44 protein-coding genes (2 of these 44 cut by a window edge) are annotated in these 57671 nt (G+C 58.7%); 16 read left to right on the forward strand and 28 right to left on the reverse strand.

Translation table 11 applies throughout. From position 1 onward, the window contains the following. The 7 genes from BM074_RS19170 to BM074_RS19200 all read left to right on the forward strand — a co-directional run. Positions 1-419: the final stretch of an ABC transporter ATP-binding protein gene (locus BM074_RS19170; protein WP_027232721.1), read on the forward strand. Its footprint begins 646 nt before the window's first position; 419 of the gene's 1065 nt are visible here — the last part of the coding sequence; its start codon lies beyond the left edge, outside the window; it ends in the stop codon at positions 417-419. Positions 420-433: 14 nt separating this feature from the next. Further along, a complete protein-coding gene (locus BM074_RS19175; protein WP_027232720.1) occupies positions 434-1480 on the forward strand; it encodes an ABC transporter substrate-binding protein in 1047 nt (348 codons plus the stop codon). Between the two features lie 6 nt (positions 1481-1486). Then, complete coding sequence (locus BM074_RS19180; protein ID WP_051615237.1) at positions 1487-3205, forward strand: ABC transporter permease; 1719 nt, start codon at positions 1487-1489, stop codon at positions 3203-3205. 147 nt (positions 3206-3352) lie between these two features. Further along, positions 3353-4051 (forward strand): FCD domain-containing protein, encoded by a 699-nt coding sequence (locus tag BM074_RS19185; protein ID WP_091951425.1) that lies wholly within the window; start codon positions 3353-3355, stop codon positions 4049-4051. A gap of 177 nt (positions 4052-4228) precedes the next feature. Continuing rightward, positions 4229-5644, forward strand: coding sequence for an MmgE/PrpD family protein (locus BM074_RS19190; protein ID WP_174208399.1), 1416 nt, complete (start codon positions 4229-4231; stop codon positions 5642-5644). A 13-nt stretch (positions 5645-5657) separates the two neighbouring features. Continuing rightward, a complete protein-coding gene (locus tag BM074_RS19195; protein ID WP_091924225.1) occupies positions 5658-6758 on the forward strand; it encodes an AbrB family transcriptional regulator in 1101 nt (366 codons plus the stop codon). Positions 6759-6771: 13 nt separating this feature from the next. After that, the gene (locus BM074_RS19200) at positions 6772-7842 is read left to right on the forward strand and encodes an isocitrate/isopropylmalate dehydrogenase family protein (protein ID WP_027232715.1); all 1071 of its coding nucleotides are present in this window, start codon (positions 6772-6774) and stop codon (positions 7840-7842) included. Positions 7843-7893: 51 nt separating this feature from the next. Here BM074_RS19200 and BM074_RS19205 read toward each other — a convergent pair whose 3' ends face one another. Then, positions 7894-8847 carry an alpha/beta fold hydrolase gene (locus tag BM074_RS19205; protein WP_244532969.1) on the reverse strand — a complete coding sequence of 318 codons (954 nt, stop codon included), beginning with the start codon at positions 8845-8847 and terminating at the stop codon, positions 7894-7896. A gap of 153 nt (positions 8848-9000) precedes the next feature. Between BM074_RS19205 and BM074_RS19210 the strand changes: the two genes are divergently transcribed. From BM074_RS19210 to BM074_RS19220, 3 genes are read left to right on the forward strand one after another with little or no spacing between them, the layout of a single operon-like run. Continuing rightward, the gene (locus tag BM074_RS19210; RefSeq protein WP_091924231.1) at positions 9001-10077 is read left to right on the forward strand and encodes a tartrate dehydrogenase; all 1077 of its coding nucleotides are present in this window, start codon (positions 9001-9003) and stop codon (positions 10075-10077) included. Between the two features lie 12 nt (positions 10078-10089). After that, positions 10090-11190: a tartrate dehydrogenase gene (locus tag BM074_RS19215; RefSeq protein WP_091924234.1), complete on the forward strand. Its 1101-nt coding sequence runs from the start codon at positions 10090-10092 to the stop codon at positions 11188-11190. Further along, positions 11187-12200 carry a PdxA family dehydrogenase gene (locus BM074_RS19220; protein WP_091924236.1) on the forward strand — a complete coding sequence of 338 codons (1014 nt, stop codon included), beginning with the start codon at positions 11187-11189 and terminating at the stop codon, positions 12198-12200. The genes BM074_RS19215 and BM074_RS19220 overlap by 4 nt, the downstream gene beginning before the upstream one ends. 3 nt (positions 12201-12203) lie before the next feature. Here BM074_RS19220 and BM074_RS19225 read toward each other — a convergent pair whose 3' ends face one another. The 17 genes from BM074_RS19225 to BM074_RS19305 all read right to left on the reverse strand — a co-directional run bounded on the left by BM074_RS19225 (position 12204) and on the right by BM074_RS19305 (position 30258). Continuing rightward, the gene (locus BM074_RS19225; RefSeq protein WP_091924451.1) at positions 12204-12740 is read right to left on the reverse strand and encodes a chromate transporter; all 537 of its coding nucleotides are present in this window, start codon (positions 12738-12740) and stop codon (positions 12204-12206) included. A 2-nt stretch (positions 12741-12742) separates the two neighbouring features. Continuing rightward, positions 12743-13297 carry a chromate transporter gene (locus tag BM074_RS19230; RefSeq protein WP_175499074.1) on the reverse strand — a complete coding sequence of 185 codons (555 nt, stop codon included), beginning with the start codon at positions 13295-13297 and terminating at the stop codon, positions 12743-12745. A gap of 89 nt (positions 13298-13386) precedes the next feature. After that, complete coding sequence (fabG, locus tag BM074_RS19235) at positions 13387-14160, reverse strand: SDR family NAD(P)-dependent oxidoreductase (RefSeq protein ID WP_051615197.1); 774 nt, start codon at positions 14158-14160, stop codon at positions 13387-13389. Next, on the reverse strand, positions 14157-15527 hold the full coding sequence (locus BM074_RS19240; RefSeq protein ID WP_091924241.1) for an MmgE/PrpD family protein: 1371 nt from the start codon (positions 15525-15527) through the stop codon (positions 14157-14159). The genes fabG and BM074_RS19240 overlap by 4 nt, the downstream gene beginning before the upstream one ends. Continuing rightward, on the reverse strand, positions 15524-17020 hold the full coding sequence (locus tag BM074_RS19245; protein ID WP_091924243.1) for a tripartite tricarboxylate transporter permease: 1497 nt from the start codon (positions 17018-17020) through the stop codon (positions 15524-15526). The genes BM074_RS19240 and BM074_RS19245 overlap by 4 nt, the downstream gene beginning before the upstream one ends. Continuing rightward, a complete protein-coding gene (locus BM074_RS19250; RefSeq protein WP_091924246.1) occupies positions 17020-17496 on the reverse strand; it encodes a tripartite tricarboxylate transporter TctB family protein in 477 nt (158 codons plus the stop codon). Before BM074_RS19250 ends, BM074_RS19245 begins: the two co-directional genes overlap by 1 nt. 62 nt (positions 17497-17558) lie before the next feature. Further along, positions 17559-18527, reverse strand: a complete 969-nt coding sequence (locus BM074_RS19255) for a tripartite tricarboxylate transporter substrate binding protein (RefSeq protein WP_027232704.1) — start codon at positions 18525-18527, stop codon at positions 17559-17561. 53 nt (positions 18528-18580) lie between these two features. Next, on the reverse strand, positions 18581-19996 hold the full coding sequence (locus BM074_RS19260) for an MmgE/PrpD family protein (protein WP_091924251.1): 1416 nt from the start codon (positions 19994-19996) through the stop codon (positions 18581-18583). A gap of 14 nt (positions 19997-20010) precedes the next feature. Beyond that, positions 20011-20682: an FCD domain-containing protein gene (locus BM074_RS19265; protein WP_091924253.1), complete on the reverse strand. Its 672-nt coding sequence runs from the start codon at positions 20680-20682 to the stop codon at positions 20011-20013. Between the two features lie 257 nt (positions 20683-20939). Continuing rightward, the gene (locus BM074_RS19270; RefSeq protein WP_091924256.1) at positions 20940-21818 is read right to left on the reverse strand and encodes an SMP-30/gluconolactonase/LRE family protein; all 879 of its coding nucleotides are present in this window, start codon (positions 21816-21818) and stop codon (positions 20940-20942) included. Positions 21819-21827: 9 nt separating this feature from the next. Beyond that, positions 21828-22700, reverse strand: coding sequence for an SMP-30/gluconolactonase/LRE family protein (locus tag BM074_RS19275; RefSeq protein WP_244532971.1), 873 nt, complete (start codon positions 22698-22700; stop codon positions 21828-21830). A gap of 9 nt (positions 22701-22709) precedes the next feature. After that, positions 22710-23672, reverse strand: a complete 963-nt coding sequence (locus BM074_RS19280; RefSeq protein ID WP_036814903.1) for a 3,5-dioxohexanoate:acetyl-CoA acetone transferase — start codon at positions 23670-23672, stop codon at positions 22710-22712. Then, complete coding sequence (locus BM074_RS19285; protein WP_091924259.1) at positions 23669-24619, reverse strand: 3-hydroxyacyl-CoA dehydrogenase; 951 nt, start codon at positions 24617-24619, stop codon at positions 23669-23671. The genes BM074_RS19280 and BM074_RS19285 overlap by 4 nt, the downstream gene beginning before the upstream one ends. A 7-nt stretch (positions 24620-24626) precedes the next feature. After that, on the reverse strand, positions 24627-25433 hold the full coding sequence (locus BM074_RS19290; protein ID WP_091924456.1) for an SDR family oxidoreductase: 807 nt from the start codon (positions 25431-25433) through the stop codon (positions 24627-24629). A gap of 13 nt (positions 25434-25446) precedes the next feature. Then, positions 25447-27459: an ABC transporter permease gene (locus BM074_RS19295; protein WP_244532984.1), complete on the reverse strand. Its 2013-nt coding sequence runs from the start codon at positions 27457-27459 to the stop codon at positions 25447-25449. A 50-nt stretch (positions 27460-27509) separates the two neighbouring features. Then, positions 27510-29051: a sugar ABC transporter ATP-binding protein gene (locus tag BM074_RS19300; RefSeq protein WP_091924265.1), complete on the reverse strand. Its 1542-nt coding sequence runs from the start codon at positions 29049-29051 to the stop codon at positions 27510-27512. Positions 29052-29127: 76 nt separating this feature from the next. Beyond that, the gene (locus tag BM074_RS19305) at positions 29128-30258 is read right to left on the reverse strand and encodes a sugar ABC transporter substrate-binding protein (protein ID WP_091924268.1); all 1131 of its coding nucleotides are present in this window, start codon (positions 30256-30258) and stop codon (positions 29128-29130) included. A gap of 227 nt (positions 30259-30485) precedes the next feature. Here BM074_RS19305 and BM074_RS19310 point away from each other — a divergent pair, with 227 nt between their 5' ends. Together BM074_RS19310 and BM074_RS19315 are read left to right on the forward strand one after the other, a co-directional pair. Then, positions 30486-31166, forward strand: coding sequence for a GntR family transcriptional regulator (locus BM074_RS19310; RefSeq protein ID WP_027232693.1), 681 nt, complete (start codon positions 30486-30488; stop codon positions 31164-31166). 176 nt (positions 31167-31342) lie between these two features. Continuing rightward, entirely contained in the window at positions 31343-32017 is a 675-nt protein-coding gene (locus tag BM074_RS19315) for a response regulator (RefSeq protein WP_027232692.1), read from the forward strand. A gap of 22 nt (positions 32018-32039) precedes the next feature. On the opposite strand, the gene BM074_RS19320 is transcribed toward BM074_RS19315, so the two are convergent. The 4 genes from BM074_RS19320 to BM074_RS19335 form a co-directional block, all read right to left on the reverse strand. Further along, the gene (locus tag BM074_RS19320; protein ID WP_091924271.1) at positions 32040-33377 is read right to left on the reverse strand and encodes an HlyD family type I secretion periplasmic adaptor subunit; all 1338 of its coding nucleotides are present in this window, start codon (positions 33375-33377) and stop codon (positions 32040-32042) included. A gap of 30 nt (positions 33378-33407) precedes the next feature. Further along, positions 33408-35681, reverse strand: a complete 2274-nt coding sequence (locus BM074_RS19325) for a calcium-binding protein (RefSeq protein WP_091924273.1) — start codon at positions 35679-35681, stop codon at positions 33408-33410. After that, positions 35678-37426: a type I secretion system permease/ATPase gene (locus BM074_RS19330; RefSeq protein WP_091924276.1), complete on the reverse strand. Its 1749-nt coding sequence runs from the start codon at positions 37424-37426 to the stop codon at positions 35678-35680. Before BM074_RS19330 ends, BM074_RS19325 begins: the two co-directional genes overlap by 4 nt. A gap of 68 nt (positions 37427-37494) precedes the next feature. After that, positions 37495-45096, reverse strand: coding sequence for a peroxidase family protein (locus BM074_RS19335; RefSeq protein ID WP_091924279.1), 7602 nt, complete (start codon positions 45094-45096; stop codon positions 37495-37497). A gap of 287 nt (positions 45097-45383) precedes the next feature. Here BM074_RS19335 and BM074_RS19340 point away from each other — a divergent pair, with 287 nt between their 5' ends. Next, positions 45384-46775: a sensor histidine kinase gene (locus BM074_RS19340; protein WP_091924282.1), complete on the forward strand. Its 1392-nt coding sequence runs from the start codon at positions 45384-45386 to the stop codon at positions 46773-46775. Positions 46776-47101: 326 nt separating this feature from the next. On the opposite strand, the gene repC is transcribed toward BM074_RS19340, so the two are convergent. From repC to repA, 3 genes are all read right to left on the reverse strand, one after another. Continuing rightward, complete coding sequence (gene repC / locus BM074_RS19345; RefSeq protein WP_091924284.1) at positions 47102-48319, reverse strand: plasmid replication protein RepC; 1218 nt, start codon at positions 48317-48319, stop codon at positions 47102-47104. A gap of 155 nt (positions 48320-48474) precedes the next feature. Next, positions 48475-49503 (reverse strand): plasmid partitioning protein RepB, encoded by a 1029-nt coding sequence (gene repB, locus BM074_RS19350; RefSeq protein WP_091924287.1) that lies wholly within the window; start codon positions 49501-49503, stop codon positions 48475-48477. After that, positions 49503-50696, reverse strand: coding sequence for a plasmid partitioning protein RepA (gene repA / locus BM074_RS19355; RefSeq protein WP_027232686.1), 1194 nt, complete (start codon positions 50694-50696; stop codon positions 49503-49505). The genes repB and repA overlap by 1 nt, the downstream gene beginning before the upstream one ends. 540 nt (positions 50697-51236) lie before the next feature. Here repA and BM074_RS19360 point away from each other — a divergent pair. After that, the gene (locus tag BM074_RS19360; RefSeq protein WP_027232685.1) at positions 51237-51776 is read left to right on the forward strand and encodes a glyoxalase superfamily protein; all 540 of its coding nucleotides are present in this window, start codon (positions 51237-51239) and stop codon (positions 51774-51776) included. Positions 51777-51781: 5 nt separating this feature from the next. Here the strand turns inward: BM074_RS19360 and BM074_RS19365 are convergent, their stop codons facing one another. The 3 genes from BM074_RS19365 to BM074_RS19375 are packed head-to-tail and all read right to left on the reverse strand — an operon-like array spanning position 51782 to position 55590. Beyond that, complete coding sequence (locus tag BM074_RS19365; RefSeq protein WP_244532977.1) at positions 51782-52993, reverse strand: energy transducer TonB family protein; 1212 nt, start codon at positions 52991-52993, stop codon at positions 51782-51784. A 3-nt stretch (positions 52994-52996) separates the two neighbouring features. Then, positions 52997-53446 carry a hypothetical protein gene (locus BM074_RS19370; protein ID WP_091924289.1) on the reverse strand — a complete coding sequence of 150 codons (450 nt, stop codon included), beginning with the start codon at positions 53444-53446 and terminating at the stop codon, positions 52997-52999. A 2-nt stretch (positions 53447-53448) separates the two neighbouring features. Further along, on the reverse strand, positions 53449-55590 hold the full coding sequence (locus BM074_RS19375; RefSeq protein ID WP_091924292.1) for a TonB-dependent hemoglobin/transferrin/lactoferrin family receptor: 2142 nt from the start codon (positions 55588-55590) through the stop codon (positions 53449-53451). A gap of 230 nt (positions 55591-55820) precedes the next feature. Between BM074_RS19375 and BM074_RS19380 the strand changes: the two genes are divergently transcribed. Together BM074_RS19380 and BM074_RS19385 are read left to right on the forward strand one after the other, a co-directional pair. Further along, positions 55821-56882 (forward strand): hemin-degrading factor, encoded by a 1062-nt coding sequence (locus BM074_RS19380; protein WP_091924293.1) that lies wholly within the window; start codon positions 55821-55823, stop codon positions 56880-56882. Between the two features lie 7 nt (positions 56883-56889). Beyond that, positions 56890-57671, forward strand: the 5' portion of a protein-coding gene (locus tag BM074_RS19385; protein WP_091924462.1) for a heme/hemin ABC transporter substrate-binding protein. The gene runs 97 nt beyond the window's last position; only the first 782 of its 879 coding nucleotides appear in the window; the start codon lies at positions 56890-56892; its stop codon lies off the right edge, out of view.

Below are 57671 nucleotides of genomic sequence, written 5' to 3' on the forward strand. Positions count from 1 at the left end.
TAGAGCAGTCAGGGTCCCCCGAGGACATCTACGAGCGTCCCGCGACTGAATTTGTGGCGAGGTTTATCGGCGGGACCAATATCCTCAGCGGAACGCGGAACGACAAGGAAAGCGTCCTGTGTCAGTCCGGCCTTGTGCTGCGCTGTGGCAACGGGACGGCTGACGGCACCACAAAGACAGCGGTTTCGATCCGCCACCACGACATTGAACTCTCGACCAAGCCGAACGGTGCCAACACCAACACGACAATTGGCACGGTTACTCGGCAGATCTATCTCGGTTCGCACCGGGATTACCTCGTTTCCATCGCCGGTGGAGAAATGGTGCGCACCGTCGCGCCAGTCAACGTCGCGATCCCGGTCGGCCAGGAGGTATGGCTGCATTTCCCGCCAGAGAAATGCCGGGCGCTCGCGCAATAAGGGAGGAACTACGCATGTGGAAGAAAGCGCTGTCTGCCGCGCTGTTCGCTTCGGGGCTCGCGGTATCGTCCGCGGCCTTTGCCGAGGCGCCAGCCCCCTATCAGATTACGCCAGAACTGGAGGCTGCCGCCAAAGCCGAGGGCAAGGTCGTGTTCTATACGGCCACCGACGTTGCGGTCGCCGAGAAATTAGCTGAGCAATTCAAGACCAAATACCCGGGCATCGATGTCCAGGTGGAACGCGCCGGATCGGAGCGGGTATTCCAGCGCATCGGCCAGGAATATTCGACCGGCATCTACAATGCCGACGTGATCGAAACATCCGACGCTGTGCATTTCGAATATTTCAAACGCCAGGGCTGGCTCACCCCCATGGTGCCGCAGGAAGTCGCGGATAAATGGCCGGCGGACGAACGTGACCCCGATGGCAATTTTGCCGCCTATCGCGCGCATCTTTCCGTCCTTGCATACCGCTCCGACCTTATGAAAGAGGAAGAGGCGCCGAAAACATGGGAAGACCTGCTCGACCCGCGCTTCAAGGACAAGATGGTGAAGGCACATCCGGGCTATAGCGGCACCGTGATGACCTCAACCTTCGTACTCAGCCAGCTTCTCGGTTGGGAATATTTCGAGAAGCTTGGCAAGCAGAACATCATGCAGGTCCAGTCCTCGACCGAGCCGCCGAAGAAGCTTGCGCAGGGCGAACGTGCTCTCGAGGTGGACGGCAACGAGTACAACGTCTTTCGTCTGATCGATGAAGGCAAGCCGATCAAGATCATCTATCCGGACGAGGGCACACCGCTGGCGGTCGGAAATGCGGCCGTTCTCAAACAGGCACCGCATCCGAATGCAGCCAAGCTGTTCTATGCCTATCTGTTCTCGCTCGATGCGCAGCAGCTCAACAGCGATTTCGGCGGCTTGAGATCCTTCCATCCCGATGTGAAGGAAAAGGAGGGGCGCACCCCGCTATCCAAGATCAAGATCCTTCATTCTGATCCGGCAAAACTCGAGCCTGAGATCCAGACCATCAAATCCAACTACGAAAAGTATTTCGGGACATAATTGATCATGACCAGTATCGCTCAGGTTCAGGGTCGGCGCAGCGGCATCGACCTTTCATGGCCAACTTTCGCTCTGTTATCCCTCATCCTGAGCGTTCTGGTACTCCTGCCACTGTTCTGGCTCGCCTTCTATAGTTTTCGTAGTGATACGGGTGGAGGGGCGACGCTCGATAATTTTATTGCACTCGTTGCCGATCCGACCTTGCTGCGGGCATATGGACTGGCGATTGCCATGGCGCTCGGCGTGGGACTGCTGTCCTGCGTCGTTGCCACGCCAATGGCCTGGCTGGTGGCCAGAACGGACCTGCCCGGCCGGCGCATCATCCGCATGCTGGTGACTGCATCGTTCGTTACACCGCCCTTTCTCGGCGCCATCGCCTATGAGATTCTTGCCGCGCCCAATAGCGGGCTTGTGAACATCATCTACCGCAGTGTGTTCCGCCTCGATTCATCCCAGTATCTGGTGAACATCTACACGTTCGGCGGCCTGATCTTCGCCATTGCATGTTTCACGTTTCCATACGTCTTTACCCTAGTTGCCAACGCGCTCGACAAGGTCCCGTCGGATCTCGAGGATGCGTCCTCGATCCTTGGCGGCAAATCCATGACCACATTGCGCAAGGTGACGATTCCCCTGGTATTGCCGGCAATGCTCGCGGGGACATTGATCGCCATCCTGCAAGCGCTGACCATGTTCGGGTCGCCGGCCATCCTGGCGCTTCCCGCAGGATTTCACGTGATCACCACCAAGATCTGGAGTCTGTTTCAGTTTCCGCCCCGTCTCGGTCTCGCAGCTGCGGCGGCGCTGCCGCTACTGATCATCACCATCATCCTTTTGCGCGCGCAGAAGTCGATTCTCGGCCGGAAGGGATACACCGTTCTCGGCGGTAAGAGCGGAACTCCGCGGGTAACGGAACTCGGGCGCTGGAAATGGGCCGCCATCCTCTTCGTGTTCTCGATCCTCAGCCTGACGATCCTCCTGCCGTACCTTGCCATCCTCAAGACGGCCTTTACGGGCACGGTGGGCGACCCGATCAATCTTTCAACGCTGACCCTTAGTCACTGGAGATTCGTGCTGTTCGAGTTTTCGGCGACGCAGCTTGCTCTGCGCAACACGTTCCTTCTTGGCTTCCTAACGGCGACGGCAGTGACCGCTATTGCTCTGATCGTGTCGTACCTCGTTACGCGCCGTTCAGTGCCGGGTTCCCGCTTCCTGGGTGTCCTTGCGACGGCGCCGGTGGCGATCCCGGGGATCGTGCTGGGCGTCGGCCTGTTCCTTAGCTATGCCAACCCGACATTCCAGCTTTATGGGACCATCTGGATCCTGTTGATCGCCTTCATGACCATCGAATTGCCCGCAGGATACCAGCAGATGTCATCTGCCTTTTCGGGAGTTCACCCGGAGCTCGAGGAAGCGGGGCGCATCATGGGCGCTTCACGGTTGCGCACCCTGTGGGACATCACGGCACCGTTGCTGCGTACGAGCGTGGTGGCTGCCTGGTGTTTCGTTTTCGTCGGCACCATTCGCGAACTCTCGGCAACGATTTTGCTGACCACTGCCAATACCAAGCTGGTTTCGGTCATCATCTACGATCTCAACGAGAGCGGTGATCTCGGAGCGATCTGCGTTCTCGGCATTATCCTGCTCGCCGCCTCCTTCGCCGTCGTTTTCGTGGCCAACCGGGTGCCGGTGCTCGGGGGATCGCAAATGAATGCGCGGGGTTAAGGCGTATCGTGTGCTAAAATCGCGGTGGACCCCGCCATCGAGCAGGGTCGCCAACCTAAGCATTTGCTGCTAAACGAAAGCTTGGGAGCAAAACTCGAAAGGACTGAGTTTGGACCCGTTTCATAGACCCGTCACGATGGCTTGCTCATGACCGACACAACGAACGCACCACAGAATTTGTCCGCGATCGATTTTCTCCGCACCCGCTCGCTTGCAAATGTGGTCCAGGCCGAGATCGAGCGTATGATCATCGACGGCGAACTCAAGCCCAACGAACGGGTCAACGAAAATGGCCTCTCCCAACGCCTGGGCGTAAGCCGGGGGCCAATCCGCGAAGCTTGCAGCGCGCTCGCGGCGATGGGACTCATCGAAATCATCCCCAATCGGGGGTTCTTCATTCGCGCGCTGACCAATGACGAAGCGCAGGACCTTTCGGAGGCGCGCGCCGGGGTTTTCGGATGCATGGCGATGATCCTTGCCGAGCGCATAACCGACGCCCAGATCGGGATTCTGAGAGCGCTCCTTGCCCGGATGGACGAGATTGTCAAACTTGGCGACGTTCACGTCTACTATCCGGTCAACCTCGAATTTCACAAGCAGATCACCCACATGGCCGGCAATAACCGGCTGGAGCTTATTTATCAGAGCTTTGTGCGCGAATTGCACATTCAGCGGTACCGTGCGCTATCGAGCCACGATGTGCTGCATATTTCAAACGAGGAGCATCGCGCCATTGTCGATGCGCTCGAAGCACGCGACCCGATACGCAGCCTGATTGCGGCGCGTACGCATATTCTGAACGGCATCGTCCGCACCCGCCGCGCCGGCCAGCCGACAGGGACCTAAGGACCGCGTTTCTCAAAAATCCCTTCCCAGACCGCACGTTTGGTCAAGTGAACGCTTGCTTAGCTTTTGTCCGATTTCTCAAGCTTCCTGCCAACATAAAACTGTTGACAATTAACAATCTCACCAGCATGGTCAAAACTCGAATTGCCGCAAGGCAGCGCCAAAAGAGGATTGAGCATGAACCAGAATAATCAGGCAGATGCCGAACTGACGAAGTACGTTGCCAATTTTGTTGTCGAGACGAAGTTTGACGACCTTTCGAGCGAAGTTATCGAGCTCGGCAAGAAATCGATACTTGATGGTTTCGGCCTGGCCCTCTCCGGTTCAGTCGCGAGGAGCGGCGAATTGGTTCGCCAGCACCTGGATGACCTTGGCCTCGCCGATGGCGCGGCAACGGTGATCGGTGGCGGCCGGAAGGTCGCACCTCGCTTTGCGGCCTTCGCCAATGGCGTCGGCATCCATGCCGACGACTATGACGACACGCAACTCGCCGTGGCTAAGGATCGTGTCTACGGTCTGTTGACGCATCCCACCGCACCGGCATTGCCGGCGGCACTCGCGGTAGCCGAACTCGTCAATGGCACGGGCAAGGATTTGATGCTCGCCTATCACCTCGGCGTGGAAGTCGAATGCAAGATCGCAGAGGCAATTGCTCCCCGGCACTATCAGACGGGGTTTCACGCCACTGCGACCTGCGGAACCTTTGCGGCGGCGGCGGCAAGCGCGCGGCTTATGGGCTTCGACGTGCCGACCACGCAACGCGCCCTGTCGATCGCGGGGAGCCAGTCCGCCGGACTGCGCGAGAATTTCGGAACCATGACCAAGCCCTTCCACGCGGGCCGTTCCTCCGAAAGCGGCGTCGCGGCGGCGCAGTTTGCGTCCTATGGCTGGACGGCCGCTGCGCGTATTCTCGAGGCGCCCCGGGGGTTCTTCTCAGCTGCCGGCGGCGGATACGACCAGAATGCGATCCTTAACAAGCTCGGTGCCCCGTGGACATTCGCGAGCCCCGGCATCTCTATCAAGCCGCACCCTTCAGGCTCGCTCACCCATCCCGGAATGACCGAGATGCTACGGCTGATCAAGGAGCATGACATCCGGGCCGAAGATGTGGAACGCGTTCGTATCGGCACGAATTCCAACATGCCGAACGCCCTTATCCACCACAGGCCGAAGGATGAATTGCAGGCAAAATTCTCGATGGAATTCTGCATGGCAATCCTCTTGCTCGACGGTCGTGCGGGTCTTAACGAGTTCACAGATGCAGCCGTCGAACGCGACGACGTCAAGGCAATGATCGAGAAGGTCGACTTCGTCATCGATGACGAAGCCGAGGCAGCGGGCTACCATCTGATGACGACATTGATCGACATCCATCTCAAGGACGGACGCAAAATTTCCGGACGCGCGGATTTCGGCAAGGGCAGCCCTGCTTTCCCCATGAGCTACGATGAAGTCGCCTATAAATTCCGCGAGAATGCCGAATTTGCCGGCATGGCACGGGCAAGGGCAGACGAGATCGTTGAACTGGTCCGCGGCCTGGAACGGCTGGCGTCATTGGACGATCTGACATCGCGCCTGATTTCGGTCGGCTGACAAACGGCCCGGAATGCCCGATTCAGGAACCCTTTGGCGTGGGCAAGGTCCAAAACTCTTCGACCGCGCTCCCGCCCGGGTCGCTCTGGCGCTGCTTATCGGCGTATTGGGGGCAATCGCTGCCAAGATGGTTGCGATGCCCCTGCCCTATCTTCTCGGTCCGCTGCTGACGTGCGCTGGCGCGTCCATACTCAGCGCGCCGATCTCGCCCGTACCCTATGGCCGCGAACTTGGACAGGTTGCTGTGGGACTTGCCATCGGCTTGCGGTTCATCCCTACGGTCGTCATCGCCATCATCGCCATGCTGCCATTCATGCTGGCGGCAACGATCCTGATGATCATCGCGACCATGATTGCCGCGTTCATGATCAGCAAACTCGCCGCGCTCGACCTTAGAACCTCGTTCTTTGCCACCGCGGCTGCGGGGTTGGCCGAGATGGCCGTGGTTGCCCATCAGAAGGGCGCCGACAGCGACACGGTGGCGGTCGTCCACCTTATTCGCGTGACATCGATCGTAACGATCGTGCCGTTCCTCGTCACCATCTTCGGGGAAGATGGCGGCATCACCACGGTGCCAATACCTTTCCGGGCCGAGGCAATGCCACTTGTTGCGCTCTACATCCTGGCGGCCGTTGCGGGGTATTTGGCGAGCCCGTGGAAGATCCCCAACAGCTGGCTGCTGGTTCCTGCGCTCGTCGGCGGACTCGTGGCGGGCTTCGGGTTCGGCCCCTTTGCCGTCCCTTCGACTGTCCTGGTGATCGCGCAAGTCGTCATCGGAATCTGGCTGGGCTGCCGCTTTCGCCGTTCCTTGCTTGGGCGCTTGTCCAGGGTGACGTTCTCTGCATTTGCAACTACGGCATTTCTGCTTGCGGTCGCCATGGGCCTGGCCTGGCTGCTTTCGGCGGCAACGGGCCTTTCCTTTGTCACCAGTCTCCTCGCTGTTGCCCCCGCGGGCGTAACCGAAATGGTGCTGACGGCAACGGCAATGCACCTCGACACGACAACCGTGACAGCATTCCAGATCACACGAATAGCGGTCGTCATGACCACGATCCTCATCAGCTTTCGAATATTTGAACACCTTGCGCGTCGCTTCGGCGCCGCATCTGAATGAAAGGACTGCACAGATGACTGCCCATCTCGTAATCGGGATACTGAACGGCGATGATATTGGCCATGAAATCGTCCCGGCAGCGGTCGAAGTCACCCGCGCCGCCGCGGCGAGGACCGGCCTCGAGATCGACTGGCGTCCGATGCCAATCGGACGCAGCGCGCTGGATACGCACGGCTCGACCTTTCCCGAAGGCACCATGGAGACCCTCGCCAAGATGGACGGCTTCATTCTGGGTCCGATCGGACACCAGGCCTATCCGAAGGTTCCGGGGGCGATCAATCCGCATCCGATCATGCGCAAGGGGTTCAATCTGTTTGCCAATGTCCGGCCTACAAAATCCTTTCCAGGGCTGGGCGCCATTCACGAGGGCATCGACCTTGTAATCGTGCGGGAAAACAATGAAGGTTTCCAGCCGGACCGCAATGTGGTGGCAGGTTCCGGCGAATTCCGGCCGACCGAAGATGTCACCATCTCGGTCCGGGTCATCACGCGTGTCGGTTCAGCACGGGTGGCCCGCGCGGCATTGGAGATTGCGCAGCAGCGCAAGAAGCGCCTGACGCTCGTTCACAAGAACACCGTGTTCAAACTTGGCTGCGGTATGTTCGTCGAGGAATGCCATCGGGTGGCCAAGGAATTTCCGGACGTCACAGTCGACGAGGTCATCGTCGACACGATGGCAATGCGTCTTATTCGCGATCCGCAAAGCTTTGATGTAATCGTCACGACAAACATGTTCGGTGACATCCTGACGGATGAAGCGGCCGGTCTCGTCGGCGGTCTCGGCATGGCGCCCGGCCTTTGCATTGGCGAAGGCAATCTGGCCATGGCGCAGGCCACTCACGGGTCAGCGCCCGACATTGCCGGAAAGGGTATTGCCAATCCCTTTGCGATGATCGAATCCGCCCGCATGATGATCGAATGGCTCGGGCACAATCGCGGGATAGCGAAGGCTGTCGAGGCGGCATCGATCATGGAGCGGGCAATCGCCGTTGCGTTGGCCGATCCCGCCACCCGCACGCGCGATATCCGGGGAACTGCCGATACCGCCGGCATGACTCGAGGCATACTGGCGGCAATCGGTTAAGGGCCGCCCGCCCTCACCGCTCACGTAAGGTGGGCGGGAGGGCGGCGATGCTCAGGCGGCAAAAGGCAGCGGCTCTTCCCCGATAAAGAATTTGCCGAACGCATCATAGACAATGTCCGGCCGTTGCTCGGCGGGATAATGCCCGGTCGGGATTGCCCAGCCGCGCAAATCAGGAGCCCATGGTTTCCAGGCTTCAAGCGGTTTAAAGTGTCGCCCGCAATGGCTGTTTGAGCCCCACAGCACCAGGACAGGACAATCGATCGTCTTCTTGCCGAAATCGGCGGTATCCATTGCAAGGTCAACGCTGACCGTGGCCCGGTAATCCTCACATACAGCATGTATCTGTTCAGGCGTGGTGCAGCGCTTGTACTCGGCCATTGCTTCGGGGGAGAATATTTCGAGGCCCACACCCTTCTTGTTGAGTTTGTAATCGATATAATAAGCGAGATCGGCCGTGAGCAGCTTTTCGGGAAATGGCGCCTTCTGCGCCATGAAAAACCAATGATAGGCCTCGATACCCCACCCCAGCGTCACATTTGTCAGCGCATGATGGGTTGGCACGATATCGAGAGCCGCCAGGCGCTCGATACGATCGGGATAGTCCAAGCCCATTCGAAAAGCGACACGCGCTCCGCGGTCGTGACCGGCCACCTGAAACCTGTCGAACCCCAGCTTCGACATGATTTCCGCATTATCCTCGCCCATTGCCCTGAACGAATAGCCGGAGTGGTCCTCACCCCCATCCGGTTTCGAGCTGTCGCCGTAGCCGCGCAGGTCGGGAGCCACAACGGTAAACCGCCTGGCAAGTGCCGGTGCTATCCTGTGCCAGCTCACATGTGTCAGCGGATTGCCGTGCAGGAGCAGTAGCGGCGGACCCTCACCGCCAATCGCGACGTTGATTTCGGCGCCGGCCGTTGGGATGCGCTCATAGCGAAAGCCGTGCATGAGCTTTCCCTTTTCTTCAGCGAATGGCGGCATTGCGGATATCGGTTCGATCGGCGCCATAATATGTCTCCTTGCTTTGGTCCAGACGAGCATATGCTTTCAGGTACAGGAACTCATGCCCTTTTTGGTAAATTGTCAACAGTTTGTAATTGACAATCTTGCGAATATTCGGCATCGGAGTATCTTGGGAGCGCAGCAGCGGGAGTTATTTTCATGAGGACACATCAGATAGCGGCCATTCCTGGGGACGGAATTGGCAAGGAAGTGGTCGCCGCCGGCCTGCGCGTTCTCGATGCAAGTGCCCGCCGCGACGGCAACTTTCAGGCTGCGATCACAGAGTTTCCGTGGGGATCGGACTTCTACAAACAACATGGTCATCTCATGCCTGATGACGGCATCGAGCACCTGAAGAGATTCGACGCTATTTATTTCGGGGCTGTCGGTGCCCCCGACGTGCCGGATCACCTGACCCTATGGGGTCTGCGTCTCGCCATATGCCAGCCGTTCGACCAATATGCCAACGTCCGCCCGACGAGGATCCTGCCGGGCATCGAAAGTCCGCTGCGTGGCGTAACAGCCAAGGACCTCGACTGGGTCATCGTCCGTGAAAACTCGGAAGGCGAATATGCCGGCCAGGGCGGTCGCTCGCATCGGGGGCTGCCGGAAGAAATCGCTACGGAAGTCTCGATCTTCACCCGCGTCGGCGTTACCCGCATCATGCGCTTTGCTTTCGAACTCGCGCAGTCGCGGCCGCGAAAGCTGCTCACCGTCGTCACCAAATCCAATGCACAGCGACACGGCATGGTATTGTGGGATGAAATCGCCAAGGACGTTGCAGCTGAATTTCCCGACGTGACCTGGGACAAGATGCTCGTCGATGCAATGACGGTGCGCATGACGCTCAATCCTGCCTCTCTCGATACGATCGTCGCGACCAATCTTCATGCCGATATTCTTTCCGATCTCGCCGCAGCCCTTGCCGGATCGATCGGCATTGCACCCACAGCAAACCTTAATCCGGAACGGCAATACCCCTCGATGTTCGAGCCGATCCATGGTTCGGCGTTCGATATCACCGGCAAGGGGATCGCCAATCCGGTTGGAACCTTCTGGTCAGCCGTGATGATGCTCGAACACCTTGGCGAAACGGCAGCAGCTGCACGCCTGATGCGCGCAATCGAACGCGTGACCGCCGACCCGTCATTGCACACACCGGACCTGCGCGGCAGCGCGACCACGGACATGGTCACCGAAGCGGTCTGCGCTGCCATCCTTGGCGACAACGAATAAGGACGCATTCTCATGACTGCAAACAGCTTCAGGATTGCCGTTATTGCCGGCGACGGCATCGGCAAGGAAGTCATGCCGGAGGGACTACGTGTCCTTAAGGCGGTCGCTGAAAGGTTCGACCTCGATCTCAGATTTGACAGCTTCGACTTCGCCTCGTGCGACTATTACGCCGAGCATGGCCGCATGATGCCGGAGAACTGGAAGGAACTGATTGGCGGGCACGATGCCATTTACTTCGGTGCTGTTGGCTGGCCGGAGATGGTTCCCGATCATATCTCTCTATGGGGCTCGCTTTTGCAGTTTCGACGGGAGTTCGACCAGTATGTGAATTTGCGGCCCGTCCGCCTGATGCCGGGCGTGCCGTCGCCGCTGGCGGGACGCGAGCCCGGCGATATCGACTTCTTCGTGGTTCGCGAGAACACCGAGGGCGAGTACTCCTCCATCGGCGGCAAGATGTATCCGGGAACCGAGCGCGAGATCGTCGTGCAGGAAACTGTGATGAGCCGGGTCGGCATCGACCGCATTCTCCGCTTTGCCTTTGAGCTTGCCCAAAGCCGCACCAAGAAGCATCTGACGTCCGCTACAAAATCCAATGGCATTTCGATCACCATGCCCTACTGGGATGAGCGCGTCGAAGAGATGGCCAAGCGCTATGGGGATGTGCGCTGGGACAAGTATCACATCGATATCCTTTGCGCGCATTTCGTGCTCAATCCGGATCGCTTCGATGTGGTTGTGGCCTCCAATCTCTTCGGTGACATTCTCTCAGATCTCGGCCCTGCCTGTACGGGTACGATTGGAATTGCGCCGTCGGGCAACATCAATCCGGAACGCCTGTTCCCCTCGCTCTTCGAACCTGTCCATGGCTCGGCACCGGATATCGCCGGCAAGGGCATCGCCAATCCGATCGGCCAGATATGGGCGGGTGCCATGATGCTCGATCATCTGGGTCATCCACAGGCGGCAGCGGCAATCGTGTCGGCAATAGAAAGCATCCTGATGGATCCGGCGCTGCGTACGGGAGATCTGGGCGGACGAGCCGACACCATCACCTGCGGTCGTGCGATCGCCGAGGCCATCCGGCTGCCCGAAGAACAGATGAGGAAACCATGAACAGCGAACGCCCCGTTATCGCGCTCACCGCCGGCGATTGTACCGGCATCGGACCCGAGCAGACCGCTCGCATCCTGCATGACCAGCGCATGGCCGATGTGGCCCGCATCGTTGTCGTGGGCGACGCTCGCACCCTCGATCTCGGAAAACGCCAGGCCGGCGTATCGTTTGCATATCGAAGCTACCAGTCTCCGGCTTCCGTCGACTGGTCCGATAGCGCCGTGCCGCTGATCGACCTCGGCAACACCGATCCCTCGCTCTATGAGCCGGGCGTAGCAAGCGCCGAATCCGGCCGATTGGCCGGAGACACGCTGGCGCGTGCGATCGACTTCGCCCTGGCAGGCGAGGTCGATGCGGTAACCTTTGCTCCCCTGAACAAGCGGGCCATGTACGATGGCGGCTGGAAATTCCCTGACGAACACAAGATGTTCGCCCATCTCCTAGGTCATCACAGCTATTTCAGCGAGATGAACGTGCTCGACGGTCAATGGATGTCGCGCGTTACCTCGCACGTCTCGTTGCGCCAGGCCGTCGACCAGATCACGCGACCGGCCATCGAGGAGGCGATCGTCCTTGCCACGACCATGATGCGCAAGGCCGGTATAGCAAAACCCCGCCTTGCCGTCGCAGCGCTCAATCCGCATGCCGGAGAGAACGGTCTTTTCGGTACGGACGAGATCGAAATTATCCGTCCAGCCGTAGATGCCATGGCCGCCAAGGGTATTGACTGCAAAGGGCCGTTTCCATCCGATACGGTCTATCTGAAGGCCTTTGCCGGGGAATTTGATGGGGTTCTCGCCATGTATCACGATCAGGGGCAGATCGCGACGAAGATGCGAGGCTTCAACCGGGGCGTAACGGTAACGGCGGGGCTCGATACGGTGTTTACGACGCCTGCGCACGGCACGGCATTCGATATCGTCGGCAAGGGAATTGCCGATACCGGCGCTTTTGAAAACGCGATCAAGCTCGCAAGCCAATTGGTGCGCTTCAAGCAGCTTGATTCCTAAGGTTCAAAAGCCGGTTGCGGCGAGCGCAGCGACCAAGCCGCCGAGAACCAGCACGCCGAGCACCGGAAATCTCGGCATCCACAGGAAGATGGCGGCGGCGAGGCCAATGATGGCAATGGCCGATGGTCCGCCGTGCGACAGCCGGAACAGCGATATGATTCCGGCGATGATCAGTCCAATGCCCACAGGAGCCAGTCCTTCGCGCATGGCACGGTGCCAGCGTTTCTGGCGGTGGTTGTTGGTCAATTTGAACACCGCATAGCACAGCATCGAAGACGGCACGAACAGCGCGAGCGTCGCTATTGCCGCGCCCAGCCAACCCGCCACCCGCCAGCCGATGACGGTTGCCAGCATCATACCCGGACCCGGTGCCGCACGCGACACGGCAAAAAGATCGAGGAACTCCCGGGAACTCACCCAACCATGAACGGTCACGGCTTCGTGCTGGATACCCGCCACGATGGCGCTGCCGCCCCCGATTGAAGTCAGGGAAAACGGGATGAACACGAGGGCTATGGCAATGAGTGTGTCGAACCGCACGATCACGCCCTGCGCCAAGACAGAGCGACGCTGATTGGCGCCAGCACAAGCACCACCGGTATCAGCGGCATCTCAAGCACTCCAACGAGGAATGCGGTGACAACAACGATTGCGACCGAGGGAGGAAAGCGCATTGCCCGCCGAAGGCCATGGATGCACATGACGACCAGCAAACCCATCGCCGCAAAGGCCACGCCGTCGGAGATGGCGGGAAGCAATGCAAAGCCTGCCAAAGCATCGAACACCTGACAAAGCGCAATGACGGCGAAGAACGGGCCAACGAGGAAGCCAACGACGCAACTAAGCGCTCCGATGGGGCCCCGAAGTTGTTCGCCCATGCAAATGACCAAATTGACCACATTCGCGCCAGGCAACATCTGTGAGATAGCAAGACTGCTGGCGAAGTCATCTTCATCGATCCAGCGATGTTGGAGCACGAACCCCTGATACAGCCAGCCGGTCAGGCCGCCGCCAAAGCTCAATATGCCTATCTTGAAGCAGAGCAGGAAAAGCGAGCGCAGGCGCGGCGGCGGCAAGGAATGGGAAAGATCTGACACGGGCAATGCCGTCCTTTCACTGAGACCCTCAGGAGGGTGGACCGCCCATGGATCAAGCCTGTATTCAAATCCAACACACCACTGGCGGATCAGGGTAAGAAAGCGCCGCCATTGACGTGCAGCGTCTGGCCGGTGACAAAGCGGGCCGGCTCGCTCGCGAGATACATGACCGCAGCTGCAACTTCCTCAGGCGTTCCGCGCCTTCCCACCAGCGTGCGCGTGGTGTTGTGGTGCGCCGGCTCACCGCCAGACGATGCGTGCACGCGGTTCGTATCGATCATCCCGGGAGAAACCAGATTGACCGTTACTCCACGCGGTCCAAGTTCATGGGCCAGTGCCTTGGTGAAGCCGTCGAGCCCGGCCTTGGCCGATATGACATGGGCGCGGTGCACCGCGCCGGTGTAGGCCGTCAATCCGCCAATGTTTATGATGGTACCCCTTCCGCCGGAGAGTAAATGAGGGATCGCAGCGCGGCTCATGAGGAACGCGCCATCGAGCGTCACGCTCATTACTTCCCGCCAATCCTCGAACGACAAGGCTTCAATGGGGGCTTCACGCCGTATGGCGGCATTGTTGACGAGGATGTCGAGGCGCCCGAGCTGTTCGGCCGCAAGCCCGACGAGGCGGTCGGCATCGGCTTCATTCGCCACATCGCCAAGAAGGACGACGGCGCGGCTGCCCCGTTGCTCAACCTCACGTGCGACAGTCTCCGCCGCTGCCTGATCCGATCTGGCCACAATGGCGATCCCGGCGCCGGCGTCAGCCAGGGCAAGGGCGATCGCCCGACCGATATTGCGCGAGGCACCGGTTACCAGCGCCACCTGTCCGTCGAGTTCCCGCCGCGTTGTTTGATCCGCGTTCATGCGCGTGCTCCCGCCAGATCGATAGGACCGCCAGCCGCGATTTGTTCGAGGGATGCGCGCAGCGCCGCAATGCTGCGCTCCCGCAGGCCGCCAAAGCGCAAATTCGCTTCGAACTTGCTCTCCATCTCGGCGTCAGGCAAGGGTTCGCGCGCTCCGCCGCGCATATAGGGCTGGTGGAATTCATGAACCGTGCCGTCTTTCAAAACCGCCTTGAGGTTGCCGGTAAAATTCGACGGATAGGGATCGGCCGGATTGATTTCATACGAGATCTTGGCTGCCAGCGCTCGGATCGCGGCATTGCGCACCCGCTCATCGGTAAACTGCCCGAGCCCGGCCTCCCCATCCAGGAATCCGACTGCCATGCAATAGGGTGTCGAAAACTTGCCGGCATAACCATTCGGCGGCCTTTGTTTTTCGGCCAATGGCTCCCATAGACGATGAACTGTGCCCTCCCCTACCTTGCAGACGATGGATGCAATGTCCTCGGCGCCGATACCGAGCGCCGCCAGCTTCTTGGCGCAGTCGATGAAGGGTTGGGTCATGGTTCCGCAGGCGTATGGTTTGAACGCCAGCGTCTCGACGATCCACTGCTTGCCCAGCCCCTCGAGCAACGGCATGAAATCCGGTGCCTTGGACGGAGCAAAGGCCCTGTACAATCCATGTGAGCCTTCGAAAACGCTTATGGGACCTGTGAAGCCGGCATCTGCGAGCAGGGCGGCTCGCACGCCGGCTTGCGCAGCAGCGCCCGCATGCAGACGCTTGGTCGAGCTGCCATCCGCAAGATACTCGATGATGCCGGAAGCAAGGCTGCCCGAAATTCCGAGGGCCCTGCCAATCACGTCGGGCCCTAGCCCCAGCGCTGCACCGACAGCCGCCGCCGCTGCCGGCGCGCCGAATATGGCAGTCGGATGAAAGCCCGCCTTGTGCGTTGCCTGCGGTGCTACCAGGCTCATCCGGCACATGAGTTCGGCGCCCACCGCGATGCCGCGCATGGCGGCGCGCCCGTCAAGTCCGCGCCTTTCGGCGATCGCAAGGACCGCGGAGACAACCACGGCGCCGGCATGAATGGGACCACCTTCGAAGGTGTCGTCGAAATCTTCGCCATGTGCGGCTGTGCCGTTGACGAGCGCGGCATCGTAGAGCCCAAGCTGGCGTTCCTGACCGAAAGCGGTGCAGCTTCCGGCATCCACGGCGCTGGCCAGTGCCGCTGCGACATAGTCGGTGCCGCGGGCAGCAACAGCCAGACCGACAATATCGAAGAGGAGCCGCCGGCTGACTGCGTCGACGGCGGCCGGCGGTGTGCATTCCGCGGCAAAACTCGCCAATCTTGCCGCGACGGGCAACACTGGGGGAACGGTCTGGTTCATGAACGGGCTTCCTCTATTCTGGTCTTGCGGGCGTCGCGCACCTCGCGGCTAAGCGAAAAAACGACGAATATGAGCGCGATGGAAAGCAGCGCCACGGCGATGGGGTCCTGAAGAAAGATCATGTGGTCACCACCCGAAAGCACCAGCGAGCGGCGATAACTCGATTCGACCATATGGCCGAGCACGACGCCAAGTATCATCGGCAGGACCGGGAATCCGGCGATACGCATAAGGAAGCCGACCAAGCCAAGCGCGAGCGCAATTCCAAGGTCGAACAGGCTGTTGTTCAGCGTGAAAATGCCCGACAGGATAAGCGCGAAGATGAAGCCAGCGCGGTAGGGGCGCGGACGATTGACCAGCCAAATGCAGGCCGGAAGGATGATGATACCGACACCGATTTGCGCAATGATCGCGATGAACGAACCGACATAAATACTGTCGATCACCTGGGCGCTCTGTTCGAACAGGCGCGGTCCAGGAATCAGGCCATGCATCAATAGGCCGCCAAGCAGGACCGCCGTCGAATTCGAACTCGGGATGCCGAAGCTGAGAAGCGGGATGAGCGCGGTGCTTGCCACCGTGTTGTTGGCCGCCTCCGGCGCAGCGACGCCCTCCTCGGATCCCTTGCCAAACAAATGCGGTGTCTTCGACCAGCGCTTGGCCTCGTTATAGGACATGAACGCTGCAATCGAACCGCCGCCGCCGGGGGTGAGCCCTTCGAACAGGCCAAGGACGCAGCCGATGAATTGCGAACGCTTGAGCCTGTTCATGACAGAAAGGCTTGGCAGCTTGATCTTGATTTTCTGATTGAGCTGCGCCGTGTTGGTCGATCCCGATTGGCTCATCAACTCCGTCAACGCAAAGAGGCCCACCATCACAAGGACGGGTTCGACCCCGCCCAGCAGGTCCGGGATGTCAAATGTAAAGCGCGTCACGCCCGATATCGGATCGGTGCCCACTGTTGCGATCATCAGGCCGACAGTTGCAGCCGCAAGACCCTTGATCAGCGAGCCTCCGCTCATCGAGGCAATCACGCTGAGGCCAAGGATACCGAGCCCGAAATAGGAGGCAGGCGTAAATGCCAGCGCCAGCCACGACAGTGGCTCCGTTAGCATTATCAGCATTGCGAGGCCGAACAGGCTGCCGATCACCCCTGACATAAGGGAAATGCCCAGCGCTTCGCCGGCTCGCCCCTGGCGATTGAGTTCGTAACCGTCGATCACAGTGGCTGCGGAAGAATTGGTGCCCGGCGTCCTAATTAAAATAGCCGGGATCGAGCCGCCATACTCGGCGCCGATATAGACGCAGGCGAGCAAGGCGATCGCCTGCGCAGGATCCATCGTATAGGTGAACGGCAGTACAAGGGCCATGGTGATGGAAGCCGAAATACCCGGCAGGGCGCCGCCGAGAATGCCCCAGGTGAGGCCGGCGATGGAAACGAAAATGAGCGGCGTTTCCGTCAAAAGCCTGATTATGTCTATAATCGTCGTCATCAAAATAACCCCTGTACCAGCGAACCTGCGGGCTGGTGGACCCCGAGCAGTTTGACGAAGACGGCCCAGTAGAAAATGCCGCCGCCAATGGCGGCAACCGGTACGACCCAGGTGCGCGGCGCGCCTTCATAAAGCGCGATGCCGCCGATGAGGAGTGCGGTACCGATGACGTAGCCGACGAAAGGCAAAAGGATCACGTAAGCGGCACCGAACAGCAGGAAGCCGACGGCACGCGGAAGACGCGCGTCTCCTTCATCGTCATCCGCACCCGCCGTCACCGGGCGCGCCTGGCTTGCGAGCAACGTCCGCCCGATAAGCAATATTCCGAGGATGGCAAGTACGATGGCAAGCACATGCGGCAGTCCGGCCGCGCCAACCTCATCCGACAAAGTGCTGTCGGCGATTTCACCTGCCCAGGCATAGTAGGTACCTGCGCCAGCAAGGAGAACGAGGCCGCTGATAAGGTCTTTTCTCATGGATCAACCCTTAACGATGATCGACGAGGGGCCAGCCTTTTCGCCAGCCCCCGCGATCAATCTCACTTGATGGCGCCCGTCGATTTCAGAAATTCCTCGGTCGACGTGGCAAAATTGTTGATGAATGCCGGATAGTCCTTCTCTCCGATCAACTGGGGAACGAGCACTTCGGCCGTATAGGCTTTCTTGTATTCCGGATCGGCCAGCAGGTTCTTTATCGCCTCGTCCCAGACCGCCTTGGTGGCATCCGGAACGCCCTTTGGGCCAGCGAGGCCACGGAATTTCACCAGGCTGACGTCGTAGCCCAATTCCTTTACGGTAGGCACATCGGGCTTTTCGGTGATGCGTTCAGGATTGAATGTAGCGAGCAGCGTAATCTTGCCGGCATCGAGCTGCGATCGAAGCTCCTGGATCTCGCCAATGCCGATGTCGAGCGTGCCATTGAGAACATTGAGCATCATGTCGCCGCCGCCCTCATGGGTGACGATTGCCGGTGTCACGCCCGCGGCGCGCTTCAGCTGCTCGGCCGCCTGCCGTTCCAGGGATGCGGGATTGGCTGCGCCCCAGCGGCCGCGTTCTTTCTTGGCATGTTCGATCACGTCCTTCAGCGACTTGTAGGGCCCATCCGTGCGCGTATAGATCACTTCGCTGTCGGCGAAGATGTTAACCAGCGGATCCATGTCCTTGTAGGTGCTCTGCGGCTTGCTCATCAAGGATGTATAGATGTAAGTCGGCGTCGTCGCGTAGAAGACGCTCCCGTCGGCTGGCCCGCTCGCAACCCGAGCCATGGCCTTGGCGCCGCTGCCACCCTGGACATTTTCCACGATGAAGGTGGCGTCGATGTACTTGCCGAGATATTTGGTCATTTCGCGCAGGAACACGTCGCTGCCACCGCCGGGACTTGAGTGCGTCACCAGCGTCACCACCTTGTTCGGGTATGGCAGTGGTTCAGCTTGGGCATTTGCGCCGGAAACAATCGCTAGCGTGGCAAGGCCAAGCACTGCCTGGCCGATAGACTTGATGAATGTCATTTCTCTCTCCCATTTAGCTGCCGTTTCTCCAGAACGGCTTCCTCAAACTCAGTTCACGGGGCTTTTTCTTCCCCGCTGATCAATTCCATGCAGCGACCGACGTCGGCGCCGGCATCGATATTTCGCACGAGCGCCAGCAATTCTTCCTGCGCTTCACGATCAATGACGCCCTCGGCACACATGCGGAACTTGTCGTCCAGACCGGCATCGCTGATCGGGTTGGACGGGCCGCCCCGATAGCGCTCGTCCGCCTCCTGCACCAATGTCCGGCCGTCCTTCGTAACCACTTCGATGCGCGACCGTATGCGGTCGTACCCTGCCGCGTCGATAGCCGGATCGTTTATCACGTCGGTTCGTGCCTGAAGATCCTGCATCGCCTCGCCGGCAACAAAGCTGTCCTCGAATTCATGATGGCTTGCCCGCCGGCACAGGATGATCATGGCGAGCAATGCGGGCATGGAGAACTTCGCCTGAAGATGGTTCTGCGCAATCGGATAGCGGATCGGTTCGATGATATTTTTGCCGGCAAAGAACCTGATGCGCTCTACTTCTTCAGGCTTGAGGTCATGGTCGATCACCAGCTTCAACATCGCATCCATTGATTGATGCGTGAGAATGCCCGACGGGTACGGCTTTATGCTGACGCCGGGCTCGATAATCGTCAAGGGCGCGGCAAATCCCGCTGCTGCCTTGTCCAGATCGAGGCCCTCCCCCATCACCGAGAAGAAACCCCACTGTCCGTCGAGAACTGAAGGGTCCGCCTCGAAGCCGCGTGCGGCTAGAAGAGCGGCAGTTACGCCATTCTCGCAGGCTCGGCCGACATGGAGCGGCTTCGTCATGGTGCCGAAATTGGCGCGTATGCCAGCTGCAAAACTTGCGGCCAATCCGAGCGCATGTGCGAGCGCGTCGCCCTTCAATCCGAGGAGTTTCGCGGCAGCCGCCGTCGCCCCGAACGTGCCGACGGTACCGCTCGTGTGGTGACCGCGTCGATAGTGGCGTGGTTTCATCCATTCCGCGATCTTGCATTCGACTTCGAAACCCACCTGGAACGCAAGCATCAATTCACGCCCGTCCACGATCCCTTCGCGGCTTGCGATGATGAGCGCGGCGGTGAGGGGTGGAACAGACGGATGCGTAAGCAGGCCGTAGACATGGGCCGGATCGTGCGAAACCTGCGTATCATCCCAATCGTGGGCGTGTCCGGCAGTGCCCCAAACGCGGGCGGCCAAGGGCGCCGGAACCTTCTTCGTCCCGGCACCCGGCAGGGGCGCGTCCTCGCGCCCGGCCTGATCCAATGCATCGCCAATAAGGATTTCAACCGAAGCTTCGCGGCTGCCGGCCAGATACAGGCCCGCCGTATCGACCATGCAACGCCGGCCAATAATGAGCGCCTCTTCCGGCAAATCCGCATAGGTCGTGCGTTCTATGAAACGTATGGCCTGGGCCGTAATGTCGAGTGAGGGAGTCACACATATCTCCAGTGCTATGCAAGAGGGTTTGTCGCCGCCATGAGCCGGCCCTTCGCCGTCTCGACGTGGTTGGCGTGAGCTTTGAAGGCCTGCACCGGGTCGCGAGCGGCGATGGCATCGACCATCATGTGATGTTCCAGGTTGGAAGCGTGGATCGCGTCGCCGTGCATCAGGCTGTGGGCCCGGTGGAGCCTGAGCTGCTTGACCAGCGTCAGATACTGCTGAGCCAGAACTTCGTTTCCTGATCGAACGACAATGAATTCATGCAAGGCGAAATTAAGCGAGATATAGCGGGCATGGTCATCCGCGCCGATGGCTTCGTCCATGTCCCCGACGAAGCGCCTCAGCCTTGCAATATCATCGTCGGTCGCGCGTTCTGCCAGAACCTTTCCGGCAAGACCGAAGAGCACCGTGCGCACGTCATAAACGTCGGATGCTTCCGCTGCGCTGAGTCGGCGGACGAAGAAGCCCCGGTTGGGGACCTGCTCGATGAGACCTGAAGACTCGAGCGATCGGAGTGCTTCGCGGACGGGTCCGCGGCTGATGCCGAACCGGAAAGCAATCTCCTTTTCATTCAAATGACCGCCAGGCGCTACCTCGCCGTCGAGAATGAATCGTTCGATCTCCTGTTCCAACAGTCCCGGAAGGGACGTGGACCTGAGAATTTCGAAGGCTGTCTGATTCATCCGCCTATTCCTGTTTCAACAGGAGATAGATTGCAGATTGCTTATTGTCAACAATTTATTGCAAACCGCTGCTCATCTTCACGGATAGCGCAACGTGAAACGTTGACCCAGCCGGATGCTGGGTCTGATCTCGTCTGCGGACCTGAATCCATACGCCGCGCTGTTTCACGGTTAGCGACCGTTGATCCTCACAATCGCATCGGTGTCGTAGAACGCCTGTCGCAGCGGGAACCTAGAGGAACCGGAGAGCGCTTTTATTACCCGGCAAAGCGCATCTCAGGAACGCCCCTGATGCCAAGTCCAGTGATTGCAAACAGGCTACCACGTAGAACCCCATCGCCCGGAAAGCGCGGTAGCGGCGGCTTTGCCATGGAGGTTACATAAAGAATGTCGAGGTTCGGGCCGCCGAACATGACACTGGTCACTTTTTTCACCGGCATATCAATGACCCGGTCCACCGATCCGTCCGGCCTGTAGCGGATCACCTTCCCGTCATAGACTTGAGCGTTCCACAAGCATCCCTCGGCGTCCACCGTGGAACCGTCGGCAGCACCACCCGTCGATGTGTCGAGTTTCACGAACGTACGGCGATTGGATACACTCCCTTTGGCCTGGTCGTAATCATAGGCCCAGATCTCGCCCGACCAGGAATCCGCAAAATAGAATGTACTTCCGTCCGGGCTCCAGCACGGACCGTTCGAAACAATGATGCCCTCATCGAGGGTATGAACGCTCAAATCGGGATCGACCCGGTAAAGCGTGCCATTGGGACCGCTCTCCATCGTGTCCATCGAGCCCGCAACGAAACGGCCCTGCTTGTCCACTTTGCCGTCATTGATGCGATTTTCGTGCTTATCGGGTTCAGGATCGTGAATGAGGTCGACATCGCCTGTTTTGAAGTCGAGGAGATGAAAGCCCCGGGCGAGTGAGACGATTGCCCCGTTTCCATCCTTGCGCAGCGCCATGGAGCCGATTTTCATCGGCACATCCCAGGCGCGCAGTTCACGCCCGTCGGCGGTAGCCCGGAAAACGCGTCCGTCGAAACTGTCGATCCAGTAGAGTCGTTCCTGGTCCACGTCCCATAGCGGGCCCTCGCCGAGGGTTGTCTTGACGTCTACCACCACTTCTATTTTCATGTCGCTCCCCTATCCTTTGAAACGCGGTTCCGGCAACCCGCGGACACCCAGCCCATGAACCGCAAACATGCAGCCCGCTTCGCGCTCGCGATGGTATTGGTTGTTGAATGGCCGGGCCATCGACGTTACGAACGCAATGTCAAGTTCCGGTCCGCCGAACGTGATGCTTGTGGTCGATTGGACCGGAAGGCCAACGATGCGATCGATGACTCCATTCGGGTCGAAGCGGATCAGGCGCCCGGAATATACTTCGACACTCCACACATATCCTTCGGCATCCACCGTCGCGCCATCCGGATAGCCGCGCAGACCCTCGAAACTCGTGAAGATGCGGCGCGATCCTACAGTGCCGGTCGCCGTGTCGTAGGCATATGCATGGATCTTCCGTGTGCCGGTGTCGGCGAAATAGAGGGTTGCGCCGTCGGGACTGAAGCACGGGCCATTCGAACAGACGATGCCGGTATCGAGGATGTGAAGCGACAGGTCGGGGTCAAGGCGATAAAGCGTGCCGACCGGATCCCGTTCCTCGAAATCCATCGAGCCGGCTATGAAGCTGCCCTGGCGATCAACTTTCCCGTCATTCAGCCGCGGACGAAGTTCTCCCGGATGCGTTTCGTGGAGCAGTTCCACTGCTCCCGTTGCGAAGTCCAGCGTATAAAACCCGTTTCTCAGCGCAACGATCGCTCCGCCCCTGGAGCGCAAGGCCATCGACCCAATGGGCTCCGGCATTTTCCAGGTCTTGCGGTCCCCGCCATTTGCATCGCAGGAATAAACGGCCGGCGCGTATGAGTCGATCCAGTAAAGCCGTTGCTGTTCGACGTCCCATAGGGGACCCTCACCGAGCTCATTCCGGTCGCTGCTGAAAACTTCGATGCGCAACATGGCTCTCTCCTAGAACGCGACCTTGTCGCCTCCCTTGAGTTGAAGAATCTCGCGAGCCTCATCGGGCGTTGCCACCTCCATGCCGAGACCTTCGATGATCTTGCGCGCCAGCAACACCTGTTCGGCATTCGACTTGGCGAGTTTACCCTTCCCCGCCCACAGGCTGTCTTCAAGACCAACCCTGATATTGCCTCCGAGAGCCGCGGCCTGAGCGGCGATGCGCAACTGGCTCGAGCCCGCGCCGAGAACGGACCACCGGAAACTATCGCCGAAGAGCCGATCTGCCGTGCGTTTCATGTGGGCGACGTCTTCCGGATGCGTTCCGATTGCGCCGAGCAGCCCGAACACCGACTGCACGAAGAACGGTGCCTTCACGAGACCGCGATCCGCAAAATGCGCGAGGTTGTAGAGATGCGCAATGTCGTAGCATTCGAATTCAAAGCGCGTGCCATTGTCGTAGCAGGTTGCCAGAATGTACTCTATATCCTTGAAACTGTTGCGAAAAACGAGGTCACGCGTGGCTTCCAGATGCGGCTTTTCCCAGTCGAACTTGAATTCCTTGTATTTGTCGACAAGGTGATAAAGTCCGAAATTGATAGAACCCATGTTGAGCGAAGCCACCTCGGGCTTGAATGTCGCTGCCGGTTTGACCCGCTCCTCGACCTTCATATAGGGACTGCCACCCGTAGTGATGTTTATCGCGGCCTTCGTGTTCTGCTTGATCCGGGGCAGAAACCTGGCGAAAGCTTCAGGCGTTTGGTCCGGTTTGCCAGTTTCAGGGTCGCGCGCGTGCAGATGCAGGATCGCAGCTCCGGCATCTGCTGCCGCCAGCGCTTCCTTGGCGATTTCGTCGGGCGTGATCGGCAAATAAGGGGACATCGTCGGCGTGTGGATCGCACCCGTGATGGCGCAGGTGATGATGACCTTGCCCTTGATCGTTGATCCTCCGGTCACTCTCGCTGTCTCGCTCATCGTCCGAACTCCTGCGTTGATTTTTGCTTGTGTGCCGCGAGTGCCATCAGGCGGCGGTCACGCCAGACCTGGCGTTCCACCAGCTTTTCCTTGGGCAGCTTCTCGCGCCGGCCGGATTCGACGGTCTCCAGCACGTCGCCGGCCCAGTCGACGCGGCGCTGCATCTGCGGGAACAACCGCTCGTAGATAATCTGGTATCTTTCCACATAGTCGCGAACGCCGCCGGGAGCATTCAAGTCGATCGTCTCGAACGGCCCCATGAACGACCAGCGTAAGGCAAGACCGTCCCTGATGCCTATATCGACGTCCTCGACCGTGGCGTAGCCGTCAGCGACAAGCCGAAAAGCTTCCTCGAGCAATGCGCCCTGCATTCTGTTCATGATGAACCCATCCAGTTCGCGTTTCATCACAAGCGGTGCATGACCGGCAGCGACCAGGAATGCCCGCGTCCGCTCCACCACGTCTGGCGATGTCCATGGCGCAGGCACGACCTCCGCCGCTGGTATCAGGTAAGGCGGGTTGATCGGATGGACGACCAGGCAGCGGTGGCGGTTGGCCAGATGTTCGGTAAATTTCGACGGCAACAGGGCCGAAGTCGAACTGGCGATCACCGCAGAAGGACCAGCCGCTTCGTCGAGCTGGGAGAAAACCTTGATCTTGATCTTAAGGTCTTCGGGCGTGTTCTCCTGGATGTGGATCGCACCGTCCAGGGCCCTTGCCAAATCTGCTTCTGGGGTAATCCTTTCCAGCACCGCTTCCGGTGTATGCCCGTTCAGAAGATCATTTCGCTCAAGGTCGGTGAGGACCTCGGCAACATAATCTCGGGCCTTGGCAACGGCCTCGGACGACTGATCCCAAAGAGCGACCTCATAGCCTGCCCTGGCGAAGCTTATCGCCCAGGCCCTGCCGATAAAGCCGCTACCGATAATCGCTGTTTTCTCCGTCATTTTTCCCTCACAAGGTCTCGACATTGCCGTCGACGCCGAGCGACTGGCCAGAAATATTGACCCCGGCATTGGAAAGCAGAAATGCGACCATATTCGCCACGTCATAGGGACTGACCATCCGCCGAAGCGAGACGTTCTGCAGATAGCGTGCCGTCATCTCGTCGTGGGATATGCCCAACTGTTTCGCACGGTTGCTGATGACGTTTTCAATCCTTGGTCCCTCGACGATACCAGGCAGGATGGCGTTCACTCTGATCGCATGAGGTCCGAGTTCCTTGGCAAGGCTTTGGGTAAAACCGACGACGCCGAACTTGGCGGCCGAATAGGGCGAGCGGAACGCATAACCGTGCCTGCCTGCGGCTGACGACATGTTGACGATCGATCCGCCACCGGCGGCTTTTAGCAGGGGTGTTGCACGCCGGGCGCAGAGAAACTGTCCGGTCAGGCAGATGTCGATGCAGCGCCGCCAGTCTTCGGTGCTGATCTCGTCAACACCTCCGGTCGGTCCGGCAATTCCAGCATTGTTCACCAGTGCGTCGAGCCCGCCCAAAGACGCCGACACTTCATCGAACATGCGGTCGACATCTGCCTCGCTCGAAACGTCGGCAATGGTTGCCAGGGCCGGCTTCATCGAAGCGCTTGCTTCTTCAAGCAAAGCCTGTGAAATGTCGCAGATTGCCACGCGCGCGCCGAGAGCCGTTAGCGTTGAAGCAATAGCAAATCCGATGCCCGACCCCCCTGCGGTAACCAGTACGCGCTGGCCGCGCACGCCGCCCAAGAACTCTTCCGCCGATGCTGGAGCCACCCTGTTCATCATTCATCCCCTCTTAAGATCGCTTCTCACGAAGCGCCATGACCGCGCCAAGCACGACAAGTCCAAACAGGATCGCGCGTGTGGCGTAAGGCAACGTTGTTCCGGCGAGGAACATCTGCAGTGCCGTAAGCAGGAGTACGCCTCCGAGCATGCCGAGATAATGCCCGCGCCCACCGGTTATCAAAGCGCCACCGACCACCACCACCGCAATGGACGGCAGCAGGTAGTCATCGCCCATGCCAAGGCTCGCCTGGCCGGAAAAGCCGGTGAGCAAAATGCCGACGAGACCAGCGCAAAAACCGGAAAGAACATAGACGAGAATGAGTGTGCGCCCCACCGCGATCCCGGAAAGCTGTGCGGCGCGCAGGCCATTGCCGATACCGTAGACCCTGCGGCCGAAGGCGGTTCTTCCGAGGAGGAGCACCGACACTATGACGAACAGCACCATGAAAGGGACAACGGGCGTCACAGTCCATATCTTGCCGGTCATGAACCAGCGAAGCATGGGCGAGGAGAAGCCGGCTGGCGTCCCTTGCGAATAGACCAGCGCAAAACCTTGCAGAATCCCGTTCATCGCCAGCGTCATCACGATCGGCGAAATGCCAAGGATCACGATACCGACGCCATTTATGAAGCCTATCGCTGCAGCGATCAAAAGGACGGCAGGCAAGGCATAGGTCAAGGCAGCGTCGGAGCCGTTGACGATCCCGGCGAGCAGGATGCCCGAAATGCCGATCGTCCAAGGCACCGAGAGGTCAAGCCCGCCGGTGAGGATTACCGTTCCCTGTCCAAGCGCCAGGATGGCTAGGAAGGTGGAGAGAACCGCCAATGAGTTCCAATAGGTCGGATTTAAAACAGCGCGGCCAAGCCAGAGCTGCGTGACGATGACGACGAGGAGAAGGCAAACATAGGCAGGAAGCGCATAGCGGATGGTCTCGCGGTTGCGCGACAGAAATGATGCCGACACCGGCTTGAAACGCGTTGGGCCGGCAAGTTTCAATCTCCGGTCGGTCCGGTCGAGCTGCGATGGCAGCAAGCCGTTTCGCCAGGCTGAAAACTGGGCGCCTGCACTGCGGATCTGCTTGGCAAGGGTGGAACTGTACGAGATGGATCCCGCGAGGACCGCCAGGATGAGGATCGTGCCCTCGGCAATGGTGGAGTAGTAAGCGGATACATTGAGCACCAGCAGGATATTCACGACCATCATCAGGATATAGGCCCCGAATACAGTGCCTAGCGGACCGCCGCGCCCGCCGCCAAGGCGCGTTCCGCCAACGACCACAGCCGCAAACATCGAAAGCAGCAGCGGATTTCCAACCAGCGGATCGGCACTCCCCGTCTGGGCACTGATGAAGACGCCCGCCAGGCCATAGCAGCCGCCGGCAATGACATAGACCAGGAATTTTGTCAGCTTGACGCGGATGCCGATGGCCGCGGCAGCGTCCGGATCACTACCGACAGCATATATGGCTGTTCCGAGGCGCGTATTCTTCAACCAGAGCCAGGCGAGAAGAACGATGCCGATTACCACGAGCGGCATGGGAAGCCATCCGGTAACGGCGTCCCCGAGATAAAACGTGCCGAGATCGGGAGCAACGAAGCCGCCTGGCTTGTCCATGACGAGCAAAGTCAGACCCTGGATGATGAACATGGTGGACAGGGTGACGACGATGGGTTGCAGCCGGAAGAAAGCGATAAAAATGCCGTTGAACGCGCCGGTCAACATTCCGACACCGATTCCGACGCATGTCCAATTGAGTACGCTCGTCTCAGCGGCCGCCGGATCCATGCTCTGCGCAAGAACGACGTTGACGAGCGATATGACCGCGCCGGCCGAAAGATCGAACCCGCCGGACAATACAACGATGGTCTGGCCGATGGCGGCGAGTGCCGAAGTCGCACCACCGCTCGAAAGGAATGAAATATCGAAGTAGCTGAGTGGCCCCGTGCTGACGAGATCGACGATGCCAAGCAGACCAAGAAATACCACGATCGCAATGATTACACTGCGACGCTCCGGTGACATGGCAAGAAACCGGAGCCTGTCGCGTTTGGGAGCTGCCATACTGGTCATCGTCATTCGGCAGCCTCCTGCGTCGGTGTTTCGTGACCGAGAGCCGGGCGCATGATCGAGGTTTCCGTCAACTGGTCACGCGTCAGGAACGCCGCAACGCGACCATCGTAGAGAACAAGGACGCGGTCGCATAAATGCACGAGTTCCGGGATTTCGGTCGAGTGCAGCAGGACGGAACCGCCGGAATCGGTAAAATTTCGCATCATCACATAAAGCTCATGTTTCGTGCCGACATCGATGCCACGGGTCGGATCGAACAAAAGCAGGATGCGGCTCTGCGCCACGAGCCACTTGGCAATCGCTATCTTTTGTTGATTGCCCCCGGAAAAAGACCCCGCCCTCGTCCAAAGAGCGCGTTCGTCCACTTCGACTGTGCCGAAGGCGGTGCGGACCGCCTCTTGCTCAAGCCCGGTTTGAATCAAGCCGAATCGTGAAAAGCGCTGGATTACCGGAAGGGACGCATTGACGGTGCCGTTGAGCTTCAGAAACAGGCCTTCGGTCTTGCGATCTTCGGGGACAAGCCCGATGGCAATGTTGGGTTTCAGGGCGTCCGCCGGCGAGCCAAACCGGACCTTGCGGCCATCGACGAGGATGTCGCCACGCACGACCTCGGTCATCCCGAAACAGGCCAGAAAAAGGTCGAGCTGACCCATGCCCTGCAACCCGGCGACGCCGAGAATCTCGCCCTTTCGCAAATCAAAGCTGGCATCTTGCAGTTTTTTACCTGTAACGAGATTACGCACCCCGAGTACCGGTGCGCCAAAAGCAGAGTCATTTTTTGGTCGTTCGGGGAAAGTCTGCGCGATACTGCGGCCAACGATGCTCTCTATGACCTGTGCATCGGTAATGGATTCCACCGAACAAGTCGTTATATGCTGGCCGTTGCGCAATATTGTCAGCGTGTCGCAGAATGCGCGGACCTCACGCATGCGGTGTGTGATGAAAACGATGGTCGTTCCTGCCGACTTCAACTTGGCAATGATGCGACCAAGCCACTCGACGTCACCGCCGGCGAGAGTCGATGTCGGCTCATCGAGGAGGAGGATGCGGGGCTTGCGATAGATGGCGCGGGCGATCTCGATTTTCTGCTGGATGGCCAAATCCAGGGTCCCAACCTCAGCATCGAGATCGACCGAAAAGTCGAGTTCCTTCAAATGCTCGACGATGGCGCGTCGCGCCGAGGCGCGGCGGATCAAGCCTGTGACCCCCATCGGCGCATAGGGCATAAGCAGGTTATCGAGGACGGTGAGGTCGCGGGCCAGAGTCATCTCCTGGAACGCGGTTTGCACGCCACGTGCATGGGCATAACGCGGCGCCTTCAATGTCACCTTCTCTCCGAATACCGATATCTGACCCTCATCCGGGCGCAGGAGGCCGGACAGGAGCTTGACGATCGTCGACTTGCCAGCACCGTTTTCGCCAAGCAGCGCGTGGGTGCTTCCGGGAGCGATCGCGAATGACACGCCGTTCACCGCAACCGTCGCACCGAATGCCTTGCGAAGGTCCGCAACTTCTATCGCGGCTTGTTCAACTGCTGATTTCATCCCGGAGGGTCCTGCCTGTATTATGATAATTGGGCCGGCAAGCGTGGAGCGGCCAATCCGCTCCACGCTCTGTCCTCTAGTTTTCGGGTTGGCCTACGAGTGCCGCGTTCAGACCAATTTCTGGTGTCTGATCGGAAAAGATCGAGGCGAACCAACCGGGATTCGAGACGATCGCGGGCTTGAAGGCATTGCAGCCCTCCTTCATTTCCTGCCAGGTGCCTTCCTGGCACAGCTTGATCGTTTCGTTCGTTACCAAAGGCAGTGGCAATACCGTCTTTTTCGGCACATCCTTGCCTTCGATCGCCTCAACAGCGAGCTTCAGGGCCAAAGCACCGGAATAGGGCGGCGAGGCATAGGAAATGCGTGGGGCACCGAGCGGTGCATAGGGCGAAGTAGCCCCTTCGACGTCAGTGCCGGCGGGAAGCATCTGGATACGCCCGCCATTCGATCCCTCGCCTGCGCATGGGAGCAACTGTTCCGGCTTCTTGCCGGCTTCAAGCTGCATGGAATTTGCTGTGAAGCAACCCACCTGCATCCAGAGCCCGTTGATCTCGTCCCAGTTGCGGGTAGCCAGAATCTTCGACAGTTCGGTACGGGCAACCGCCTGACTCCACATGCCGACGGCTTCACCGACGATCTTGATGTCTGGATACTTGGCGAAAACTTCCTTTGCCGCCTTGGTGCGCAGATTATCGACGGAGGTGCCGGGCACGCCCGTAATAGCAATAATGTTGCCCTTGCCGTTGAGCTTCTTCACAAGCCATTCCGCCGTAACGCGACCAGCCTCTTCCTGATCGATGGCTATATTATAAGCGCAGGGCTCGGTGATTTCGCCGTCATAGGCAAATACCTTTACGCCCTTGTCGCAAGCATTCTTGACGACCTGGTTGAGCGCAGTCGGAGAGATCGGAAACACGACGATCGCCTCGGCGCCTGCCTGCACCATCGCGTTGATTTGCTGAATCTGGCGTTGAGCATTGGGCCCGGCCACCTGAACTTGCAGATCGACCTTGTCGGCGAGACTCTTATGGGCTGCCATCGCCTTGACCATGTTGGCGGCTTCCGCCTGCCAGTCATTGCCGATGAAGCTCATGCTCAGGAAGATTTTATGCTTTTCAGCAGCGTCCGCATGCCCGCCAGCCAGAGTAGCCCCGGCGGCAATCCCAGCGCATACGACAAGGCGCTGGATTCTCGATATGACATCCATCGTTTAACTCCTCCCCTTTGTACGAAACACCTCCCAAGACGCTTCCTCAAACGTCTTGCCGTTCCGCTGCAAGGACCGTATCACCATTTGATCAAAGATCAATGATAAATTAATATAACAAAGGCCGATGCGTGTGATAAACAGACATGGCTTGACGCGCTCCTGCAGAGGTTGCATTGCGAGCAGACAACACGGGGACAACCGCCCCGACACAGAAGGCATAGCAAATGGCTGAGGCTGGTTTTAAACGGCCAGGAGTTGAGATAGTCCCGCTTTCAAGGGAGACCTTGCAGGACCGCGTATACCGTCAAGTCACAGGGCTCATCCTGGAGGGTGGCATTGTGCCGGGCGAGATGGTTCCGGTGCAGAGCCTCGCCGATGCGTTCGGCGTGAGCGCCATGCCCGTACGCGAGGCTTTAAGGCGGTTGACGGCTGCCAACGCCTTGACCGTCGTCTCAGGCCGATCGATCGGCATACCGCGCTTGAGCCGCGCCAAGCTGACAGATCTTCGGAATGTGCGCATTGAGATTGAGGCCTTGGCAGGAAAATGGGCTGCCGAACGCATACAGCAGGAAGAACTGGATGCCCTGCGGGTCGTGCTGGAGTCGCTTGAGGCAGGGAATGCGTCTGGAAACATAAAATCCTATCTACGCGCGAATTATGCCTTCCATTTTTCCATTTACCGCGCTGCCGGCTCCGAAAGCATCCTCAACATCATCGAGAATCTGTGGTTGCAGGTGAGTCCATACTTCAACATGCTGCACGATTCCGGCAACTACACCAAGGCCAATGAACATCACCGCGCGATGTTTGCTGCCCTGAGCGCCCATGACGGGGATCGGGTCAAACTGGCTATACAATCCGATATCGACGCGGCTTATGAAGTTCTTTTGGAACTTGTGACCTGACACCGATATCCACCGTCCCTTGATGTGTCAGTCTACGGCCGGACTTAAATTTCCGTAGACGCTGCCGATCGAGTCTACATCGAATTCCGTAATTGGATCTCGGCTACGACCATGCAAAGCTCCTGATAATAAAAACAAACCACCGATCGAATAGATCGGAATGGCCCGGGGGCGAAATGTCCAAATTTTCGATCGCATTTGTCGACGATCATCCCATTCTTCTAGAAGGTATCGCCAGTATCTTTGCGAGCGACAACGCCTATCACGTTGTTGGGAAAGGCGGCACAGCGGCGGATGCCCTCGATATTACCAATCGCTTGAAGCCGAATGTCCTTATCGTCGACCTGAATATGCCGGGTGATACGCTCGAGGCGATGACATCCATTTCACAAACTATGCCGGAAACGAAGATCGTGGCTTTCACCTCCGCCGTCGGTGTCGACAGCGCGGTAGAGGCCTTCGAAGCCGGCGCCAGCGGCTACGTGTTGAAGGGCAGCAGCGCCGACGACCTTCGCCAGGCGGTTCGGGCCGTTCTTGGCGGCGAAACCTATATCACGCAAAGCCTTGCAGCGCAGGTCATCCTGGCGCTCCGCCGTGTCTCGATGCAAAAGAACAAGAGCGAGGCCATACGCTTGAGTGTTCGCGAAGAGCAAATCGTAAATTTGCTTCTAGAAGGGCGGACCAACAAGGAAATTGGCGAGCAACTCGACATCAGCGTAAAGACCGTCAAGCACTACATGACCATCCTCATGCAGAAGCTGCATGCGCGCAACCGGCTGGAAGTCGTGCTTGCGGCGCAGAAACGCCTGCCTGGCTCCGTGGGGAGCCAGACCCGGCAACTCCTCAACTAGCTTTTTTGACTGGAAGGCTGCTTCATTCCTCGCGGAATGCGCGTCGAAACTGATCCATGAGGGGCTTTGACAGGAACGACAGAGCCGTGCGGTTCTCGGTTGATATGAACGCCTCGACAGGCATTCCCGGCTTCAGCTCATTTCCCGCCAATCCTTCCATTTCCTCCTCGCTCACTTCGATCTCGGCCAGGTAGTAGACCTGACCGGTGGTCGTATCGGTCGACGTGGAAGGCGAAACAAATGCGACCGTACCCGAGACTTCGGGCGTGGTCCGTTGATTGAACGCGGAAAAGCGAAGCTTGGCTTTTTGTCCGGTCGATACCTGGTCGATATCGGTCGGCTGGATGCGCGCGACGATCTTCAGCTTCGCATTGTCGGGAACGAGCGTGATCAATTGAGCGGCCGGCGTCACCACGCCTCCGATCGTATGCACGGCAAGCTCGTTGATCGTGCCCGCGAGCGGCGCGCGAATATCGGTGCGGGACAGCCGGTCTTCGACGGCAACACGGCGTTCGTTAAGTTCGGCGATCTTCGGTTCGATGGTCGTCAGTTCGCGCTGAGCCTCGTTTCGGGCCGTCTCGTCGACGGAAAGTATCTGCAATTGCAATTCGCTGCAGCGCGACCTTGCCCTTGCAATACCGGCTTCCGCTTCAGCGCGGGTGGCGCGAAGGCTCGCCAACTCGCGTTCGATCACATAGATGCGGTTGCCTTCGATCAGCTTCTTGTCGGCAAGTCCCTTGATCTTTCCATGTTCGAGTTCGACGAGGCGAATCTCTTCGTTCTTCGCGTCCCGCTGTGCTTCAAGCCCTTTGATCTCTTCGCCTAGCTGGGCGATGCCAAGATCAAGTTGCCTTTTCTGGCTGTTGCGGTGCCCGCGATTGCCGCGCAGAAGGCGTTCTTCGCCGGCCAGCGTCATTGTAGAATGCTGATCGCTGCCAAGCGTCCGTTCAGGCAATATGAGATGATCAAGATCATCGCGCTCGGAAACGAGGCGGGCTTTCCTCACCGTCAATTCTACGAGCTGCGAGCGGATGATCGCAAGTTCAGCGCGTGTTTGGGCATCGTCGAGCCGCAGCATGACCTGGCCCTTTTGAACGAAATCGCCCTCGCGCACTGCTATTTCCGAAACAATGCCGCCATCCCGGTGCTGAATGGCCTTGAGGTTACGGTCGACTTTGACGGAACCTGACGCGATGACTGCGCCGGTAAGCTGCGCGGTGGCTGCCCATCCGCCGGCGCCGGCCAGCAGCAGGAATCCAAACGCCAGGCCGCAAATGATCCGGGCACGCAGCCGGAAATGTTCGTCGTCGGCTACGGCTATTGCCGCAACACTGTTTCGCAAGGCTTGCCGATTTTTCATGGTTCTCGTTTCCCCGTTCTATAATTGCGTTCAAACGTTCTCGACGAACATCAGCATGTGATGGCCGTCGAGGCTGATGGTCAGCTCCTGATGGCCGTCGCCATCCAGATCCGCTTCGATCAAAGTACGGTTCATATTCTCGGTCTGTGCATGGCTGATGCGTATCGGAAGATCAGGTCGTTCTGTTTCGCCGTAAATGTTTTCGAAGCGGTCTTCGATTGCGTCCATCACTTCATTGAAGATGTCGTATTGCGAGATGCGAATACGGTCGCCGACCATGAAGTCCAGTATCTCGTGGATGATGGCTGCGCCGTCACCTTTTGCTTTAAACTCGAACACGTCACTGCCATTTCCGCCGGTTAGCGAAACCGTGTCGCTCGCGGCGATCAGGTGATCGTTGCCCTCGCCGCCAATGACGCGTTCAAAGCCGTCAATAATGTCGGAGCCAACCATGACGCCGGTCGCGGTGCCATTGTCCATGTCGATGACGACCCCGGCTCCCGACTGGGCATAGCTGATCGTATCGATGCCCGCCGAACCGATAAACCTGTCGTTGGCGCCGTCGGCGGCAACAAGGATTGTATCATTGCCGCCTCCTGCGTCGATTGTATCGCAACCGCCGCCATCCACTATGGTGTCGTCGCCCTCATTCGTGAAGATCGCATCGTCGAGGAGGCTGCCTATGACTGTGTCGTCGCCAGCTCCGGTTCTGTATATCTCGAAACCCGAGATCGTATCCTCCCCGATCTCGACGCCCGTAGCGCACCCGGTCATGGCATCGAGGGCAATATCGCGCCGCGCGGAAGAATAGTCGATCGTATCGATCCCGGCATCGCCGGAGTAGCTGTCGGCAACGGCATCCATGTCGCCCGCAACCACGTCATTGCCCTGGCCGCCAGCTACCGTGTCCGAACCTTCGCCGCCCGAGAGAAAATCATTCCCGCCGCCGCCATCGAGTTTGTCTGCGCCGCTTGCGCCGAGAAGACGGTCGTTTCCATCACCCCCGAAAACACTGTCGTCGCCGTCTCCCCCGTCCAGAACGTCATCGCCGGAATCGCCCAACAGGCTATCATTGCCGCTGCCGCCGAAGATCACATCACTGCCTTCGCCGCCGGAAATCCAATCGTCGCCATCGTCGCCGAACGCGATATCGTTGCCGGAGCCGGCAAACACGCGATCATTGCCCGCACCGCCCGAGATCCAGTCATTGCCGCTTCCACCAAAGAGAATATCGTTGCCGGCTCCTCCGTAGATTGTATCGTCGCCGGAACCGCCCACGACATTGTCATCGCCATCGCTGGCGAAAATGCTGTCCTTTCCCGCGCGCGCGTCGATTATATCGTCGCCGCTCGTGCCGCTGATGTCGTCGGCCAAATCGGTGCCGACAAAAACACCTCCGGTGCCGAGTGAAGGTTCAGCCACCACGGCAAAATGTGCGGTCTGCCAGATGCTGAGCGCGCCATCGGTGATCTGGTAGCTGATCGTGACGGGCCCAAGCTCCATCGCCTCGAACATCCATCCGCCCGACGAATGCGTGATGGTGCCGGAGGACGTGCTGACATTGCCTATTGAGAGCGCATCACCGTCGGGATCGGTCGTGTTGCGCAGCAGATCTGCCAGGGTGATATAGGCCAAACCGCAGCCGACAACGTCGTGAAGCTGGACCGGACCTGCGGTTCGCGGCGCACGGTTCTGGTGCGGCTTTTCGGTCGTGGGTTCGCCATCCTCGTCAGGATCTTGGTCCTGCTCAAACGCAACCGGGCCATTGTTCTGACCCCACTCGTCAGCCCCGCCAACTGCACCCGCCGCCGGCGACCGGGCCGCAAAATCCGGCGGGTTGTCGTTGGCTGCGCGCAGCGACAGGGAAACGGGTCCAAAGCTTCGAACGAAGTCCTCGATCGAAAAATCCATCTTTTGTGGCGACGCGACCATTGTTGCAGCGGTGCTCGACACGACACCCACGTCGAAGCTGGAGTTCCGCGTCGGGGTCAGGATTGGCGCGTCGCGGTCGCGTACTGCCAAACCGGCCACGTCGGACACATCATCCGCCCAGGCATCATAATTTCCGACGAGCTTCAGAACGGGCGGGGTCGGAGCCTGCACATCGGCTTCAGGTTCGCCTTCCTCGCTTGCAGCCGATTTCTGGTCATCCGGCCAGAAGCTCTTCAGATACAGCATTATGCCGGTCAGCACGATGATGACATATCGCGGCAGGGAGGATCGCTTTTTCTCTGAAAGGAGATAGCGGGCCTGCGGATCGGCCTCCACACCATCGACCTTGGTTGATTTGACGTCGATGATCATGCCGGTACCCTTTCCGCTTGCTCGGCGCGGACCGGTCGCTTTTCGACTGGTTGAGCCGGGGCTCCAAGTATTTCGTTTCTCTCGCCAAATGCCGTCAGTTTGCCGGCCTGAACGACGGCAACGAGATTGACCGCAGCAAGCGCGCTCGGCCGATGGGCGATTACGATTGCGATGCCGCCACGAGCACGGATGTCCTGGATGGCGCGCGTCAGCGCCGCTTCCCCTTCCGCATCGAGATTGGAATTGGGTTCGTCGAGCAGCACAACGAATGGATTGCCGTAAAGTGATCGGGCAAGGCCGATGCGCTGCCGCTGTCCGGCTGAAAGAGCCGTGCCTTGCGGACCAAGTTGCGTATGGTAGCCGTCCGGCATGCGCACGATCATTTCGTGTATCCCGGCATTGCGCGCCGCTTCGACGATAGCGCGCGGATCGGGCTGCGGCGCAAGCCGGCAGATATTCTCCTCGATTGTACCATCGAGCAATCCCACATCCTGGGGCAGATAGCCGATGTGGTCGCCAATGACATCGCTGCGCCATTGGGTGAGTTCAGCATCGTCAAGCCGCACACTGCCGCGAAGCACGGGCCAGATGCCGGTCAGGGCCCGGATCAGCGTGGTCTTGCCGCCGCCGCTCGGGCCTATGATACCCAGTGCGTCGCCGGCCTTGATCTCAAAGCTGACGTCGCTAAGAAGAACGCGACCCGTCCCGGGGGCGGCAACGGTAATCTTTTCTACCTTGAGGCTCATGCACGGTGTCGGAAGGTCCATCGGGAGGTCGGCATTGCTGAGCGCGATAACCGTTTCCCTGATGCGTTGCCACGCACCACGGGCAGCAACAACGCCTTTCCAGTTCGATATGGCGAGGTCAACCGGGGCCATCGCCCGTGCCGACGCTACTGATGCCGCGATAATGGCGCCGGACGAGAGTTCGCCTTGGATCGTGAGATAGGCACCGAGGCCGAGAATGGCCGATTGCAGGATCATCCGCAGCACGCGGGAGATCGCGCCGAAGGTGCCGCTGATGTCATTTGTGCGGGTCTGAAGCTGCAAATGTTGCGCATTGGCCTCGGTGAAGCGATCGATGGCGCGGTGGGCAAAACCCATTGCACACAGGATATCGGCGTTGCGGGCATTGGAATCGGCGATAGCATTGCGGGCAATCGCGGACTGGTGCGAGGCGCCTGCCAGCCGGCGCGTCATGAGTTCGGTGGCGACAGTCAGGCAGACAAGGATGAATGCCCCGCCCAGGGTCAAGGCGCCAAGCATCGGATGCAGGAGGTAGACGAATACGAGGTAGAGCGGCATCCACGGCAGATCGAACAGCGCAATTGGTCCCTGGCTTCCCAAAAAGCCGCGGACCGTGTCGACGTCACGGCCACGCTCGAGTGCTTCCGCGGTCGAAAAGCCGAAGCGCGGCATGTCGATTGCAACCTGATGAGCAAGGGGAGCAAGCTTCTTGTCAAGCCGCGCTCCCACCCGGACGAGGATCTGGGAGCGAATGACATCAAACAGGCCCTGGAACAGATAGAGTCCAATTGCCAGGAGCGAGAGGGCGACGAGTGTCGGTATGCTTCCGCTGGTCAATGCCCGATCATAGATCTGCAGCATGTAGAACGAGCCGGTCAGAGCAAGAATGTTGATGACGCCTGACAGCGAGAAAACAAAGAAAAATACGCTGCGCAGGCCTTTGACAAATTGTTGGGTTGCGTCGCTGTTTTTGGCGGTCCGGTTGTTGCTCTTGGCCATTACTGATCCCCGATCTTTGCGATTTCTTATGGAGGGCTGGCGGGCCGGCATGGCCCGCCATCAAGCAATTACAGTTCGAAGTCCGATGCGGTCAGCGTGTGTGTTCCCTTGATGCTGATCTTGAACTCCGCGCCGCTTCCACCATCCTGATTGCCGTGAACCACGGTGTAGTCGCCGTCGCCGCGCACTTCATGCGTAACCTTCAGCGCACCCTCGGCGTTGAACCCCGATCCCGTGACCAACGTGAAGGCCTGATTTCCGGCAATCGAACCCTTGGCATCAATGCCGCTGAGGTCGATTTTGTCGCCGGGCTGGAAGCCATGGATGGTATCGCCGTCGGCATCGTCGGCGGAAAGGAACCGGAACGTATCGTTGCCCACGCCCCCATCGATTATGTTGACGGCCGCGCTTGCAACTATCGTGTCATTGCCGCTACCGGTGATGACATTCTCGATGCCCCAGAGCGTGTCGCTGCCGGTGAGGCTGCTCGTTGCGCTACCTCGACCCATGAAACCTGAGCCGAGATCGACATTGATGTTGGCGGTAATTGCCGCCATATCCAATGTGTCGTTGCCGACAGAGCAGGCGGACGATTCATCGCCGTAGTAGACATCGTTGCCGTCATTGGCGGACGCTACGAAATGGTCGTTTCCCGCGCCGCCATGAGCAATATCGTCGCCTGCCCCGCCATCAATGATATCGCGACCATCGCCACCGAAGATCCGGTCGGCGCCCGCGTCTCCGTAGAGCATATCGTCGTCGCCGCCGCCAAAGAGATCGTCGTTCCCCGCGCCGCCGAACAGCATGTCCCGGCCGCCTTCGCCGCTAAGATAATCGTCGCCATCCGCGCCGCGGATTATGTCCCGGCCTGAACCGCCAAGAGCACTGTCATTGCCGGCAAGGCCGAGGATCGTATCGTCATTGGCAGTTCCGACGAGAACATCGTCGCCGGAAGTACCGACACCCGTGTGCTGGCCAGTCAATTCGCCTGGGGCATCGACATCGTCATCATCATCGTCACCGCCGCTATCGTCGTCGTCATCGTCATCGCCGGGAAGATGCGGATAGTCGTCGTCATCGCCGTCCGGATCATAGTCCTCATCGGCAAACTGCGGCATGCCCTCGAGTGCTGTGAAAGTGATGCTGTAGTCGTCGCCGACAAGCGTGGTCTGTCCTGTTTCGCTGATCGAAACTTCATAATCCGCGATCGACGTGCCAGCCGGGAGTGCGATCACATCCTGCGGACGGAGTGAACCCACGATCGTGTCATTGCCACCATTCGACCGGAAGACAATGCGGTGCGCAGAGCCGAGCGAGGTGATATCGACCATGTCGTCCCCGATCGTACCCTCGATCGTGATCGTATTGGGACGGAGGCTCGTAGCGGAGAAATCCCCGATGATTTCGATGGTGTCTCCACCGGCCGTACCTGAGGCTGCCGGATCAACACCGTTGATGCGGATTTCCTCGATATCGGTCAGCTCGGCAATGACATTGGCAAAGCCGGTTCCATTGCGCGTTATGACTATTTCGGGCGTGCGCCCATTGAAGCTGGAAAGGTTATTTCCGGGAACTGCATCCCAGGCAGCGAGCGTATAGATCCGGTATGTCTCGGCCGAGGCGTTGCCGTTGATCACGAATGTATCGCCGGCTGTCCCTTCGGTGCCGCCATTGACGATATCCCGTCCATCGGTGGCTCCCGAGGCATTGGCATTCCAGATAATGATGTCGTCGCCGCCGAGCGCGTTGATGATGTCATTGCCGAGATTGCCGTCGAGCGTATTGTTACCGTTGGTCCCCGTGATTGTTGTGCCAAAATCATTGCCTGTCACAGGAGTAGACGGGGTCGTAAAGATGAAGTCGGCAGCGGTGACGGTGCTGTTGTCGACTTCGTCCAGCCTGATCGAGCCGATGACGTTACTGCCCGCATCACGGATCGTGATCAGCGTATCGTCGACTGCGCCGTCTTCTATATCCTCGATCTGAATGCGGGATGCAGCCGTCGTTCCGATGTCGGATGCGGACAGGCCGAAAGCACTGAGATCAATGCGATCCTGACCCTGCGCTGCATTGGCATCGAAGCCATTGATAATATCGGCGCCGAAGTTGCTGGCCGTATAGCGGATAATATCGTCGGTGCCGTTCGAAGTGGTGAGGTTTATGATATCGTTGCCGTCGCCGCCGATGATGACGTTATCGCCGGTTCCGGCATTGATCGTATCATTTCCCGTGCCGCCATCGATGAAATCATTGCCGCCACCGCCATTGATCGTGTCGTTGCCGCCCGCGCCGAAGAGCTGATTGTCGCCGCCATTGCCGTTGATGACATTGGCTTCCGAATTGCCGGTGCCGTTAATGTCGCCATTGCCGCCAAGGGTAAGGTTTTCCACAAATGCACCGAGCTGGTAGGTCTGGTCGGTCTGCACGGTATCCGTGCCGCCCGTCGCAGTTTCTACGATCACGTCGCCGGCCGTCACGATATAGGTGTCGTTGCCATCGAGGCCGATCAGGGTATCGATTCCGTCACCGCCTTCGATACGATTGGCGAGCTGATTGCCCGTGCCGGCAAAGGCGCCAGCGCCGGTGAAGGTTAGATTCTCGACATTTGCGCCGAGGGTGTAGGCGGCAAGTGTAGTTTCAACCGTATCGGTTCCTTCGTTCAACGCTTCGATGACGACGTCTCCGGCGTCATCGACCTGGTAAACATCATTGTTGGTACCCCCGACCATCGTGTCGGCTCCGAGACCTCCGATCAGTTCGTCATTGCCCGATCCACCGACCAGAAGGTCGTCCCCGGCACCGCCGTCAAGATCGTCATCGCCGGCATTGCCAAACAGCAGGTCGTTGCCGTCATTGCCCAGCAGGTCATCGCCGCCGGACGTTCCGGCAAGCACGGTATTCACCCCTGCTGCTGCGGTGCGGGTTCCGTTGTCGTCGATGCTGATGGCGAAATCGCCATCGAGCGCATAACCCTCATAGGTACCGCCATTGAAGTTGACGAACTCCACCGCCTCGCCCGATTGGTCGAAATGATCGACAACCGTAATTTGCTGGCCGTTGAACTGGATCAGGAGATTGTCATTGGCGCTGGCGGGTGACGTGAGTTCGCTGAAGGCCAGGCCCGTAAGCGCGCCAGCCGCGATAGAGATGCGGTCGGTACCACTGGTTTCTGTGATTGTGTCACTGCCATCGCCAAGGCCGAACGCATAGGTGTCGTCGCCGCTGCCGCCGTTCAGCGTATCGTTACCAGTCCCTCCCAACAGAATGTCGTTCCCGGCAAGACCGTTGAGTATGTCGTTGCCGCCCTTGCTCACAATGAGATCGTCGTCGCCGGTACCATTCAGCGTTTCCGATGCCGCCGTACCTTCGATTACGTTGAGTACGCCGTCGGTGAAGCGCAGCTTCTCGATACCGCGCACGGTATCGCGACCATCCGATACGGGGTTTGGATTGGCCTCGTTCTCCCCTGCATCATCGTCCTGCTGCGGCTCGACAAAACCGCTATGGTCGATATAGAGGCTCGCATCACTGTTCAGCCCGAACGTATAGTTGGCGCGAACGTCGGTATAAACTGCCGTGTCGATATCACCGGCGACATTGCCGTCCAGTATTTCGCGGACGATCGACAATTGTCCCGGCTTGATTTCTCCCGAAAGCATGCGCGGGGCAAGTTCCGTCATGCTGTCGACGCTGAACGCTGTCCAGGCCTGACCCGGCAGCGGCGTCACCAGAATGCGCACATTGAGCCATTTGTCGCCGTCGATCACATCGTTGCCGGCGAGACCTTTGATGATGTCGCCGCCCCCGCCGCCAAGAAGGATGTCGGAGGCGTCGGCCGTATCCATGACAACCTGTTCGACCACACCGTTGTTGCCGGTTTGCGATGTACGCGCAATGTGGGCCACGAGAGCCCTAAGGCCTGTGATGAGATCCACGTTCTTTTCAAGAAGTGCATTGGAATAGGAGTCGAGCGCGGAGTCCGGGCCGGGGATTGCCGCGGTGCCAGTGGCTTCGGCACGTGTGTTCACAGCTTCGCGACGACCCGTGAGGGTGTCGTCATGTATCCAGCCTGACAAGCCCTCGACCAGATCGAAGCGATCGCGGAGAATGAAGGCTTCCTGGGTTGCAAAGAGCGGTATGCCGAGATCGGAATTTGCCGCGTTGACATCGCCCTTGTGAATGGCCCAGTCAAAACCGGCCATGCCGTTGCTACGCTGGATACCCTCGCTCTGGAACATGATGTCATCGCCGGATTCACCATCGTAGTCGGTGTCGCCGCTGCCGCCGTTGAGGACATCGTGGCCGATGATGGAGGAGTTGAAAAACAGTTCAGAGTTTTCGCCCGCAAGCGTATCGAAGCGTTGGCCGCCTTCGAGCCAGTCATCGCCCTCATTACCCAGAAGGAAGTCGCCGCCGGTACCGCCGAGGATGAAATCGTTGCCAGTACCGCCGAACGCTTCCTTGCCGTCGGGACCAGTGATGATGAAGTCGTTGCCCTCGTTGCCGAAGATCAGCGACAGGCCGGAACCGCCATGGATGACGTCATTGCCCGCATTGCCATGAAGGAAATCGGCCTCGCCGATGTCGGTGCCGGCATTGGTGATGATGTCATCGCCATCACCGCCAAAAACCTTGTCGACACCGTAGCCCGCCTCGATCCGGTCATTGCCGCCCCGCCCCCAGATGGCATCGTCACCGCCCCCGGAAATGATCGTGTCGTCGTTTTCGGTGCCGCCGATGGTAAAATGCTCATTGCTGTTGACGCGGATGTAGCTTGCATCCGTCACCGTGTCGTTGATCAGGTTGCCATTGGCGTCGCGACGTTCCACCAGCCGCGAGAAGGCCTGCAGGGTGGGATCGTCCTGGACCGGGTCGGCGCCTAGCTGCTTGCTGATGTCCATTTCGAGCGTCGGCATCTGGAACGCAGAGAACACATTGCCAGGGAGCGCCGTCGATCCCGGCTCGCCGAGATCGGTATTGCGCATGACGATCTCTGCAAACGTGTTGTTCTCAAGCTCGTTGAGAAGATTAAGACCCTGGGTACGTGACAGATAATAGAACCGGTCGGCGTCCTGCAGGTTCTCCATCGTCATCTGAAATACAAAACTGAAGGTCGAGCCGAGCATGCCGCCGAACGACATCTTCTTCTCGGCAAGACCACCTATCCAGAAGTCGACATTGTTGAGGCCGCCCAGAACCCCGCCCGCGTAACTTCCCGAAGCATTGAGGAAATCGAGCCGGTCGGCTGGAGCGCCAGCGCCCCCAAGCACGAGGAGCGTTGCAGCTGAGCGCTTGGCCTCGACCGTCAAGGCCTGGGTGATGCTGTCATGCGTGCCATAGGCCGCAATGAAGTTGATGATCGATGCGGGATTCTTGAGGTTAAGCGCAAAGTCCGCCCAACTTTGATAGGGCTTGAGCAGCGTATCGCCTGTTCCATCATAAAATTTCTGGCGCGCTGCATTCAGTGGCGGCGTTCCCACATCGCGTCCGCGGGCGATGTTGATCGTGGCAAGATCGAGCGGTACGCCGAGCAATTGGTTGCGCAGCACGTCGGTCACGAATTCATCGATCTCATTGCCCGTCTGCCTGGTCATGCCGCGGATAATCGCTCCGGCGGCCGTGTCGGCATCGCCTGCATTGGCAAAGGCAACCGGATTGAGGAAGCCATCGAAGAGCGCGAGATCGTCCACGACGGGATCGCCATTCTCATCGAGGGAAATGCGGGCAATATCCTCGCGCAGCATCGAATGGCCGAACCGGTAGACAACGTGCGCAAATTCGGCCGCGATGCTGGGGTTGATATCGGCTGAAGGTTCGAACACGAAGGCATCGATATCCGGCTGCATCATGCGGCCGAATTCCTCGAAGACCAGATGCTGGTATTCCATTTCGTTGGTGAAGCGTCCAGCCTGGAACAGGCGCTCGCCGTCCCAGACAAGCGCAGCTAGTTCCTCGGGCGTTGCCGGCATGGCGGCAACATCGACGAGTAGCCAGTCGTTGAGGAAATCGACATCCCCCGACGCAAGCGCAATCTCCTTGGTCTGATCGATAAGGCGATTGTGCTCCGAATGGAAAACGTGATGGACAGCAGTCAGTGCAATGTTTTCATTGGCTCTGCCGTCGCCTGCCACATAATGAGCGTCAAGCATTTCATTGTCATAAGCCAATTGACCGCCGCGGGTGTTGAAGCCGCCGGCCGTACCATCGGCATTGAAATACCCTATGCCTGAGTCGGTATCGGCCTGCAGGGCTCCCAACGCGTCAAGGATGGGAACTGCCGCATGAGCGATGTCGTCGAGGAACGCATGGCCCGTCAGAATGGCGCCTTGGGTGCTGACGGGTTCGGCCGGGTTACCCTCGCGCAGCACATCGTCCGCCGTTCCCAATTGCCCATCGGGGCCAAGCCCGACGACGAGTTGCGGATAGCCATTTGGTCCAGGTAAGAAGTTGCCGTATTCGTCCGCCGCTATCAGCGGAATTTTGCCGACATCAGCGTCGGTAAGGCGAATGCCGAGAACGCTGGCGGCTTGCGCCTTGATGTCTGCCCAGGTTGCAAGGCCCCCTGCGGCGCCTTCCAGCAGGTAGCCCGTGGCAATCGGCTTGCCATCTGGACCGGCGACATACTCGCGCATGAAAACCTGCTTGGAGGCAGTTGAGCCATAAGTCTGGTTCTGATCGACCCACGGCGTCGTGAGGTTGACCGGATGCGCGGGACCATCGTCGGCTGTATTGGCAATGCCATCGAGGCCAAGTCCGTCATCGGCAGTACCTATCAGGCCGTCACGGCCGGCATCAACCGTCACACGGGTCAATGCCATGAAATTGGTGTGACTGCCGGGAACATAGAGCGGATCGTCCGGCTGCAGCGGCACATAGACTGTCCCGTTGCCGCCCTTGGCGACGAGATCGAGCCCATGGTCAAAAAACTGACCGAAGATGGTCATCCAACCATTGTAGGGCGAGGAAAGACCATCGTCGGGGGACACATTGAGGAGCAGCACGCTGTTGCCGTCCATCTCGATGCCATGCTCCTGCAGCAAGCCATCGAGCACGCCCTTGGCAAGTGTATAGGCATTCGACGGTGTCTGGCCTGGTCCCGGAGCCGGAATTGCTTTGAGAATGGTATGGGCGTTGACGATTTCGGTGAGTGCCGTCGTCAGTGCGGCGCCTCTCACCCCTGCATGCATCAGGGCCGCACTGATCGCGGCTGGATTGTTGAGGGTCTGATCGACGATCAGATTGGATATAAGGCGGGGATCGGCATCGATCACGGTTCCGCTGCCTGGGGCATAGGTCTGGCCAGGGCCGGTCCCGCTTGCGGGCCGGCCGTCGCCGCCGCCACTGCCGCCAACGCCATAATCGTTGTTGTCATAGATCATGCCAGGGCCGAAGACGAGGCTGTCGCCGTCGGCATCGTTCATGTAGTTCGGGTCAAAAATACCGGGGAAGCTCTGGTCGGCTGCACCCCATTTCTCCCGGCCTGGGATGAGGTTGTTATAGCTGCCATCAACTGTGCGAAGACCATAGGGAAGCAGGTGCGCCTGGGTAAGGCCATCATTGCCATTATAGCCCGCCACCAGTTCGGCCAGGTCACCGCCCGCTGCGTGCGCTTCCGCTATCTTGATCTGCTTAAGGATAAACTCGAGATCGTGCTTTACCAACGTTACCATGACAGTCTCCCACGGAACTATGCTGTTGTCCTCGCCTCTGCTTCAAAGACGAAGCGGGCATTGTGGGAAGCATCTCTCGAACGGGTCACGGGTGTAACGGAACAAAGTCTGCCCAATTCCACAGTTCCAGGTCGTAAATCGCATTGTCGCAAGGTCGGAAAATGAATCAGACCTAAGGCTGATGGTCGATTGGACCAACGGCCTATGGAACACATGTCCTAATCTCCTAGCGGTCGCGCGTTCCTGCCGTATATTAGGGTCTGATCGGCTAGCTTCGGGAGGAATGCTTGCAAGGTAAATGGAGGCAAGAAATCAAGGCGTGGTTTGGCGAGAAAAGCCTGTCAACGCAATTTGCCCTTGCCGGCGGCGTGTTCATGCTCGGAGCCATGTTTCTTGCAGGGTCCGTTGTTTCGAACATCGTATCGAAGGTTACTGTCGAAGACACCGCCAGTGCGACCGCACTGTTTCTCCAAAGCTTGATCACCCCTCTCGTTCACGACCTCGCAACGGTTGAATCTCTGTCGGCAGAACAGATCCAAAGGCTGGACGCTTTGCTGGGCGGCGATGAATTCAGCAAAAGGTTTCCGCACCTCGAGATCTGGAAGGATGACGGCCTGATCGTCTATTCGAGATCGGCGGAGATTATCGGGCGAAGGTTTACCGCACCGCATGGCCTCGTCGACGCCCTTGCCGGAGAAGTATCGGCGCAGTATGCGGACCTGTCGGCCGCCGAACACACGGTGCGGGAATTCAACAAATCCTATCTCGAAATTTACGTCCCTATTCGCGAACTCCTTTCAGGCGACATTATTGCCGTTGCCGAGATCCACGAGGTACCCAGCCAACTTGAGGAAAAGCTTACCCTTGTGCAAAGACGCACTTGGCTGGCCATCGTGGCGGCGACCCTCCTTATCGTTCTCGGGCTGTTTGGAATCGTCTATCGCGGCAGCCGGTTGATCGATGTGCAGAAAGCCGGTCTCGTGCAGCGCCTTAAAAAGATCGAACAGATTTCCGAGCACAATCGTCGCCTGCGCGAGCGATCGCAGCAAGCCTCAAGCCGTGTTGCCGAGTTCAATGAAAGGGCGCTTCGCAACATCGGCGCCGATCTGCATGATGGTCCGGCGCAGTTGATAACGCTGGCGGCACTAAAACTGGATGAGGTACACCGTGCCCCGAATGGAGCCGCACGGAAAATTGAGCTCAAGAAAATCGGCGGCGCGCTTTCGGAAGCACTGGATGAGATACGTTCGATCTCGAAAGGTCTGATGTTGCCGGATATCGAGAAGCTCGCACTTTCCGAGCTGATATTCCGGGTTGCGCGAAGTCACGAGCAGCGAACGAATACCAAAGTTGACGTAGACTGCCTGCCAATTACGGAGCCCCTCCCCCTTGCCATCAAAATCTGCGTCTATCGCTTCGTTCAGGAAGGATTGACCAACGCCTTCCGCCATGCGCGCGGTCACGAACAATCCGTCACATGCACCTTTGACGGCATGCAGCTTAACGTTTCAGTTAAAAGCGGAAACAACCTTCAAGACAGAGATCCCCCGGTCTGGCGCGAAGGCATGGGTCTCAACGGGCTCCGGGATCGCGTCGAAAGCCTGGGAGGATCATTCCAAGTGTATTCAGGACAGAACAGCGCCAACCGAATCGAGATGACCCTTGATTTCAGGAATTAGCCCAGCACCCTTGTCGCACACATTGCGAGCGCCTGGCATTTCTCACCAGTGACGCTCATAGCTGGGCCGGACGAAGCTGCCAACTATCTTCGACCCTGGCCGCATTATGGTTAACAAATTGTTTTACTAGCATATATTCGTGATAATTGAACCTAATACGGCATTCGTTTCTGTGTCTTGGATAATTGATTAGCCAATGCATTCCAATTTGTCGGACACGTTTTGTCGAATTCACGTCGTGCGCGCGGCTGTTTCCTCGGCCAAACATGTGCTCCACCGGGAAAGGAAACTCGGCCTTCGGGCGTAAACTAAGGCAACCTCCATCCTCATTCCCCTGCCACCAGCGTCGGGCGTATCCCATTGGCTTTGAGCGCCGCCATCAGCATGGGGCCGACGGTAAACTCCCCTGCCCGTGCCTTTTCGGTCAAGGCCCGCAGATAGCCGCCGGCGGAATTGATGTGCTGGGCCCGTTCGAGGATCAGGGCGATGACGATGGCGGTGTTTTCTTCGCCAAAGACGTCGAGCGCCTCCGCATAGGCCGAGGGCGAAATGCCAAGGTAACCTCGTACCTGCGCCGCCGTCGCCATGAAGCCGCGCCAGTTGTCGATGCCGGCCGCCGCATAGTCGGTAATTTCCGGACACGCCTTCATCACCAGCCCCAATGGATAGGTCTTGGTGACATCCTCGGCCTTCTGCCGGATGGGCTCGGATCTCGCGCCTTGGCTTCTTCTTGAGCCGGGTTCAAAGTCAGATTGAGAGTCGGTATTTGAATTCTGTTGCTGCGGCTCAGTCTGAGACTCATTGCCGCTCGTATTTCTGGTATTAATGTTGTTTTCCAGAAGGATAGCGACTTCCTCATGCAAATCCGCCAATGCAGCGAGGATCGGCTCCAGCGCGGCGAGGACCGCCTGGCGCGGAATGGCCTCGACCAGGGTGCGCAGACGCTGCCACAGCGTCGCCCAGTCGCCTGGGATGGCTTCGGCAACGGCAACCTCGATCAGCTTGGCTATATCGCGGCGATGCAGGGTAATACGCTCACGCACGAGCTTCAGCGCCCGTTTTTCAGCGCGCACACTTTCTGCTGCGGCTTCGATCTCCTCGGCGCGGGCAAGCAGGGGCGCCAGCGAAAAGCCGAAAGCGTCGGTAATCTCCCCTCCCCTGCCCTTGCGCGAATAGCGCTTGCCGTTGGGGCTGTCCTTGCGGGTGATGAGGCCGCATTCGACCAGCGCTGCCAGATGCCGGCGCAGAGTCGCGCTCGCCATGCCGTGCGCGCGCATTGAGAGCTGAGCGTTGGAGGGAAAGACGACGAGCCCGTTAGCGCTGGAAAGTTCATTGTCCGGCAGGAACGACAACAGCGCATTGAGAACGGCAAGCGCCCGATCGCCGATGCCGATGATGTCCTTGCCTTCGCACAGCCAACGATAGATCTGCCATTTGTCGGCCGTCTTGTCCTGATCCACCGTCTGCGCCTGGCGCTGGGCCTCCAACTGGCCAAGCGACATCGCCCGCCGCCCGAAGGGCGTCGTTATGAGATTTCCGAGCATCTCGTTTCACCTTTTCAAAAAGGCAAAAGAACTCAACTCGCCAAAACGACGCCAATGACTCTTGACAGTGATTCGGGGAAATGCGATTCTCAAGTTGCTACAGATGAGAAGGGCTTCCACGACGGCAACGTTTGGGGGCCTTTTTCTTTTGCGGTTTAGTCTCCCGTTGTTTCCTTGGCCGACTTCCGGAAAGCCTCATAGAGATCTCCCAGATTGTCGGCGATCCATTCGGCAAAGCGTGGGCCGTTGCTCGCCTCGAGCGTGACCGTGGCCTTCTTTGCGGTTGTTTTCAGCGTAACGCTGACCGACTTGTCACTTGGAACCCAGACCTTGGCCCCGGTGGCTGCTTGCGCCTTGTCAGGCCTTCGGCTCAATATCTCGACGGCCTTTTGAAAGCGCTGGTCACTGGACATGGCCCTGCAGTTGTCCGCGGACAACAACGCCAATAAGTCCTTGAGCCTTGATTTCGGTGCAAGCTCGGCAAACTCCATCCACCGCCGCCTCCCGACCTCCGGTGCCGCGCCGATTGCCTCAATAAGCTCGGTCGGAATTTGCCGTACAACCGAGATCATCTTCGAGAGGGCCGCCTTGTCCACGCCAAGCGCAGCCATGATCGTATCGCGCGAGAACGACCGCTCTTCGAGACGAACCGCAAAGAGGGCCCGCTCGATATAGGACAGGTTGGTTCGCGCATTATTCTCCTGGCCCTGACTGACCACCAGCTGATCATCGGAAAGCTCTCGGATGACGGCGCGAACCCTGGTGCCCAGCTGCCGGACCGCCGCCAGCCGGCGGTGACCGTAGGCGACCTGATAGCGGCCCTTATCTTGCGGATGCGGACGCACGAGGATCGGCACTTGCTGGCCATGGCTCTTGATCTGTTCAACGAGTTCGGCAAGTTCCGCAGCATCGATGCCAAGGCGATCGCTGATGAAAGACCCGTCAACGATGGCAGGATCGAGCTCGACGATCGTCTGCCCTTCGGCCAGTTGTTTCTCGATATCCTGCGCGCGCTCGAACTTCTGGGTGATGCTGCCGAGCGTCTTTGTGATGCCGCCAATGGGCGTGCTGCGCACGGCAGGGGCGACAAAGCCGGCGAGCGGTCTCGTGGCCGTCATTGGCGTTGGCGTATCCGGGGCGGCACTCTCGGCGGCGGAAACCTCGATGAGGTTCTTGCGGGCCATTATTTCCTCCCCCAGGTAGCGTTGAGGAGGCCTTCGATTTCGGAATTGACCGAGTTCAGCGACTCCATCGCCCGGTCGTAGGTGCCCCGCGTAAACTGGCTCCGCTCGACCTCATAGAGCGTCTGCTTGGTCACGCCCGCATCGGAAATCGCGGTCGATTTCAGCATGGGATTGTGTAGCATTCGATTGCCGAAGATCGCGCGCATGAACCCAGTCATCTGGTTCTGCGGACCATCATTGGGCTCGTAGCGCGTCACGAGATAGCGCATCCAGTCATAGCTTGTACGGCCGCCTGCCCGCTCGACTACGGCCATCATCTCGCTGGTCATGGCCAGAAACTGCGACATGGACATCACGTCGAGCATTTGCGGATGCACGGTAATCAAAACCGACGTTGCTGCGCACAATGCCGACATCGTCAGGAAGCCGAGCTGTGGCGGGCAATCGATGATAACGACGTCGTAAAGGCTTTCAATATCGGCGAGCACCTCGCCTATGCGCGCGAAGAACATCGTCTCCGCCGATCCCGACGTGATTGCCCGTGGTGTTTCGTGCTCGAACTCCATGAGTTCCAGATTGCCCGGCACGATATGCAGGTTTTGCGTATATGTCGCCCGAACGATCTCTGCGATCGGCCGCGGGTCCTCGTAGCGTATCGCACCGTAGAGCGTTTCGCCCTCGCCCACATCGAGTTCCGGTTGATGGCCGAAGAGCGCCGACAGCGAAGCCTGCGGATCGAGATCCACCGCCAGAACGCGCTGGCCGCGCAGCGCGAGATATTGCGCCAGATGCGCAGAGGTTGTCGTCTTGGCCGACCCCCCCTTGAAGTTCATTACCGCGATGACCTGCAGCTTTTCTCCGGACCGGCGGTTGGGTACGTATTTTTGCGATCCGTTCTTTTCGTCGAGGGAGCGCCGGATCCGCTCCATATCGGCTGGCGTATACATCCGCCTGCCGTTTGCAAGGGGTTCCGGTCCATGTCCTTCCGATGCCACCTGCCGCAGATAGCCTTCACCAATACCGATATAGTAGGCGGCCTCGGCCGGCGTGAACTGCCGGATGCTTTTCTGGGACGTTGGCGGAAATATCTTCTGCTGGTGAAGCTGGAGCTGGCGTGACAATTCCAGCGAATCCGCGGACAACATCGATGGCAGGTGCTCCTGCTCGCCGCTTTGGATTGGTGTCTGTAACATCGGTGATCCTCGAACTGCGCAATTGACGAAACTTTAGCTCAAACTGCGCAGTTACAATATGGCCCGATTCGTAAAGAATTCACAAACATTTAACCATGGCGCGAATTGGCGGCCTGAGCGGCTGTTGTCCGCGGACAACTTTGGTAATTTAAAGCCACCTGCATCCCTTTGAGTTAGACTCTGGAACTGCCGCAGCCTTACGATAGGGGAGGGGAGATCGTCGTCGCCATAACGCCTGGTATAGAGCCAGCATCCCTCGTTCTTCGCACTGGAATATACCCTCCAAAGGCAACAGCCAGCCACGCGGACAGCCACGGCCTCATCTCCAGAAATATTGCGGGAAACACATTCCCGCCTCCTGACAATTACGATTTCCTTCACTAAAGTGCTCTCATGGCCTGAAGGTGCGCCTGCCGTCCGCACTCCAGAAATGGAGCATGGTGAACGCCTTCGCATAATGTTTCCTGACCTTCCAACGTCGGGCGAAATTATCTGCAACGCGGGCACGGGTATGAATTTCGCCGGATGAAAGGAAACGTTATGCGTGATTACCGCAATGCGAAAGCTATGGCGAAAGTGCTGAGAGATGCATTCGCCGAACGCGAACAGGCCATCAAACAAAGCGAAGCACTCGAGATTGTGGCTCGGCAGTTTGGCCTGGCGAACTGGAACATCCTTGCCGCGCGGATCGATGGCGTGGCGGAAAACAGTGCTATCGCCTTTGAACAGGCTGTCCCAATCGTCAGAATATTCGACGTGGCGAAGGCGCACGAATTCTATCTGGGGTTCCTAGGCTTCAAGGTCGATTGGGAACATCGCTACGGCGACAACTTTCCGCTTTACACGCAAATCTCCCGTGGCGGTCTGCGGCTACACCTGTCCGAACATGCAGGCGATGCAACGCCGGGTGGCAACATGGTTATCTACATGAAGGGGATACGAACGTTCCACGCAGAACTTTCGGCAAAAAACTACCGTTACATGAAGCCTGGACTTCATGACGAGGGCACTCGGCTTGAACTCGAGGTGACCGACCCCTTCAACAATCACATGCGATTCATGGAAGTAACGGACGCGTAATCCACTTAACCGCCAAAGGCGAGGGGAACGTCAAACGCCCAGCTCGAGCGTTTGGCGTCGGCGGGGATCGGAGGGAAGGGCGCAGCACGCCTGACTGTCTCAATCCCCGCCCGATCGACGGCGGGATTGCCAGAACTGCGGCCTACGGCAACGCTCGATACGCTGCCATTATTGGCGACGACGAAGGAAACGATCAACTCACCCCGCAATCGCCCCTGGCGGCGCAAAGCACGCCGAAGCTTGGACGTCACCGTACCCGGATAGTTTGATACCGCCGCATTTCCCTCAACGGTGGACTTTCCTTTGGCGTTGCCATCAGAACTTTTGTCGCCATCGCTCTTGCCGTCGGCAACGCCGACGCGCGCTGTGCGCTCATTCGAGCCATTACGGCCCTGTGCTGCTAGTGGCTTGGATGGCTTAGCCGGCTTTGCTTCGCTCTCTATTTTTGCCGTTCGCTGCACGGGTTTTTGAACCGGGGCGGGGTCGGTCTTCTCGACGATGTGCGGCGCTTCGGCCGAACTCTCGGCAGGCTCTTCAACCGGCTGGACTGCAGCGGTCTTAACGTCCGCCGTCTGCGTTACCGGGGCGACGCTGCTGTGTTCAGACGGAACCTGCACCGCAAGCACTTCCAATGCGTCAGCGGGTGCAACGGTTGCTGGCGTCTCCTCGACGGCCATGACATTTTCTGCCGGTTCAACAGGCTTAATCTCTTCCGCAGGTACCGGTGTCTCAATTGGGGCGTCGCTTGCGGCAGGGGAGGGCGGTACTTCGACATTTTCCACCGGTATCGGGATTGGTGCCTGCATCGATATCAGTGTGACATTGGTCGCATCAGGAAGTTGATCCGGCTCACCTGAGCTGTTCATGTCGACGGCGCCGTCGCCAAGCAAAGACGCCATGGTCTGCTGGCTTCCAGCAATCAGGACTTCGTCTGCGATGAACCCGACCATGAAGAGTACCAGCGCGGCATGAAAGCCGCACGACAGAAGGAGCTTGCGATACCAGCTTGTTGCGACAGGCACCGGCGTGCTTGACAGGCTTTCGCCTGCGTTGGCATCCGGTGAAAGTTCCATCGCCGACGCGCCCGGTAGTTGCTGATGCTCTTCGGGATGCGCGTAGGAGAGGAGCAGACTGGTATCGGAGACAAGATGCAGCGCTGGCGGTTCCGCCAGCCTGACAGGCTGGGGCTCGGAACGAAATGCCAGCGCGTAGGCCATCACTCAGCTCCCGAACTGCACCGATGATTTGGTGATGGGCTTCAACTGCCGAATACAGGCTTTCGGGTCGATCCCGGCGCCGGAGCACTCCGTAGCGTCGTTGATGAGGACACGCGTCACCTTGGCACAGTCCGTGTCGCCGAGATCGAAGCGCCGCACCTTGGTCTTGCCTTCGGGGAGATCCTTGAAGTCAAGGACCGTGATGCGGTCGACGACGTTCGCTTCGTTGAACAGCGCGATCTCAAAGGCGGCCTTGTCGAGCGGAGCTTTGAGGTTATTGCTGACGACGAAGGTAAGGCGGCAGCCCTTTTCGGAGGGCTGCAGTGCATTCAATTCAAGAGTCAGGGCTGGCGCCGGGGTGGACTCTTCCCCCGACGCCAGCCCCGTTGCGGCAAGAAGTGATATGGCTGTAACAGCGGTCATGCTAAAGCCAAGACTTGCTGCAAATTTCATGGTTACCATCCAAATTGTTTGGCCAAGGTGAGTTTGAAGGTCCGGCCCTTGGCATCTGTGCCGGACAGATTCTCGCGATATTGCCGATCGAAGATGTTCTCGACAGCGAAGCGGGCTTCGAAACCGGCATATTTGCCGTCTGCGGGCTTCCAGCTTGTGAAGATGTCGTGAACGCCGTAGCCCGGTGTCGGCTGGCCGGTGAAGCCTGTATCGGTGTGAGCGGCGAATTGGCCGCGCCAGCCATACTCCACGCCATAATCAACCATCCGGCCGCCAACAGTCATCGTCAGTTGCTGCGCGGGGATCGTTGTCAGCGGAGCACCCGTCTGCTCGTCCTCGCCCTTTATGTTGCTGTAGGCGAGGCGAGTGAAGAAGACCTCAGCGTCATAGGACCCTTCGACTTCAACGCCATAAATTTTCGCTTCGGCGATGTTAACGTAGTAGGTGACGGGCAAGCGGCTGCGGTTGTTTGGATTGGTGCTGATGAGGTTGCGGATCTGGTTGTAGAACCCGGTGGTCTTCAGTTGCAACGTATCGCCGGCCCGCATCAGATCGTAACCGGCGACAGAAAAGCCGGCTTCGTAATTGTTCGACGTCTCCTTCTCGAGATCCAGGCTGGCAGCGCGACCGCCAGGATAGGTCCCGCGTCCAGGACCCGACGTTGAGTAGAACTCATCGATGGTCGGGAACCGTTCCGTGTGGGCCACCGACCCGAACACCGAGAAGCTGTCGTTGAATTTGTAAAGCGCTGCAAGCTTCGGCGAAATTGCATCATCCGAGGTGTCTTCGGCACTGGCGATACCTTCGCCCGGCGATGTGTCGCGGTAGTCATAACGGATGCCGGGGATCAAGGTCAGCTTTTCCCGCCACACGAATTCGTCCTGGGCGTAGAACCCGTACTTGTTCTCGGTTCCCTCAGGATGGAACAGAATCGGCCCAGGCCGGACACCGCCGAGCGATTCGGCGTCGCGATCCTGACGGCTGATTTGCGTGCCGATCGTCAGGTAGTTCTCGAAATCGTCAGCCTTGTACTCAAAGGTATTCTCGAGACGAGCCTGCAACGTCTGGTACGAATAATCCGAATCGTCGAACAGCTGGTCGGGCATGCCTATTCCCGAAGCATTGGTCTGTTCGTTCGCAGTGTCCGAATAGGAGAGTTCGAACTTGAGATTGAGCCATGGATTGTCGCTGGCGGGATTCTCGTAGCTGAAGACGGCCGTCTGGTCAGTCACCTTGCGATCGACTGTTCCAAAATCAAAATTGTCGGTCTGTGAATAGGCCTGGTCGTCGCCGCTGCCCTGCCAGCGCTGATAGGATAGGCGGATGGTCTGTTCGTTACCATCACCGAAACGATAGGTGCCTTTCGCCAGACCCGACCAGGATTCGAAATTCGAACCCTGGATCGTGTCGCCATCGCCGTCCTTGTAATCGTCGCCCTGGCGATAATTGCCCATCCCGAGGAACTCGAAATTCTCATTCAGGCGCGTCGCATAAATGGTTGAGCCGAGAATGCCCGTACCATTGGAATCATAGGCGCTCTTTACGCGCACGGAATTGTTCTGACCGTTCACCAGAAAATCTGCCGCGTCTTTCGTCGTCAGATTGATGACACCGCCGAGGGCCCCGGAACCGTAGAGGGTAGACGAAGCCGGTCCGCGAAGGACTTCGACTTGCTTGTAAAGCTCGGGATCGCTGAAAAAGGATCCCATGCGGTACTGCTCGTAGAATTTGGGCGTGCCATCGACATTGATGATGATCTTCGATTCGTCCGCCGCAGCAGCTCCGCCGATACCGCGGATATTGAACGCCTCCCCAAAAATGCGGTCGCTGCCGATGGCGGTGACACCGGGCACGTCGCGCAGCGTATCGCCAATCGTCGTGGGCTGGTCCTGATCCATCTGTTCCTGATCGACCACGGTAACAGCCTGCGGCGTATCGATCGCGATCTTGTCGACGCCGGCGCCGATCACCAGTCGCTGCAGCAGCGTCACGCGACCCTTCTTTGCAGCTTCACCCACGGGCTGTTGCGCCCCCGGTTGTACATTTGCCGTGGCCTGCTGCGCCTCCGCAACCGTCGAGCCAATCATTACCATCAGCGCCGCTCCGCCGAGCAGAGCAGCCGTATTCCGTGCAATAAGCCCCATAATTACCCATTCTCTCCAGAGTCTGAATGCTGGCTGGCTTAAAGGCGCTCTTGAAAAAGCTCATTGCTCGCTTGCAAACGATTGTTTCTAGAAGGTCATTTCAAATCTTGACTGGTTGACTCTTCTTTGTGTTGAGTAATAAAGGTGACTTTAAGAGTCAAGTTTGAAAAATGGCATTCTTGCCCACTTCAGACTTTCATTCGAGAACAAAACATCAAGGGGCGCTCGCCATGGCTGAACCAGTAAAATCTACTCCCGAAACCATTCGGCAGGCTCGTGCTGAAAATCCGAAAATGCGCGAGCGCGACCTTGCGCAGCAGCTCGGCGTCTCGGAAGCCGAGCTCGTCGCTGCCTATTGCGGAATCAGCGTCGTGCGCATCAGCCCGCGCATCGAGACGTTTCTGACCGACATTGCTTCACTTGGCGAAGTAATGGCGCTTACCCGTAACGAAAGCGCCGTGCATGAGAAGATCGGCACTTACGAAAACGCCCATGTCAGCAAACATGCCAGTATGGTTCTCGGCGAACAGATCGACATGCGAATCTTCCAGGGCCATTGGGCCCATGGTTTTGCAGTTTGCAAGAAAGACGAGGACGGTACCGTGCGCCGCAGCCTGCAATTCTTCGACGCAGCGGGCGAAGCAATACACAAGATTCATTTGCGGCCTGCTTCCAGCCTCGAGGCGTATGAAGAACTGGTCGCCAGGCTGCGCCTCGACGACCAAACGCAGACGATCGAACTGACTTCATTGCCCGAAATCGAGGAAAAGACACTGGCGATCGAAGAGCTCGACGCATCCAGCCTGCGTGATCGCTGGGAGAAAATGCGCGACGTCCACGAATTCTTCGGCATATTGCGGTCGTTGAGCATGACGCGCCACCAGGCGGTGCAAGTCATCGGCGACGATTTCGCTTGGCGTCTAGACGCGCAAACGGTGACCACGATGCTGCACCAGGCGGCCGAGCGCGAAATGCCGATCATGTGCTTTGTCGGCAATCGCGGTTGCATTCAAATTCACAGCGGTCCGGTCCATGCGGTCAAGCCTATGGGACCCTGGATCAACATACTCGACGAGACGTTTCACATGCATCTGCGGACCGATCATATCGCCGAAATATGGGCCGTACGTAAGCCGACTAAAGATGGCCACGTAACATCCCTGGAGGCTTACGATGCGAAAGGCGCGTTGATCGTGCAGTTTTTCGGCAAGCGGGCCGAAGGATCGGGCGAACGCAGCGACTGGCGCGACCTTGTGGAAAATCTTCCGAACCTCATGCATGCGGCGGCGTGAGGCGACCATGACACTCAGGACAATTGTCTGCGCCGGCCTCCTGTTGGCAACGCTTGGCGTGCCAGGCCGGGCCGAAGAGGTTACTGGAGCGCTGCCCGATGCGAGCCGTATTGTGTCGATCGGCGATTCGATAACCGAGATCATCTATGCGCTGGGCGAAGAGTCGCGGCTCGTCGGCAGGGACTCGACGAGTACGTTCCCTGATGCAGCGACCAAGCTTCCCGACATCGGTTACATGCGCGCACTGTCTCCCGAGGGCGTGCTCTCGATCAATCCGACAGCAATCATCGCCGTTGAAGGCAGCGGACCAAAAGAGACGATCGATGTCCTGAAGAAGGCGAGCGTTCCCATGGTCTCCGTGCCCGAGAGCTATTCGGGCCCGGGCATTGTCGGCAAAGTCGAGGTGGTCGGCAAGGCGCTTGGAGCCGAGGCCAAAGCGAAAGCGCTTGCCGGCGAACTTGAAAAGAAGCTCGCATCAGCTGCGGCCGAGACCAAGGATATTCAGGAGCGCAAACGGGTCCTGTTCATCCTCAGCGCGCAGGGCGGCAAGATCCTTAGTTCCGGCACCAAGACCGCTGCCAACGGGATCATCGAACTTGCAGGGGCCGAGAATGCGATCAGCGGCTTTGAGGGCTACAAGCCGCTGACCGACGAGGCGATCATTACCGCAAAACCGGATGTCATTCTCGTCATGGACAGGGGAGGGGATCATGCGGCCGCCAACGCTGACCTGCTTGCCAACAAGGCCATTGCCGCGACTCCGGCCGGCGCTTCGAAATCGATTATACG

The sequence above is a fragment of the Phyllobacterium sp. CL33Tsu genome, assembly GCF_900113985.1.
Taxonomy (GTDB): domain Bacteria; phylum Pseudomonadota; class Alphaproteobacteria; order Rhizobiales; family Rhizobiaceae; genus Phyllobacterium; species Phyllobacterium pellucidum.

Excerpts from the sequence above, each read along its gene's own strand:
- BM074_RS19330 (WP_091924276.1), bottom strand. The coding sequence starts at position 37,426 with ATGGCCAAGAGCAACAACCGGACCGCCAAAAACAGCGACGCAACCCAA.
- BM074_RS19210 (WP_091924231.1), top strand. The coding sequence starts at position 9,001 with ATGAGGACACATCAGATAGCGGCCATTCCTGGGGACGGAATTGGCAAG.
- BM074_RS19250 (WP_091924246.1), bottom strand. The coding sequence starts at position 17,496 with ATGAGAAAAGACCTTATCAGCGGCCTCGTTCTCCTTGCTGGCGCAGGT.
- BM074_RS19240 (WP_091924241.1), bottom strand. The coding sequence starts at position 15,527 with ATGAACCAGACCGTTCCCCCAGTGTTGCCCGTCGCGGCAAGATTGGCG.
- BM074_RS19380 (WP_091924293.1), top strand. The coding sequence starts at position 55,821 with ATGGCTGAACCAGTAAAATCTACTCCCGAAACCATTCGGCAGGCTCGT.
- BM074_RS19205 (WP_244532969.1), bottom strand. The coding sequence starts at position 8,847 with ATGGCGCCGATCGAACCGATATCCGCAATGCCGCCATTCGCTGAAGAA.
- BM074_RS19325 (WP_091924273.1), bottom strand. The coding sequence starts at position 35,681 with ATGATCATCGACGTCAAATCAACCAAGGTCGATGGTGTGGAGGCCGAT.
- BM074_RS19255 (WP_027232704.1), bottom strand. The coding sequence starts at position 18,527 with ATGACATTCATCAAGTCTATCGGCCAGGCAGTGCTTGGCCTTGCCACG.
- BM074_RS19175 (WP_027232720.1), top strand. The coding sequence starts at position 434 with ATGTGGAAGAAAGCGCTGTCTGCCGCGCTGTTCGCTTCGGGGCTCGCG.
- BM074_RS19280 (WP_036814903.1), bottom strand. The coding sequence starts at position 23,672 with ATGAGCGAGACAGCGAGAGTGACCGGAGGATCAACGATCAAGGGCAAG.
- BM074_RS19220 (WP_091924236.1), top strand. The coding sequence starts at position 11,187 with ATGAACAGCGAACGCCCCGTTATCGCGCTCACCGCCGGCGATTGTACC.
- BM074_RS19215 (WP_091924234.1), top strand. The coding sequence starts at position 10,090 with ATGACTGCAAACAGCTTCAGGATTGCCGTTATTGCCGGCGACGGCATC.
- BM074_RS19295 (WP_244532984.1), bottom strand. The coding sequence starts at position 27,459 with ATGTCACCGGAGCGTCGCAGTGTAATCATTGCGATCGTGGTATTTCTT.
- BM074_RS19375 (WP_091924292.1), bottom strand. The coding sequence starts at position 55,590 with ATGGGGCTTATTGCACGGAATACGGCTGCTCTGCTCGGCGGAGCGGCG.
- BM074_RS19305 (WP_091924268.1), bottom strand. The coding sequence starts at position 30,258 with ATGGATGTCATATCGAGAATCCAGCGCCTTGTCGTATGCGCTGGGATT.
- BM074_RS19270 (WP_091924256.1), bottom strand. The coding sequence starts at position 21,818 with ATGAAAATAGAAGTGGTGGTAGACGTCAAGACAACCCTCGGCGAGGGC.
- repB (WP_091924287.1), bottom strand. The coding sequence starts at position 49,503 with ATGGCCCGCAAGAACCTCATCGAGGTTTCCGCCGCCGAGAGTGCCGCC.
- BM074_RS19275 (WP_244532971.1), bottom strand. The coding sequence starts at position 22,700 with ATGTTGCGCATCGAAGTTTTCAGCAGCGACCGGAATGAGCTCGGTGAG.
- BM074_RS19200 (WP_027232715.1), top strand. The coding sequence starts at position 6,772 with ATGACTGCCCATCTCGTAATCGGGATACTGAACGGCGATGATATTGGC.
- BM074_RS19265 (WP_091924253.1), bottom strand. The coding sequence starts at position 20,682 with ATGAATCAGACAGCCTTCGAAATTCTCAGGTCCACGTCCCTTCCGGGA.
- BM074_RS19370 (WP_091924289.1), bottom strand. The coding sequence starts at position 53,446 with ATGAAATTTGCAGCAAGTCTTGGCTTTAGCATGACCGCTGTTACAGCC.
- BM074_RS19300 (WP_091924265.1), bottom strand. The coding sequence starts at position 29,051 with ATGAAATCAGCAGTTGAACAAGCCGCGATAGAAGTTGCGGACCTTCGC.
- BM074_RS19185 (WP_091951425.1), top strand. The coding sequence starts at position 3,353 with ATGACCGACACAACGAACGCACCACAGAATTTGTCCGCGATCGATTTT.
- BM074_RS19315 (WP_027232692.1), top strand. The coding sequence starts at position 31,343 with ATGTCCAAATTTTCGATCGCATTTGTCGACGATCATCCCATTCTTCTA.
- repA (WP_027232686.1), bottom strand. The coding sequence starts at position 50,696 with ATGTTACAGACACCAATCCAAAGCGGCGAGCAGGAGCACCTGCCATCG.
- BM074_RS19310 (WP_027232693.1), top strand. The coding sequence starts at position 30,486 with ATGGCTGAGGCTGGTTTTAAACGGCCAGGAGTTGAGATAGTCCCGCTT.
- BM074_RS19335 (WP_091924279.1), bottom strand. The coding sequence starts at position 45,096 with ATGGTAACGTTGGTAAAGCACGATCTCGAGTTTATCCTTAAGCAGATC.
- repC (WP_091924284.1), bottom strand. The coding sequence starts at position 48,319 with ATGCTCGGAAATCTCATAACGACGCCCTTCGGGCGGCGGGCGATGTCG.
- BM074_RS19365 (WP_244532977.1), bottom strand. The coding sequence starts at position 52,993 with ATGGCCTACGCGCTGGCATTTCGTTCCGAGCCCCAGCCTGTCAGGCTG.
- BM074_RS19360 (WP_027232685.1), top strand. The coding sequence starts at position 51,237 with ATGCGTGATTACCGCAATGCGAAAGCTATGGCGAAAGTGCTGAGAGAT.
- BM074_RS19180 (WP_051615237.1), top strand. The coding sequence starts at position 1,487 with ATGACCAGTATCGCTCAGGTTCAGGGTCGGCGCAGCGGCATCGACCTT.
- BM074_RS19195 (WP_091924225.1), top strand. The coding sequence starts at position 5,658 with ATGCCCGATTCAGGAACCCTTTGGCGTGGGCAAGGTCCAAAACTCTTC.
- BM074_RS19285 (WP_091924259.1), bottom strand. The coding sequence starts at position 24,619 with ATGACGGAGAAAACAGCGATTATCGGTAGCGGCTTTATCGGCAGGGCC.
- BM074_RS19320 (WP_091924271.1), bottom strand. The coding sequence starts at position 33,377 with ATGAAAAATCGGCAAGCCTTGCGAAACAGTGTTGCGGCAATAGCCGTA.
- fabG (WP_051615197.1), bottom strand. The coding sequence starts at position 14,160 with ATGAACGCGGATCAAACAACGCGGCGGGAACTCGACGGACAGGTGGCG.
- BM074_RS19290 (WP_091924456.1), bottom strand. The coding sequence starts at position 25,433 with ATGAACAGGGTGGCTCCAGCATCGGCGGAAGAGTTCTTGGGCGGCGTG.
- BM074_RS19245 (WP_091924243.1), bottom strand. The coding sequence starts at position 17,020 with ATGACGACGATTATAGACATAATCAGGCTTTTGACGGAAACGCCGCTC.
- BM074_RS19190 (WP_174208399.1), top strand. The coding sequence starts at position 4,229 with ATGAACCAGAATAATCAGGCAGATGCCGAACTGACGAAGTACGTTGCC.